This window comes from Cellulomonas sp. 73-92 (assembly GCF_001898175.1).
Classification (GTDB): Bacteria; Actinomycetota; Actinomycetes; order Actinomycetales; family Cellulomonadaceae; genus Cellulomonas.
The window spans coordinates 183,453-240,012 of the sequence record NZ_MKTH01000018.1; the positions used below are offsets into that span (position 1 = coordinate 183,453).

Below are 56,560 nucleotides of genomic sequence, written 5' to 3' on the forward strand. Positions count from 1 at the left end.
GGGTTCACCGGTCGCGCCGCTCGCGGATCGCGCGCTGCGTCTCGAGCGTGTCCTGCCGCTCGCGCAGCGTCTGCCGCTTGTCCCACTCCTTCTTGCCGCGCGCCAGCGCGATCTCCACCTTCGCCCGCCCGTCGAGGAAGTACAGCGCCAGCGGCACGATCGTCTGACCCTTGTCGTGGCTGCGCTGCTCGAGGCGTGCGATCTCGTCGCGGTGCAGCAGCAGCTTGCGCTTGCGCCGCGGCGTGTGGTTGGTCCACGTGCCCATCGCGTAGACCGGGATCTGCATGCCGTGCAGCCACGCCTCGCCCCCCTCGATCTCGCACCACGAGTCGGTGAGGTTGGCATGCCCGTCGCGGAGCGCCTTCACCTCGGTCCCCATGAGCACCAGGCCGGCCTCGAACACGTCCTCGATGAGGTAGTCGTGCCGTGCCTTGCGGTTCTGGGCGACGAGACGCCGCCCGGTCTGCTTGGCCATCTCGCCTCCTTGCCGCGTGCCGATGGGTGGCCACCACGTGGCCGACGAGCGAGCCTATACGCCGCGACGGCCAAGGTCAGCGGGATAGTCCGTGCTCAGATCGCGGCGATCGACCCCGGCGCACGCTCCGCACGGGCGAGCGTGCGCAGCACCGCCGCCACGCCGTGCTTGCGCACCGCGAGCGTGGTGAGCAGGCCGAGCACCGGCGCGACCACCTCCTCCGGCCACTCCGGGGGTTCGAGGGCGACGCTCACCGCGAGGTCGTCGCTGTGCACGACGATCTCGAGCATCCGGCTGCGCAGGTAGTCCTCGAGCGAGAGGTTCCACGTGAGCCACGGCGGCCGGACGCGGCGGTCGACCGGCTCCGCCGGCAGCTCCGCGCGGGCGGTCCCCAGCGCCTCGAGGGCCCGGGCGAGGACGTCCTTGGGGCCCTCCACCGCCTCCGTGGCCGCCCGCACGCGGATGCTCGCGTTGGCGGCCTCGTCGCCGTTCGCCCACGCGGAGCGCAGGTAGTGCTCGACGAGGGTCACCGGTCGCTCGTCGGGCACCGGGAAGGACAGCACCTCGGGCACCCGGGTCACCTGGCGCGCCAGGTGCGCGGCCAGGGCGCCGACGGTCATGTCCTCCAGGGCACTCGGGTCGCCCCAGCGCTGGGCCACCTCGGGCCGCCCGACGAGCTCGAGCCCGATCGTCGCCGCCTCGACGAACACCGCGCGCACCGGCGTCATGGCCTGCCCCCTCGTCCCCGTCGTCCCCGTAGCCCTCGTCGTCCCCGGAGGATTCTGCCGCTCCCCTAGATGCCGAGGTAGGGCCGCGGGTTGACCGGCGAGCCGTTGATGTGGACCTCGAAGTGCAGGTGGCAGCCGGTGGAGTCGCCGCCCGTCATGCCGGCGTACCCGATCACCTGGCCGGCCGAGACGCGCTGCCCGGCGGACACGACGTACCGCGTCATGTGGCTGTAGCTCGACATGAGCGAGGTGCCGTTGACCCAGCCGTGGTCGAGCATCACCTGGTTGCCGTAGCCGTAGAGGTACTTCGCCCAGACGACCGTGCCGTCCCGGCCTGCGTACACCGCCTGGCCGCAGTGGTCCATGAGGTCGATGCCGGCGTGCAGCCGGTAGATGCCGAGCACGGGTTGGAGCCGCCAGCCGAACTCGCTGGTGACGTAGATCGGGGTGTTCGCCGTCGGGTTGGCGAACCACGCCCCCGGCAGCGCCTGGCCCGGCCGGGCCGACGACTTCTGCAGCGCGGCCTGCCGCGCCTGCTCGGCGATGACCGCCTTGAGGTCCGTCTCGATCTGCGCCGTGGAGGCCTGCAGCGCGGCGTCCTGCTGCTGGGCCACGGTGATCTGGCTCTGCAGCGAGGCCTGCTTGGCCTGCGCCTGCTGCTGGAGGCTCTGCACCTGGGCCTTGGCGTCGGCCGCGTCCTTCGTCGCCTGGTTCGCGTCGGCGACCTTCTGGTCGGCGGCCAGCTTCAGCTCGTCGATCTTCTGCTTCACCGACTCCATGCGGGCGGCCTGGTTGCGCGCCTCCGCCTGCAGCTCCGTGATGCGGCTGAAGACGCCGGCCTGGGCCCGCTGGGCGGCCGCGAGCATCGTGTACGTGTTGACGAAGTCGTCCGTGCTCTGCGCCGCCAGCACCGTGGAGATGCCGGAGACGTCGCCGCCGGCGCGGTAGGCCTCGCGCGCCATCGCGCCGATCGCGTCGCGCAGCTGCGCCTGCTGGGCCTGGCCGTCGGTGATCTGCTGGGCGATCTGGGTCTGCTGGTTCTGCGCGTCGGTCAGCTGGTCGGCGATCTGCTGCTGCTCGCGCTGCGCCGTGGCGAGCGCGGCGGTCGCGTCGTCGAGCTTCTGCTGCGCCACCTGGATCTGGCCCTGGATCGCCACCAGGTCCGACTGGGTCTGGGCGAGCTGGCCCGACATGTCCTCGATCGAGGCCTGCAGCGCCTGCTGCTGCTGCTTGTTCGCGGCGGCCTGCGACTCCAGCTGCGAGCGCTTGTGGGACAGGTCGTCCGCCGCGGCGGGCGCCGTCAGGCCGCCCACGGCGAGGGCGGTGGCCGCCGCGACGGCCGCGGCGAGGCGGGAGGCACGTCTCATGTCACACCCTCGTGTACCGGTTGAGGGTCACCACCGACGAGATCGCCGCCAGCAGGATGCCGATGACGACGAGCAGCGGCGCGAGCCGCGTGAGGTCCGCGGTGGTGACGTACGGGATCCACTGCACCGACGAGCCGAGCCAGTCGACGACGAGGTACTTCACGCCCGCCCACAGCGCGCCGACCGCCAGCGCGGCGCCGATCGTCGCCGCGATCGCGCCCTCGAGCATGAACGGCAGCTCGATGAACAGGTTCGATGCGCCGACGAGCCGCATGATGCCGGTCTCGCGCCGGCGGGACAACGCGGAGAGCCGGATGGTCGTCGTGATGAGCAGGATCGCCGCGAGCAGCATCACGGCCGCCAGCCCGCCGGACAGCAGCGTGGCGCGGTCCATGATGAGGAACATCCGGTCGAACAGCTGGCGCTGGTCCTGCACCTGCTCCACGCCCTGCACGCCGGACAGCACGTCGGCGACCACCTGGTACTTCGTCGGGTCGGCGAGCTTGATCCGGAACGAGGCCTGCATGTCGTCGACGGTCGCCAGGCTGGCCATGAAGTCGCCGGCGAACCGCTTCTCGAACGAGGCGTACGCGTCCTGCTTCGACTCGAAGTAGATGGGCTGCTGGATGTAGGGGGCGACCTCGGGCTGCTCGAGCGCGGCCTTGATCTTCGTCATCTGGTCGGGCGTGACCTCGCCGGCGGCGCACGTGGGCGCCGTGGAGTGCGACGGGCACAGGTAGGCCGCGACCTCGACCTTGCCGTACCAGTCGTCCTTCATCTTCCCGATCTGCGTCTGCAGCAGGGAGGCGACGCCGACGAAGGTCAGCGAGACGAAGGTGACGAGGATGACCGAGATCGTCATCGACAGGTTGCGGCGCAGGCCGATGCCGATCTCGCTGAAGATGAACCGGAGCCTCATCGCGTCACCGGTCCGATCCGTAGACGCCGCGCGACTGGTCGCGCACCAGCGAGCCGGTGTCGAGCTCGACCACCCGCTTGCGCATCTGGTCGACGATCTCGTCGTCGTGCGTGGCCATCACCACGGTGGTGCCGGTGCGGTTGATGCGGTCGAGCAGCCGCATGATGCCCAGGCTCGTCGTCGGGTCGAGGTTCCCGGTGGGCTCGTCGGCCAGGAGGATGTCGGGGCGGTTGACGAAGGCGCGCGCGATCGCGACGCGCTGCTGCTCACCGCCCGAGAGCTCGTGCGGGCGCCGCTTCTCCTTGCCCGCCAGGCCGACCATCTCCAGCACGTCCGGCACGGTGGTGAGGATGTGGTGCCGCGGCTTGCCGATCACCTGCAGCGCGAAGGCGACGTTCTCGAACACGGTCTTGGTGGGCAGCAGGCGGAAGTCCTGGAACACCGCGCCGATCCGGCGTCGCATGTGCGGCACCTTCCAGCTCGACAGCGTGCCGAGCTCCTTGCCGGCCACCCACACCCGCCCGGCGCTGGCGCGCTCCTCGCGCAGCACGAGCCGCAAGAAGGTGGACTTGCCGGAGCCGGACGCACCGACGAGGAACACGAACTCGCCGCGCTCGACGTCCAGGCTCACCCGGTCGAGCGCGGGGCGGGCGCCCCGCGCGTAGACCTTGGTGACGTTCTCGAACCGGATCACGTGACCTCGTCGGACCTCGTCGGCCCGCTCTGGGACCTGCCGCGACCCGGGGTCGCCGGGCCGGCCCACGCATCGCGGGCCGGTTCGAGGCTACGAACGGGTCTCCGCGAGCCCGGGGAGGACACGCCGCACGGCACGCCTGTGAATCGCGGCCGAGGTGGACGGGTGTCCGAGTCGCCCGAAATGCCCGGTCAGGGTCAGCTGTGGGCGGCCGCGGAGCGGCGCCAGCGGATGCCGGCCTCGAGGAAGCCGTCGATGTCGCCGTCGAACACGGCGGCCGGGTTGCCGACCTCGTGCTCGGTCCGCAGGTCCTTGACCATCTGGTACGGGTGCAGCACGTAGGAGCGCATCTGGTCGCCCCAGCTGGCCTTGATGTCGCCGGCCAGCTCCTTCTTCGTCGCGTTCTCCTGCTGCTGGCGCAGCACCAGGAGGCGGGACTGGAGCACGCGCATCGCGGCGGCGCGGTTCTGGATCTGGCTCTTCTCGTCCTGCATCGACACGACGAGCCCGGTCGGCAGGTGCGTGATCCGGACGGCGGAGTCGGTCGTGTTGACGGACTGTCCGCCGGGCCCCGACGAGCGGAACACGTCGATGCGGATGTCCGTCTCGGGGACGTCGATGTGGTCGGTCTGCTCGATGAGCGGGATCACCTCGACGGCCGCGAAGCTCGTCTGGCGGCGACCCTGGTTGTCGAAGGGCGAGATCCGGACGAGCCGGTGCGTGCCCGCCTCCACCGAGAGGTTCCCGTAGGCGTACGGGACCTTGACCTCGAAGGTCGCCGACTTGATGCCGGCCTCCTCGGCGTAGGAGGTGTCGAGCACCTTCGTCGGGTAGCCGTGGCGCTCGGCCCAGCGCAGGTACATCCGCAGCAGCATCTCGGCGAAGTCCGCCGCGTCGACGCCGCCCGCGCCGGACCGGATCGTGACGACGGCCTCGCGCTGGTCGTACTCGCCGTTGAGCAGCGTCCGGACCTCGAGCTCGCCCAGGTCCTTCCTGATCGCGACCAGCTCGGCCTCGGCCTCGGCGAGCGTGTCGGCGTCGTCCTCCTCGGACGCCAGCTCCACGAGCGCCCCGAGGTCGTCGATCCGGGCCCCGAGCTTGTCGACGCGGTCCAGCTCGGCCTGCGTCACGGACAGCGCGCTCGTCACCTGCTGCGCGTGCTCGGGGTCGTCCCACAGGTCCGGGACGGAGGCCTGCTCCGAGAGGTCGGCGATCTTGGCCTTGAGCACCGTGGGGTCGCTCACCGCGCGGATGGACTCCAGCGTGCTGCGCAGATCGCGGATCTCGGCGGGGAAGTCGGTGGTGGCCACGACCGTCCAGGGTACCGGGCGACGTCCGGCCGAGCCGCCGTGCGGCCAGGTCGGGGCGGAAGTGTGAGACCCTAAGGCCTTGAGGGCGTCGCTGTGCGCGCCCCGCGTCGTGGAGAACTCCCCGAGCCCCTTCCGTCGTCCTGGTACGGCCGCATCCCGCGGCCGCCGACGACACCGGCCCGGTCGCTCGCGCGGCGGACCCACGACCCCCGCAGCCGCGACCCGCGGCACCCGACCTGCCGCGGCCCCCGGCGCGCGGCGCCCGAAAGGCTTCCCATGACCACCTTCGCCGATCTCGGCGTGCCCAGCTCTCTTGCCGCGTGCCTCGCGGAGCAGGGCATCTCCTCCCCCTTCCCGATCCAGACCGCCACGCTGCCCGACTCGCTAGCCGGCCGCGACGTGCTCGGCCGCGGCCGCACCGGCTCCGGCAAGACGCTCGCGTTCGCCCTGCCGCTCGTCGTGCGGCTCGCCGGCTCGTCGTCAGGCCGTGCCCGGTCGCGCCGGCCGCGCGGGCTCGTGCTGTGCCCGACGCGCGAGCTCGCCAACCAGATCGACGCGACGCTCGCCCCGCTCGCGGCCGCCGCGGGGCTGCGGACGACGACGATCTTCGGCGGCGTCTCGCAGTCGCGGCAGGTGACCGCCCTCGACGCGGGCGTCGACATCGTCGTGGCGTGCCCCGGCCGGCTCGAGGACCTTCTCAACCAGAAGGTGCTCACGCTCGACCAGGTCGCCGTCACCGTGCTCGACGAGGCCGACCACATGGCCGACCTCGGGTTCCTCCCGGGGGTGCGCCGGATCCTCGACCGCACCCCGGCCGGCGGCCAGCGGATGCTGTTCTCGGCCACGCTCGACAACGGGGTGGACGTCCTGGTCCGCCGCTACCTGAGCAACCCGGTGCACCACTCGGTCGACTCCGCGGAGTCGCCCGTGGCGCAGATGACGCACCACGTGCTCGAGGTCGCCAACCTGGCCGCGAAGCAGGACGTGGTGCGTCAGCTGGCCGGGGGCACCGGCCGGCGCATGCTCTTCCTCCGCACGAAGCACCAGGCGAAGAAGCTCACCAAGCAGCTCGTCTCCGAGGGCATCGCCGCGGTCGAGCTGCACGGCAACCTCGGCCAGTCGGCCCGCGAGCGCAACCTCGCGGCCTTCGGCTCGGGCGACGCCACCGTGCTCGTCGCGACCGACATCGCCGCGCGCGGCATCCACGTCGACGACGTCGAGCTCGTCGTGCACGTCGACCCGCCCACCGAGCACAAGGCGTACCTGCACCGCTCCGGCCGCACCGCCCGCGCCGGCGCCGAGGGCGTCGTCGTCACCCTCGTGCTGCCCGAGCAGCGCGCCGACGTGCGGGCCATGACGCGCGCCGCGAAGATCGCCGTCCAGCCGCGGGCCGTCGTGCCCGGTGACGCCACGGTGGGCGCGCTCGCCGGCGCACCCGCCCCGCGGCGGGCCGTGCCGTTCGTGGCCGCGGTGGCGCCCGCAGCTGTCCGGGAGCCCGGCGCCGGCTCGCCTCGCCGTGGTGGCGGGCGTGGGGCCGCCTCGGCCGTCCGACCGGCGTCCGGTGCCCCGCGCGCCCAAGCCTCCGGCGCCCCGCGCTCGCAGGCGTCCGCCGCAGGGCGCGCCCAGGCGTCCGGCCGGCCCGCCGGCACCCGCTCTCCCGCTCGCGCGGCGGCGCCCGTGACCACCGGCCCCCGACGTCTGGCGGCGAGCGGTCAGACGGCCTCGTCGGCCCCCGGGCGCCCGGTGGCGGCGGCCGCCGGGCAGCCGTCGCCGCGCCGGCACCCGCGTCGTTCGTCGGCGCCGGCCGGGACGCCGGCCACGCTCACCGAGCGGTCGTGGCGGGCCTGACCGGGCAACCGGCCTACCCGCGCCGCACGAAGGCCGCGGCGAGCACCAGGTAGACCGCGGCGGTCCAGGTGTAGGCACGGTCGCGCAGGCCCTGCCCGGACACGGCGTCGAAGTTCTCGGCGAACCCGGAGCGCTCGCACAGCGCGCGGAACCGGTCGGAGACGAGGTCGGACAGCTCGTCGTGCCCGCTGCGCCGCAGCCCGTCGACGAGCAGGGCGGTCGAGGGCGCCCAGATGGGGCCGCGCCAGTAGCCGTCCGGCTCGTACGCCTGCGACGTCGGCGGCTCGGTGGCCAGGCCGTGCTCGGTCAGGTGCTCCGCCAGGCGCGCCACCATCGCGTCGCGCAGCTGCGGCGGCAGCCGGTCACCGAGCACCAGCGGCAGCAGGTTGAGCAGGCTGGTGGCGGTGCTGTCCCGCCGGGACAGGGCGCCCACGGCGACGAAACGGTCGTCCCGCCACAGCTCGTCGACGAGCGCCTGGAGCACGGCGTCGCGCTCGTTCTTCCAGCGGTCCGTCGGCCGGCCCAGCTCGCCCGCCAGGTCCGCCAGCGTCTCGAGCTGCAGCACGAGGAAGGCGGCCAGGTCGGGCGACTCGACCACACGGTCCAGGTCGAACGTCGTCGCGTTGTCCCAGCCGGAGTCGTTGCCGTGCTGGTAGTAGGGCAGCACGCGCCCGGGGCGGCGACGGCGCTCCAGCCAGTAGCCCGACCAGGCCGCGAGGCGGTCGTGGACCAGGGCCAGCTCCGACGGCGTCAGGGCGCGCCCGGCGGTGGCCCGCAGATGCTGCAGCGCCCAGCCGTGGATCGGCGGCTTGACGTAGTTGTAGAGCACCTCGGAGTGCGTCACGGAGTCGGGCAGGGCGCCCGTGGCGTCCTGGTGGTCGAACGGGGCGAGGAACTGGTCCAGCGCGGCGTCCGGCAGCCCGGGGGCCAGCGCGAGCGCGTTGAAGCAGTGGTCCCAGCTCCAGACCTTGTCCATCCAGTGCTTGGACATGAGCACGGACTCGCGCGTCAGGTACCCCTCGGGCGCCACGGTTGCCGACCACAGGACGTAGGCGGCGCGCGCGGCCGCCGGGGTGCGGGCGTCGCGCCACGGTGCCACCAGCTCGACGTACTCGGCGAACCGGGCACCCGCGGCGGCCACCACCTCCTCGAACCGGCCGCGGGGCATGAACGGCGCCGAGCCCGCGGTGGTCTCCTCCAGCGCGATCTCCCACTCGGTCCCCGAGGCGCCTGCGACGAGGTGGCGCTCCGCGGCTCCCAGCGCCTCGGCGCCGGCCACCTCGAGCGCCCCGGTGATCCTGGTGATCCGGTAGCGGCGGCCCGTCTCGTAGGAGGTGAAGACGATGGCCCCGTCGATGGGGTCGTCGAACAGGTAGGTGCCGGTGAACGGCGTCAGCCCCGCGGCGGCGTCCCGGATGCGCAGGCCCATGCCGCGGCCCCGCAGGCGCAGCACGTTCGGCCCGTCGAACGCCGCCGAGACGGAGGCCCCGTCCGGCGTGGACCACCGGAACACGGCGGGCTGCGCGTCCCAGGCGCACGCCACGACCGAGCCCTGGGCCACCGGTTCCAGGGCGAGCACGGCGTGCATGCCGTTGCGGTGCGAGACGAGGTGCACGGCCTCCGAGCGCGTGTGGAGGGCCGTGACCGGGGAGAGGTTGAACCATGCGCCGCGGTAGGAGAACGGGATCTCGCGGATGTCGAAGCTGGTGGTGGCCGGTGCTGGCGTCATGGCGTGCGCGTGTCCTTCACGGTTGGGGTGCCGTCGCGGGGTGCTCCCGCGCTAGTCCTTGATCGCGCCCGCGGTCACGCCGGCCGCGACGTACCGCTGGGCGACGATGAGCAGGATCGCGGTGGGGACGGAGGCGAGGACGGCCGTCGCCATCAGGGGCCCCCACTCCTGGTTCTGGGAGCCGATGTAGTCGTACAGGCCCATGGTGATCGGGCGGAGCTTGCCCCCGCCGCGGTTGAGGCTGGAGGCGAAGAGGAAGTCCGACCATGCCCAGAGGAAGGCGAACAGCCCCACCGTCACGGCGGAGTTACGGGCTATCGGCATGACGACGGAGCGGAAGGTGCGCCACGTCGAGGCGCCGTCGATCTCGGCGGCCTGCAGCAGCTCGCGCGGGATGCCGCTCATGAAGGCGACGAAGAGCATGACGCCGAACGGCACCGCGATCGTCGAGTCGGCGAGGATCAGGCCCGGCAGGGTGTCGAGGATCCCGAGCCGCGTGTAGATCGTGTAGAAGCCCAGCGCCATGACGACCGCCGGGATCATCTGGGCGACCAGCAGCACGAAGCTGAGCGCGCGCCGCCCCGGCACGAGGAGCTTGGACAGGGCGTACCCGGCGGGCGCGGAGATGACCAGGGTCAGCGCCACGGTGCCGAGGCCCACGACCAGGCTCGTGCCGAGGAACGGCAGCTGCTGGTGCAGCACCACCTGGTAGTGGTCGAGCGTGAAGTGGCGTGGGAACAGGTCCGCGTTCCGGATGGCGCTGCGCTGGGTGAAGGAGACGTTGAGCATCCAGTAGAGCGGGAACAGCATCACCGCGGTGAACAGCAGCCCCAGGGCGGTCCTCCACCAGGTGCGTCGCACGGTGGCCATGTCAGTCCTCCTGCCGGCGCTGGACGACGAGGTAGACGAAGCCCATCACCAGGGCGATGAGCAGCAGGATCGTGCCGAGCACGGAAGCCTGCGAGTACCGGATGACCGACGAGGCGCCCTTGCCGAACGCCATCGCGTAGGCCCACGTCGCCAGCGTCTGGGACGACCCGGTGCCCAGGGTCATGATCCAGATGATGTCGACGACCTTGAGCGTGTAGACGAAGCCCAGCAGCAGCGTGATCGCCGTGACCGGACGCAGCAGCGGGAAGGTCACGTGCCAGAACTGCCGCCACGCCCCGGCCCCGTCGAGCGACGCCGCCTCGTAGAGGTCGGTGGGGATGTTCTGCAGCCCCGAGTACAGGATGACCAGGTTGAACGGGATGCCCAGCCAGATGTTGGCGATGGTCACCGACATCAGGGAGTGCTGGGCGTTGAGCCACCACACCGGGTCGGCGCCGAACAGGCCGAGGAAGCGGTTGATCACCCCTGAGTCGGCGTCCATCATCCACTGCCACGTGGTGGCCGAGACGATGATCGGCAGCAGCCACGGGACGAGGAACAGGCCGCGCAGCAGGCTCGACAGCGGGAAGCTGCGCCGGAAGAACACCGCCAGCCCCAGGCCGATCGCGTACTGGAACACCAGCGAGACGACGACGAAGACCGCGGTCTGACGCACGGTGGGCCAGAACTGCGGCGAACCGATCACCTCGCGGTACACGTCGAACCCGACGAAGGGCGCCTGCCCCGTGACGAAGGTGGCCCGCGTGAAGCGGTGCAGGCTCATCGACACGTTCTCGTAGAGCGGGTACGCGTACAGCACGACGAGGTACACGACGAGCGGGGCGACGAACCCGATCCCCGCCCACTGCGTCGGGCGCAGCCCGCGCCGCCGCCCTCGCTCGTGCTCCCCCGAGGGCGCCGACCGCCGCGCGGTCACCGTTGTCACGCCAGTGCTCACCTGATCCACCGTTCCTCGACGTGCGTGGGGTGCGGGCGCGGCGGCCGGTCCGGGCCGCCGCGCCCGCGTCCTCGCGTCAGCCCTTCGCCGCCTGGGCGAAGGCCGCCTTCACCGCGGTCGCGTCGCCGGCGGCGTTGAGCGCACCCTGCAGGGCGGTCGACAGCTGCGCCGAGGTCGCCGTGTAGTCCGGGCCGAGATCGGTGGTCCGGCCCTGGGCGCTCTCGATCGCGGCCGCCCACGGCGTCCAGATCGGGTCGGAAGCGATCTGCTTGGCCCGCTGGTCCTTGTTCGCCGCGAAGTAGCCGAGCTGGTCGTCGGTCTTGATCTGGTTGTCCGGGCCGACGAGGCACGCGATCACCTTGGTGGCCGCGGCGTAGTGCGCGGCCGAGTCGGCCTTGTGCACCGGCGCGAGCACGAACTCACCGCCGGTCGGCACGGGCGCCGCCCCGCCGTTCTGGCCGGGGATCGGCATCATGACGGCCTTGAACTTCTGCGTCGACGCGGCCTTGGCGAACCACGAGCCGTTCTCCGCGAAGGCGTACTGGCCGGTCAGGAACAGGTCCCAGGACGCCGACTGGTTGTCGGTGATGGCCGACTTGGGCGCGTAGCCCTTGCCGATCCAGTCGGAGAGCAGCTGCCCGGCGGCCACGGCGGCGTCCGACGTGGGCTGCTTGAGGCTCGCCCCGGAGCCCCAGAACCAGGGCAGGAACTGGAACACGCCCTCCTCGCCGGAGATGCCTGCGAAGGTGATGCCCTTCGAGCCCGCCTTGGTCACCTTGTCCAGCGCGGCCGTCAGCGAGGCCCAGTCCTTGATGCTCGCGGGGTCGACGCCGGCCTTGTCGAGGATGTCCTTGTTGTAGTACAGGCCGAGCGTGTTGGCCCCGATCGGGACGCCGTACGTCACGCCGGCCACGGTGCCCGGGCCCGCCAGGTTGGCGTCGAACCCACTGGTGTCGATGCCGACGTCCTTGGCCGGGGCGAGCAGACCGGCCGTCGCTGCGTCGGGCACGGCCGGGTTGTCCAGCATGATGACGTCGGGCGCGTTGTCCTCCTTCACGGCCGAGGTGAGGTTGTTGAGCAGGTCGCTCGTCGCGGCCGTGGTGCGGGTGATGGTGGCGCCGGCCGGGGCGCATGCCTTGACGTAGGACGCCCAGGCCGACGAGTCGTCGTACTGCGGGTACGGGTCCCAGACGTTGATCGACGTCAGAGCGGCGGCGCTCGTCGACCCGCCGGCCGCGGTGGTGGCGGTGCCCCCGCCGCCCCCGCTGCTGCAGGCGCCGAGCGCCAACGTCGCCAGCGCCGCCGTCCCGGCGAGGACTGCGGACTTCCTCACGTTCAACACGGTGGTTCCTCCTTGAATCCGGTGCTGTGGTGAACCGGTTCGATGACCGGATCTTGCCCTTGCTGCGCCTTGCTCTTTCTCATGAGTGCCCGCCGGTGCCGGCCGGCGGGCGGTGCGGACGACTAGCCCTGCAGGGTGCGGACGCTGCCGCGGTCCCGCAGCACTGGTTCCACGAACTGCACCGCGTGCGGCCCGGCCTTGGCCGGGTCGAGGATGCGGTGCACGAGGAGGTCGACCGCGCGGCGGCCGAGGGTGTCGGCGGCCGACTCGACCGCCGTGTAGGGCAGGGAGAACTCCTCGGCAAAGTCGCGCGAGTACAGGCTGACCACGCTGAGGTCGCGCGGGACCACGATGCCGCGGTCGCGCAGCACCGCCGGCAGCGCGGCGATCGTCGCGTCGTTGTGGACGACGAGCGCGGTCGCCGAGGGGTGCGCGTCGAGGATCCGGTGCACGGAGGTCTGCACGGCCGGGGGCCGCGACTCGCCGTAGTAGGCGTGCACGCGGATCCCCAGCTCGCGGCCCCGCTCCACCGCCGGGTCCCGGAACCGCCACACGTACGAGCCACCGCGCTCGACGACGTGGTGCGGCGGCGAGATGAGGACCACCTCGCGATGGCCGTTCGCCGCGAGGTGCTCGACGATCTGGCGGGCGGCCGCGCTGAAGTCCAGGTCGATCGCGTCGAGGTCGCGCGTGTCGCCCGGCAGCCCGATGAGCACGGCCGGCTGGCGCACGGACCGTAGCGAGTCGAGCCGCGGGTCGTCGTGCGTGACGTCCAGGAGCACGATCCCGTCGACCATCTCGGAGTCGCCGATGCGGCGGATCGCCCCGGCGCCGTTGGCGTCGGTCACCATGAGGATGTCGTAGCCCAGCCGCCGGGCCGCCTCGGAGACCGGCAGCACGTACTGCAGCATGGCGGGCGCGAACTCGTCGGCGTGGAACTGCAGCAGCAGGCCCAGCACCATCGTCTGCGACGTCGCCAGCGCCCGGGCGCCGGCGTTCGGCGTGAAGCCCAGCTCGGCGATCACCCGGTCGATCCGGTCCCGCGTCTCCCGCGAGATGGTGCGCTTGCCCGACAGGGCGTACGACACCGTGCTCCGGGACACCCCGGCGCGACGGGCCACGTCGCCGATCGTCGGCATCGCCACTCCCTCGGGGTTCGAACCGGTTCGACGAACAGATGTTAACGCTCACAGGTCGCGGGCTGTCAAGCCCCTCGCCGTGATGCCTGCGTGGCCGCCTGCGTCGCCGACGACGCCCCGATCGCGAGCCGGGCGGCACACGGCTCGGCGGACGGCTCGGCGAACGCCGACCTGATCGTCGTCCGCCCGCCATCCCCGGTCACGGTGGGTGGCGGACGGGCACGACCGGGCCCGGGAGCCTCACCACGCCCGGGCGGACGACGCGGCGCCGATGCCGACGCCGTCCGTGAACGGCGTCAGCACCCACGCGACCCACACCGGCCGGACGACCGCCGCCAGCGTCACGCGGACGGTCCGCCCGTCCGGGGAGCCGGCCTCGACCACGCGCAGGTCGGTCCACCGCGCCGCCACGTCGGGGTGCGCCGCGAGGTAGCCGTCGACCGTCGCCTCGACCTCCTCGTCCGCGGGCGCGATCGCGCTCGTGCCGGACGCGAAGTAGGCCTCGTCGGACACCTGCTCGGCGGCAGCGAGCGCCGCGAGGTCCGCGAGCGCGGCGAGCCGCGTCCGCTCGAGGTGCACCTGCGCCGCCGAGGCGACCACCGCGACGAGCGCGAGCGCGACGACGACGAACCCGATGAGCAGGATCGTCACCTGGCCCTCGTCACCCCCCGATCTCCACTTTCCTGAACCCGGCGTCGCGGATCGCGACCGGATCTTCAGGAAACTGAACCCGAGGGCGGTCACGGCGCCGCCCGGTACTCGTCGACCACGGCGGTGCGCTGCGCCGTCACGGGGATCGACAGCGGCACGGCCCTGCGCAGGAACGGCGGCACGAACGGCAGCGGCACCGACAGCCGCACGTCCACGGCCACCTCGCTGCCGGGCGTCAGGCACGCGGCGGAGCAGGCGATCGAGACGGCGTCTGCGGGGTCGTCGTGCAGCCCCTGGTCCGCGAGCGCGACCCCGGCCGCCACCAGCGCACGCGGCGCGGCGGACGCGGCCTCGTCGGACGCCACGAACACCCGGGCCGCCTCGCGCGCCGCGCCCTCCGCGGCGAAGGTCGCCGCCTCCAGCCGCCCGACGACGAGGACGAGGTACACCAGCGGCACGAGCAGCACGAACGTCAGGCCGACGAACTCCACGACGGCGCTGCCCTCGTCGCCGGCCCACGCGCCGCGACGGACGCGGGTCACTGCCCCTCCACCATGGCGTGGCCGCGGACCACGAGCGTCCCGCCCGGCCCGAGGAGGCCGACGACGGGCATCGGCGCGCGCACCGTCACCTCGACGACGTCGACGCCGCCGACGCGCGTCCGGGTGGCCGTGACGTCGCGCGCGTACGCGCCGGAGAGCTCGGCGGCCGCCAGCTCGGCGGTCCGCGCGACGCCGTCGGCCGGCTCCCGGCCCGCCGCGGCAGCGTAGCGAGCGCCCTGCGCGGCGCAGTCGACGAGCGTGTTCCGCACGTGGAGGACGAGCGTCAGCTGCACGACGGCGACGAACAGCACCGTGAGCAGCCCGCCGACCAGGACGAAGTCGACGACCGCCGCCCCGGCGTCTACGGCGCCGAGGGCGTCACCGAGGAGATGGCGTTCTGGAACACCTGGACGAGGGCGTCCCCCGCGACGAACCACAGCACGGACACCAGCCCCGCCGTCATCAGGGTGACGAGGACCCATCCCGGCACGTCGCCGCGGTCGTCCCGTGCCGCTACCCGCCCCCTCCGCGCCGCCGAGGCGACCATCCAGACACCCAACCGCATCATCGACTCCCCCTCTCCGCCGGCCGACGACCGGACCCCGGACCCTCACATCCCCACCCGCAGCACCACGAGCGAGGGGAACACCGCGAACAGCACCGTCACCGGGAGCACGAGGAAGACGACGGGCAGCATCTGGAGGATCTCCTTGCGCCCGCCGGCCTCCATGAGCGCCCGCCGCCCTTCGCTGCGCACGTCCTGCGCCTGCGCCCGCAGCACCTCGGCCAGCGGCGTGCCGCGTTCCAGCGCCACCGCCACGCCCTCGGCGAACCGCGCCAGCGCCGGCAGCCCCGTGCGCGCGGCCAGCCCGTCGAGCGCCTGCGTCAGCGGCAGGCCCGCCCGCGCGTCGGCGAGGGTGGCGCGCAGCTCACCGGCCAGCTCGCCGCCGCAGGTGCGCGCCACACGCTCGAGCGCCGCGGCCGCACCCTCGCCGGCACCGACGGCGAGGGCCAGCAGCTCGGCGACGGTGGGCAGCTCGCTCATGAGGCGGGCCTCCCGCACGCGCACCGCCCGTGCGAGCAGCCAGTCCCGGGCGAGGGCCGCCAGGAGCCCGACGACCGCGACGAGCACGGCCAGGGCGACGGGCGAGCCGCCCCTCGTCGTGCCCACGACGATCGCCGCACCGAGCCCGGCCGCGAGCCCGCAGGCTCCCCACACCACCTGCCCCACCCGGAACTGCTCGACGCTCTCCGTCCGGCCCGCCCGTGCGAGACGCCGGCGCAGCTCGGCCGTGGGCGACCCGAGGCGCGCGACGCGACGCGCGGCGTCCGCGAGGAACGGCGCAGCCAGGCGTCCCAGCCCCGCCAGCGGCGTCGCCGGTGCGTCGAGGAGCGCGGACTGCGTCCGCTGCGGCCGCAGGTACGGCGCCAGCCGCCGGTCGAGCGCGGGCCGCCGCGCGGCGCGGTGGGCCGCCAGCAGGAGGCACCCGGCGCCGAGCAGGAGCCCGACGAGGGCGCCGACGGCGCTCACCGCAGCACCCGCGGCTCGGCCGGCAGCGCGCCGATCCGCAGCATCAGCCGGTAGGCGAAAGCCGAGCAGCCCGCCCCGGCGACGAGCACGGCCGCACCGGTGGGCGTGTCGTAGGCGGCGGCCGCCTCCAGCCGCGAGCCCAGCATCGCCAGCACGGCCCAGGGTGCAGCGACCGCGAGCCGCGCGGCGTTCACCGTCCAGGACGCGCGGGCCTCCAGCTCGCCGCGGGTAGCCAGGTCCTCGCGGAGGAACGTCGACAGCGTCCGCAGCAGCCGGCCGAGGTCGGTGCCGCCGACGTCGCGGGTGAGCCGCAGGGCCTCGACGATGCGGTCGGCCACCGGGTCGGCCAGCCGCTCCTTGAGCGCGTCCAGGCTGTCGCCGAACCTGCCCGAGGCGCGGTGGTCGACGGCGAAGGCGGCGAACGCCGGGCGCAGCTCGACCGGCCCCCGCTCACCCAGCGCCGCCACGGCCTCCGGCAGCGCCATGCCCGCGCGCACCGCCGACGCCAGGTCGTCCACCACCTGGGGCCAGCACTGCCGCAGCCGCCTCGCGCGCCGCCGCGCGCGGCTGCGCAGGAGCACCCACGGCAGCGCCGCGCCGAAGGCGGCCGCGAGGGCGGCGACCGCCGGGACCGGGACGAGGAGCAGGGCGGCGCAGCCGACGACGAGCGCGCCGGCGAGCGCCGCCGGCACCAGCGCCGCCGACCCCACTCCCGTCACCCCGGCCTGCGCCAGGGTGTCGCGGACCCGGTCGGCGGCGGCGTTCGTCGTCCGCCGCGGTGCCACGGGCCAGCAGGACCACCACAGGCTCGCCAGGCCCGCCCCGAGCAGCAGCCCCACCACGACGCCCACGGCGGCCTCAGTCCCGGGCCCGCAGGAGCGCCGCCAGGTCCACGCCCGCGCGCGCGAACCGCTCCGGGTGCGGCGGGAATCCGTCGCCGCGCACCAGCCTCCCGCCGCGCTCGGCGAACACCTCGGCCGCCTCCACCACGCCCGCCTCGACGCGACCGGGCACCGCCACGACCTCGCGCACGGCCCGGCGGCCCGCGGCATCCAGCGCCAGGTGCACGACGAGGTCCACGGCACCGGCCACGGTGGGCACCACGAACGCCGACGACACGTTCTCCCCCGCCAGCAGCGGCAGCGTGCAGAGCTTGACCAGCGCCTCGCGCGCCGAGTTCGCGTGCAGCGTGCACATCGCCGGGATGCCGGCGTTGAGCGCGAGCAGCAGGTCGAGCGCCTCGGCCTCGCGCACCTCACCCACCAGGAGCCGGCTCGGGCGCATCCGCAGCGCCTCCTTGACCAGCCGCCGCAGCGGGATCTCGCCGGTGCCCTCGAGGTTCGGCTGGCGGCACTGCATGGCCACCCAGTCCCGCGCGGCCAGCCGTAGCTCGAAGACCTCCTCGCAGCTGATCACCCGCTCGCGCGCCGGGATCGCGCCGGCGAGGGCGTTGAGCATCGTCGTCTTGCCCGCCTGGGTCGCCCCGGAGACCAGCACGTTGAGCCCGGCCCGGACCGCCGCGGCCAGGAACGCGGCCGCCTGCGGCGGCAGCGAGCCGAGCACGACGAGGTCGTCCAGCGTCGTCGCCCGGACCACGTGCTTGCGGATGTTGACCGCCCACCGCCGCGTGACGTCCGGGATGACGACGTGCAGCCGCTCGCCGCCGGGCAGCTGGGCGTCCACGAACGGCGAGGACATGTCCAGCCGGCGCCCGGACGCCTTGAGCATCTGCTCGACGAGGTCACGCACCTGCGCGTCGGTGAGGATCGTCGTGGTGAGCTCGGCCACGCCGCCCCGCGCCACGAACACCTGCGTCGGCGAGTTGATCCAGATCTCCTCGATCGCCTCGTCGTCGAGGTAGCGCTGCAGCGGCCCCAGCCCGGCGACCGCGTCGACGACGTGCCGGTGCACCGCGGCGGCGTCGTCGAGCGGCGGTACGGCGCCCAGCACCGACCGCTCGTCGTAGTCGGCGATCGCCGCCGACACCAGCGCACGCACCCCGTCGGGGTCGCGCACCGGATCCAGCCCCCGCCGGCGGATGAGCTCGCGCACCTCACGCTCGACGAGAACAGCCCCGTCCCCGGACATGACAACAACTCCTCGGTCTGTCGTCTGCCACCGCAGCCCGATGCGCCGGACCGTAGGGCATCGACGGTGCGCCCGGGGCCCGTCGTCCACCGGATTCACCCCGGCCGAGCGCGCCTCACCCGGCTGCCTCCACGATCGGGTGACCGGCGGGGGACCCTCGGCGTGCCGGGATGGTCACGCGTCCAGGTACGGTTTCGCCTTGTGACTTTTCCCAGTGGCGCTCAGTACGTCCTGCGATCCGGTGACCAGGAGGCGGTGATCACCGAGGTCGGGGCCTCCATGAGGGCCTACCGCGTCGGTGGCGTCGACGTCGTCCAGCCGTACGACGAGGCCGAGATCGCCCCCGCGTTCTCCGGCATGGTGCTCGCGCCCTGGCCGAACCGGCTGGCCAACGGCATGTACGAGTACGGCGGCACCGTGCACCAGGTGCCGGTGAGCGAGCCGTCGCGGATGACCGCGCTGCACGGTCTCGTCACCCACGTGCGGTGGGCCACCGCCGGGGTGTCCGACGACGGCTCGTCGATCGAGCTCAGCCACACGATCGTCCCGACCAGCGGCTACCCGTGGCCGCTGCGGCTCATCGCGAGCTTCGCCCTCGGCGAGGGCGGCCTGCGGGCGACGATCACCGCGACGAACGGCGGGGACTCCACGGCGCCCTACGGCGCCGGCGTCCACCCGTGGCTGTCCACCGCCGGCGCCGCTCTCGACGACTGCACGCTGCGCGTCGACGCCAACCGCCACGTGACGGTCGACAACCGCCTGCTGCCGACCGGCACCGAGCCCGTCGTCAACGGGTTCGACCTGCGGGCCGCCAAGCAGCTCGCGGGCCGGGCGTACGACGACGCGTGGACCGACCTGGTGCGCGACGGCGACGGGCTCTCGTGGCTGCTGCTCGGCCGGCCGGACGGGACCACCGTGGCGATGTGGGCCGACGAGGCCGCCCGCGCCTGGCAGGTGTGCACGGGCGACGACGTCGACGCCATCAAGCGAACTGCGGTGGCCGCCGAGCCGATGACGTGCGTCGCGGACGCGTTCCGGACCGGCGACGACCTGGTGCGGCTGGCGCCCGGCGCGTCGCACACGCTGACCTGGGGCCTGCAGCTGCGCTGAGGACGACGAACGGCCGGGACCCGAGGGTCCCGGCCGTTCGTGAACCTGCGGCGGGCGGTCAGCCGAACCAGGTGCCGGCTGCCTCGACGCCCTTGACGAACTCCCAGTGCCAGGGCTCGTGCGGGCCGCCGCCGCCGTACTGCGCCCAGGACGGGTTCTGGAAGCCGTACAGCGGGCCGTTCTCCTTGAGCCAGGCCCAGCGTGCTCCGGACGTCTCGCGCGAGCAGAAGTCGACCGCCAGGCCCAGGCCGTGGTTGCTGGTGCCCGGGGTGGCGGCGAGGCCGCCGCGCTCCGCCTTCACGGCGTACTGCTGGGCGAGCGTGCGGTAGCCCGACTCCAGGCACATGTCCGAGCCGAACTTGGCGACGTACGCCTCGTCGAGCGTGGCCAGCGCCACCGCGGCGTCCGCGCGCAGCTGCGTGTGCCCGTCGAAGAGGGTGCACAGGCTGCTCGCCGGCAGCAGCCCGTTCTTCGCGCCCGCCCGTCCGATGCCGTCGCAGCCGGGCAGCGGGCTGCGCTCGACGGAGCGGGAGACCCTCTCGACGGCCGAGGCGTCGAAGGCCGTCGTGGCACCGGAGGCCGAGAGCAGCGAGGACGGGGCCTGCTCCGAGGGCGGCACCGCGGTGAGGGCCTCGACCGTGGATGGCAGGGCGACGTGGGTCGCGAAGGCCAGCGGCACGCCGGCGGCGGCCAGCGCTGACTGCGACACCGGCAGCACCACGGTGATGCCCGTCAGGGCCGCGAGCACTCCCGCGCGCCCGACGAATCGCGTGGCGCTGCGGCGGCGGGGGACGGCGTGCGCCTCCGGCACACGCGCGCGACCACGAGGCGAGGCGGGCTTGTCGCGATGCGACCCCACGGCACCTCCGATTCGTGCGTGCCGTCGGTCACGGCGTCGGAAAACGATCGCTACCTGCCCCTGGTCACGGAACCATAACGGCCCGACCCACGGTTGACCAACCCCCTGTTGGACGCTCGTCCGGGGTCTTCCCCCTGCTGAGCGTCGACACGCCGGGGCGACACGCCGACGAGTGGGACGAAGGTCACATTCGGCGGGTCACCCACGCGGACGGCCGGGCGGGCCCGGCGACGCACCGGCAGGGCTCACCGGCCGTCCGGCAGCTGCCCGCGCTGCATCGCGTCGCGCACCTCGCCGACGAGCTCCTCAAGGATGTCCTCCAGGAACACGACGCCGACGGCGGTGCCGCCCTCGTCGACCCGTGCGAGGTGCGCCCCGGAGCGCTGCATCGCCGCGAGCGCGTCCTCGATCTCGTCGTCCGGCGCGACGACGGCCAGCCGCCGGACGCGCCAGTCCGGCACCGGCTGGAGCCGGGTTGCGGCGTCGGCGTAGAGCACGTCCTTGACGTGCAGGTACCCGACGAGCTCGCCCTGGTCCCGCACCGGCAGCCGGCTGAAGCCGGTGCGGCCGACGAGGTGCTCGATCTCGTCGGGCGTCGCGCCCTCGTCGATCCCGACGAGCCGGGCCGCGGGCACCATGACGTCCCTCGCGGTGAGGTCGGAGAACTCGAGCGCGCCCGACAGCAGGCCCTGCTCGTCGCTGATGAGCCCCTCGGCGGCGGAGCGCTCGACGATCGACTGCACCTCCTCGGCCGTGAACGACGACGCCACCTCGTCGCGCGGCTCGAACCCGACCAGGCGCACGGCGTGGTTGGCGATCCAGTTGAGCGCCGTGATCACCGGCCGGACCACGCGGCCGAGCCAGACGAGCGGCGGGCCGAACAGCAGCACCGCACGGTCGGGCCCCGCGACGGCGAGGTTCTTCGGCACCATCTCGCCGAGCACCACGTGCAGGTACACGACGATGAGCAGCGCGAGCACGAAGGCGACCGGGTGGACCCAGGTGTCGCTCGCGCCGAGCGCGTGCAGCGGGTGGGCGACGAGCTCGGCGAGCGCCGGCTCGGCGACGAGGCCCAGGCTCGTCGAGCAGACCGTGATGCCCAGCTGAGCGCACGCGAGCATGAGCGACACGTGCTCCATCGCCCACAGCACCGTGCGCGCCCGCCGGTCGCCGGCGGCGGCGAGGGGCTCGATCGAGCTGCGGCGGGACGAGATGATCGCGAACTCCGCCCCGACGAAGAAGGCGTTCCCCGCGAGGAACACCACCACGAGGACCGCGGCCAGCGCGGGGCTCATCGCCGCTCCCCCGCCCGCCGGACGCCGATGCGCTCCACCCGACGCCCGTCCATCCGCTCGACCTGCAGGCGCACGCCGTCGACCTCGACCACGTCCCCCTCGACGGGGATGCGGCCGAGCCGGGCCATGACGAGGCCCCCGAGCGTCTCGTAGGGCCCCTCCTCGGGCACCCGCAGGCCGGTGATCTCGGCGAGCTCGTCGGGCCGCAGCACCCCGGGGAAGCCCCACGAGCCGTCGGCACGACGGGCGGCGGAGCCACGGGCGCGGTCGTGCTCGTCGGCCACCTCGCCCACCAGCTCCTCGACGACGTCCTCGAGCGTGACGACGCCGGACGTGCCGCCGTACTCGTCGACCACCACAGCCATCTGCGGGCCACGGCCGCGCAGCTCGACGAGCAGCGGACCGAGGTGGACCGTCTCCGGGACGCGCGGCACGTCGACCATGAGCGCGGCCGCCGGGACCTCGTCGCGCCGCTCGTAGGGCACGGCGACGGCGCGGCGCAGCGGCACGACACCGACGATGTCGTCGGCGGACTCCCCGATGACGGGGAAGCGGGAGTGGCCGGTGGCGCGCGCGGCCCGCAGCACGTCGGCCGCGGTCTCGTCGCGCCGGACCGTCACCAGCCGCAGGCGGTCGGTCATCACGTCGACCGCGGTGAGGTCGCCGAAGTCCAGCGAGTTCGTCAGGAGCGTCGCGGTGGACCGGTCCAGCGTGCCCTGCTCCGCGGAGCGCCGGACGAGCGCGGCGAGCTCGCTTGCCGAGCGCGAGCCCGACAGCTCCTCGCGCGGCTCGACGCCGACGCGGCGCAGCAGCCAGTTGGCGCTGCCGTTGAACACGGCGATGAGCGGCCGGAACAGGGTGGTGAACACGAGCTGGAACGGCGCGATGGCGCGGGCCGTCGGCAAGGGCGCCGCGAGCGCGAAGTTCTTGGGGACGAGCTCGCCGACGACCATCGAGAAGCCGTTGACCAGCACGAGCGCGATCGCCACGGACAGCCCGGTCGCCAGGCTCGCCGGGACGGGGTGGCGCAGCGCGTCCGCGAGCAGGCGGCCGACGGCCGGCTGCGTCGTGTAGCCGAGCAGGATCGTCGTCGCCGTGATGCCGACCTGCGCGCCCGACAGCTGGATCGACAGGGTGTGCAGCGCGTGCCGGACGCGGTGGTCGGCGCGGTCGTCGGTCGCCCGCGCCTCGACCGCACCCGGGTCGAGCGTGACCAGGGAGAACTCGCCGGCGACGAAGACGGCCGTGCCGGCGGTGAGCAGCACGCCGAGCGCGACGAGGAGCCAGTCGCTCAGCACGGCTCACCCGTGCGGGCGGGCGCATAACGGTGGACTGAGTGTCTGCCGGCACCGGGCGTGCCACCGAAGGGCCGGTGCCGGCGGCTGGAGGCGCCGCTCATGGTGCCGCCATCATACGAACGCGCGGCGGGCGCGGCCGGGCGGCCCCGCCGGTTGGCCCCGACTGTGCCACGCTGACGCCATGGCGAACACGCACCAGGCGCCAGGCGTGCCGACGACCTCGGTCCTCGTCGTCGAGGACGAGCCGGCCATCGCCCAGGCGATCGTCCACCGGTTGTCCGCGGAGGGCTGGTCCGTGCGGGCGGTCGGCGACGGGCTCGCGGGGGTCGAGGCGGCGAACACCCTCCAGCCGGACGCCGTCATCCTCGACGTCATGCTGCCGGGCATCGACGGGCTCGAGGTGTGCCGGCGGATCCAGGCCGAGCGGCCCGTGCCGGTGCTCATGCTCACCGCCCGGGACGACGAGACCGACATGCTCGTCGGCCTCGGCGTCGGGGCCGACGACTACATGACCAAGCCCTTCTCGATGCGCGAGCTCGTGGCGCGGACGAAGGCGCTGCTGCGCCGCCAGGAGCGCGCCGCCGCGGCGGTGCACTCGGCCGGGATCCACGATCCGGAGCCACCGCTCGTCGTCGGCGACGTCTCGATCGACCGTGCGCAGCGGCGGGTGCTGCGCGGGCACGACGAGGTGCACCTCACCCCCACCGAGTTCGACCTGCTGGTGGCGCTCGCCACCAACGCCCGCACCGTGCTCACGCGCGAGAAGCTGCTCGCGGACGTGTGGGACTGGGTGGACGCCAGCGGCACCCGTACGGTCGACTCGCACGTCAAGGCGTTGCGGCGCAAGCTCGGCTCCGACCTCATCCGCACCGTGCACGGCGTCGGGTACGCGTTCGAGCCGGCCGACGACGGGGTCGACGCGTCGCACGCCGCCGCGGAGCAGTGACCGCGCCGGCCACGGGCTCGACGCCGGCCGCCGCCGTCCCGCGGCACCGACGCCCGATGGCGGACCGGCTGCCGGACATCCGCCCGCTGGACCGCGTGCGGTCCATCAAGGTCAAGCTCGGCCTGCTGGTCGCCGCCACCGTGACGCTGGCGGCGTTCGTCACCTGGTGGGGCCTGACCCGGCTCCACCTCGGCCCCACGCGCACCCTGCCGCTGGCGATCGTCATCTCGCTGATCCTCACGCAGGTGCTCGCCCGCGGGATGACGTCGCCGCTCCGGGAGATGACCGACGCGGCGCGCTCGATGGCCGGCGGTGACTACACCCGGCGGGTCCGCGCGACGAGCCGCGACGAGGTGGGCCAGCTCGCCGCCTCGTTCAACACGATGGCCGACGACCTGCAGCAGTCGGACCGGTTCCGCCGGGAGCTCGTCGCGAACGTCTCGCACGAGCTGCGGACGCCGGTGGCGGCGCTGCAGGCGCAGCTGGAGAACGTCGTCGACGGCGTCGTCGAGCCCGACCCGCCGCTCATGCAGGCGGCCCTGGCCCAGACCGAGCGGCTCGGCCGGCTCGTGACCTACCTGCTCGACCTGTCCCGCCTCGAGGCCGGCGACGTGCCGCTGGACCTCGAGGACCTCGCGCTCAAGGGCTTCCTGCAGGAGGCGGCGGACGAGGCCGCCCTCGTCGGAAGCACCCGCCGGGTGCGGTTCGAGGTCGTCGTCGAGCCACCGGACCTCACCGTGCCCGCCGACCCCGAGCGACTCCACCAGGTGGTGGCCAACCTGCTGCACAACGCGGTGCGCCACTCGCCGCCCGACGACGTGGTGCGGCTCGTCGCGCAGCCGTCCGGGCGGTCGGTGCGCATCGACGTCGTCGACAACGGGCCGGGGATCGCGGCCGCGGACCGGCTGCACGTGTTCGAGCGGTTCGTCCGGGGCAACTCGCCCGCGCTCACGGGACAGATCTCCACGGGCGGCACCGGGCTGGGCCTGGCCATCGTCCGATGGGCGGTCGAGCTGCACGGCGGCCGGATCGAGGTGGCCGACACGACCTCGGGCTGCACGATGCGCGTCACACTGCCTCGAGAACGCTCGACGACCGTCCCGGAAATGTGATATCACTTCGATATCCCGTCCGAAGGAGCCTGCCGTGCCCGACGCCCTCGCCGTCGAGGTCTCCCACCTCTCCAAGCAGTTCGGCCCCGTGCTCGCCGTCGACGACCTCAGCTTCACGGTGCGCCCCGGGCGCGTCACCGGCTTCCTCGGGCCCAACGGCGCCGGCAAGACGACGACGCTGCGCTGCCTGCTCGGCCTTGTGCGGCCCACCGCGGGCACCGCGACCATCGGGGGCCAGCCGTACCACGCGCTGTCCCGCCCGGGCCGCGTGGTGGGCGCCGCGCTCGAGGCGGCGAGCTTCCACCCGGGACGCACCGCCCTCGACCACCTGCGCGTCTACGCGCCCCAGATCGGCGTGCCGGACTCCCGGGCACGTGAGGTGCTCCACCTCGTCGGGCTCGACGAGGCGGCCAAGCGCCGGGTCGGCGGCTTCTCGCTGGGCATGCGCCAACGGCTCGCCCTGGCCACCACCCTCCTCGGTGACCCGCCGGTCCTCCTGCTCGACGAGCCCGCCAACGGCCTCGACCCCGAGGGCATCTCGTGGCTGCGCGGGTTCCTGCGCGCGCTCGCCGCGGAGGGCCGCACCGTCCTCGTCTCCAGCCACATGCTGTCGGAGGTCCAGCAGACCGTCGACGAGGTCGTGATCATCCACCACGGGCGGCTCGTGCGTGAGGCGCCGCTCGCCCAGCTCGCCGCCGAGTCGCAGCCGCGGGTGAGGGTGACCTCCCCCGACGCCGCCGGCCTGCGAGCGCTCGTCGAGACCCGTCGCTGGCAGGTCGCCGACCCCGCGACCCCGTCCATGGTGGATGGCCACACGGTCGAGGTGAGCGACGTCGATCCCGCCGTCGTCGGCGCCGCGGCCTTCGCCGCGGGGCTCGAGCTCCACGAGCTCACCCGCATCGACGCCGGCCTCGAGGCCCTCTTCTTCCAGCTTGTCGCCGACGCGGAGCCCACCCCGGCCCTGCCGCACGTCTACTCCGGCCCCGCGGCGCCGGCTCCCACGGTTCTCCCCGGCGACGGGCTCGGCGCGCCCGCCGCCCCACCCGGTTCCGCCACGCCGCCCGGACCGGCGGGCTCCGCCGTCCCGACGTCCCAGGGAGGGGTGAACTGATGCGCGCGGCCCTCGTCGCCGAGTACCGCAAGGTCGTCACCACGCGCATGTGGTGGTTGCTGCTGCTCGTCATGGTCGCCTACATGGCCTTCCTCGCCGGCGTGCTCGGCTGGGCCCTCTCGCAGGGCCAGGCCACCACGGGGACGTCGAACCAACCGGTGGTCATCACCGCCGACCAGGTCGTCCGCGCCGTCTACACGGTGAGCGTCTCCCTCGGCTACGTGTTCCCGGTGATCGTCGGCGCCCTCCTCGTCACCACGGAGTACCGGCACAAGACCCTCACACCGACCCTGCTGGCCGACCCGAGCCGCGACCGGCTCGTGGCCGCCAAGCTCACGGTCGGCGCGGGCGTCGGGCTGCTGTTCGGGCTGCTCGGCACGATCGCCTCGACGGGCGTCGGTGCCACCGTGCTCGCGCTGCTGCACAAGCCCACCGGCCTGGACGCCGCCTCCACGTGGCGCACGCTCGGGCTGTCGGTCGTGGCCCTCGGGGTATGGGCGCTCATCGGCGTGGCGGTCGGCACCGTCATCACCAACCAGGTCGCCGCGATCATCGTGCTCATCGCCTTCACGCAGTTCGTCGAGCCGATCCTCCGCACCGTCTTCGCGCTGACGTCCTGGGGCAAGGGCATCGGCCAGTACCTGCCGGGGGCCGCGGGAGAGGCGATCACCGGCGGGAGCTTCTACTCCGCGACGGGCATGACCCAGCTGCTGAGCCACTGGTGGGCCGGCTTCCTCGTGCTGCTCGCGTACGGAGTCGTTCTCGTTGCGGTCGGTCGCGTGACGACCCTCCGCCGCGACGTCGCCTGACCGCTCGCCAGGGGCCTCCACCACGGAGAGCCCCTGGCGGGCAGGTCGCTCGCAGCAATCCGGCGAAGGCCGCCACCTCGGGCCCACCCGCGTCCCGTGCGCTGGCCGCGCGCGAGTGTCGCACCCCGCCGTCCGACGAAGGTCGCTAGCCCGTCAGCAGGGCGAGCAGGTCGAGGGGTGGTTCGCCTTCAGGCGGACTTCCCCGTCTCGGGCGTCCCGTCGCAACCCCGTCGGCGGTCGGCGCCGATCCGACGTCGCCTCCGATCGAGCTGGACCGTGACGGCGCGCGCGGGACCTGCTGATCCCTCCCGAACCGGGTGGGCGCATGGTCGTCATCGGAGACTCGACCGTCGGCATCTCGTGCGAGGCAGGCGGCCGTGCTTGCTGGGGGCGGCTCGTGGAGCGGTCCGGCGTGGTCATCGTCGTCCGGTGCTCGCCCGGTGGCGCCGCCGTAGACGCGGCCGTCGGGGTGGTGGTGCTGCAGGGTGCCGTCGGCGTGTCGGGTGATCTGGATGCCGAGGCGGTGGATCTCGTGGTGGTGGAAGGAGCAGTAGGCGGCGCAGTTGGTCTGGTTGGTCAGACCGCCGTCGCGTTGCCACCAGGTGATGTGGTGCAGCTGGCAGTAGGCCAGGGGCATGCCGCAGCCGGGGATCTGGCAGCCGGTGATGCCGGCGGCGTACAGCGCCAGCCAGTGCTGCCGCTTGAACGCCCGCGACTCCCGCCCCAGGTTCAGCTCGGCATCGCGTTTGCCGAGGACGGCACGGGTCAGCGCGCAGTCGCACAAGGCGCGGGCGACCTCGGAGGCGGGCCAGGACTGCCCGGTCTCGTCGGTCACCGCCGGCACCCCCCGCAGCCGACCGATCACATCCACCGCCGAACCGAGCATCGACACCGCGCCGGACCGTTCGGCTGTCGAGGTCGACGTCCCCGTGCCGGGCGCTGAACGCTCAGCCCGCTGGTCGTGGCTGGCGCGTAGGGCGGTCCAGGTGTCCTGGGTGAGGGTGAGGATCGCTTGCACGGGGGCCAGGGCCCCGGGGGTGGTGGTCTTGTCGGCGGCGGCCCGTTCGACCAGGGCCAGCAGGGCGTCGGCCTGCCGCATCTCCCGCGACCGGTCATCATCCAGGGTCGGGCGGGGACACAAGGCGTCGATCGCCTTAGCCAGCCGATGGCCCGCCACCGAATCCAGCCGACCCTTGACCAGCGTCCCGGAAGGGGTGTGGGTCCAGGCGAACGACCGGTTCGCACGCTGCTCGTCGTGCACCCGTTGCCGACCGGCCGGATCCAACGACGCGGACAGCTGCGCCAACGCCTTGCCGAACTCCCCGCCGTCGAGACGAGCGGCCAGCTGCACCAGTTGCGCCTGCCCCTCAGGGGACACCAGCTCGGCGGCCAGCAGCGGTGAGGCGGCGGTGGCGCGGGTGATCTGCGCCACGTGCGTGACCGTCACCGGACCCTCCACCAACGCCTCGGCCACCACCGGCATCGCCGCCAGCGTCCCGGCCTGCCCGACCGCCGCCACCCCGGCACCACGACCCGCGCGCGAGGTGCGGCCGACGAACCCGGCCAGATCCCGATCCCCCCGCAACCCCCACGTCCCAGCGTTGCGCTCAGCGGTCAGCACCTTGGCCTCCACCGCCGCCAGCACGTCACGCTGGCGACCCACCCACGCCAGCACGTCCGCCCGCACCGCCGCCCGCCACTCATCCGCCCGCCCGGCCACCTGCAGCGCAGCCCGCAACGCCTCATCCACCGCGACCAGCTCCGACGGCAGACCGGTGGCCTCGGCCGGCGCGGCGGGCGCCGACGCCAGGGCCGCAACCCGGTCCAGCGACGCGCCGGTGGCGGACACGGCCCGGTGCGCTGGCGCCGTATCGGTGGCCGGGGCGCGCGGCACCTGCGTCGTCATCGTCGCACACCCCCCACCTCGTCCGAACGTGTGTTCGAAGCCTACCGAACCTGATGCCGCGCCGCAACCCCGAAACGGCACCTGATCAGCGCAAACGCCTGTGGACTAAACCCCGCCACCACCGGGCTGTGGACGGCTCACCACCGGCACGGAGTCCGCCGCGACCCGGGCTCGATCAGTGGTGCACCCGGGATGTCAGCGGCCACCCCCGTCGTATGAGCTCTCGTCCGCCGGGCCAGGCGTGGGGCCACATCGCAGGCCACGACGCGGACCACGCCGCCGGCCGGCAGCGACAGCTCGACGGGCCGCCCGCCGCCCCCGAGAACCACCAGGAGACCGCTCCTCGCGCCCGGAACCGATACACGCGCGCCGGGCCGGTTCGACGCTCCGGCGACCCGGACGGTGGAGCCCGCGCCGACGACCCCACAACGACCCACCCACGTCGCCGCACGTCGCGCGCGCGATGGTCGGGACCAAAGGCCTGAAGGTCGTAATCTTGTCATCAAGAGATCCGACGATGGCGCGGTCGACTGCCGTGCTGGAAGCAGGCGAACGACCCGTGGCGCAGAAGGCCGATCCCGCCTCGCTGCGCGCCGAGTTCGGCGCGAACGAGTGGCTCGTGGACGAGCTGTACGAGCAGTACCAGCAGGACCCGTCGAGCGTCGACCCAGCGTGGTGGGAGTTCTTCGAGGGCTACCGCCCGCTCGGTCCGCAGGGTCAGGCGTCCGAGGCCCGCAAGGTCGCGGCCACCCAGGCGCCCCCGGCCCCGGGCACGACGACGAGCGGCGTGAACGGCGCGGCGACGACGACGAGCCCGACCGTCCCCGCCACAGGCAACGGCCACGCCGCCCCGGCGGCGACTCCGGCCCCGGCCGCCCCCGTCACCGAGCCCCCGACCACCACCTCCCCGATCGCCGAGGCCCAGCCCCCGACCGCCGCGTACGCGCAGCCGGTCATCACCAAGCTGCCCGGCCACGAGGGCACGGCGGAGGCCGCCGACGAGGTGCAGCGCCTGCGCGGCCCCGCGGCGCGCCTCATCACCAACATGGAGGCCTCGCTCGAGATCCCCACGGCGACGTCCGTGCGCACGGTCCCGGCGAAGCTCATGGTCGACAACCGGATCGTCGTCAACAACCAGCTGACGCGCCGGCGCAGCGGCAAGGTCAGCTTCACGCACCTCATCGGCTTCGCGGTGGTCGAGGCCGTCGCCGACATGCCGGTGATGAACTCGTCGTACACCCTGCAGGACGGCAAGCCGGCGGTGCTGACGCCCGCGCACGTCAACCTGGGCATCGCGATCGACCTGGAGAAGCCGGACGGCAGCCGCCAGCTCCTGGTCCCCAGCATCAAGAAGGCGGAGACCCTCGACTTCCTCGGCTTCTGGAACGCCTACGAGGACGTGGTGCGCCGCGCCCGGGCCGGCAAGCTCACCGTCGAGGACTTCCAGGGCACGACGATCTCGCTGACCAACCCCGGCACGCTCGGCACCGTGCACTCGGTGCCCCGCCTCATGACCGGCCAGGGCACGATCGTCGGCGTCGGCGCGATGGACTACCCGGCCGAGTTCGCCGGCACGTCCGAGGACCGCCTCAACGCCATGGGCGTCTCCAAGGTGCTCACCCTGACCAGCACGTACGACCACCGCATCATCCAGGGCGCGCAGTCGGGTGACTTCCTGCGGATCGTCGCGAACAAGCTGATCTCCCCGGACTTCTGGGATCGCGTGTTCGCCTCGCTCAAGGTGCCGTACGAGCCCGTCCGCTGGGTCCGGGACGCCACGAGCGACCCCGACTCCGAGGCGATCAAGCCGGCCCGGATCTTCGAGCTGATCCACGCCTACCGCAGCCGCGGCCACCTCATGGCCGACACCGACCCGCTCGCCTACCGCCAGCGCAAGCACCCCGACCTCGACGTGCAGAACCACGGCCTGACGCTCTGGGACCTCGACCGGTCGTTCCCGACCGGCGGGTTCACGGGCAAGCCCCGCGCCACGCTGCGCGACATCCTCGGCCTGCTGCGCGACTCCTACTGCCGCACGGTCGGCGTCGAGTACATGCACCTGCAGGACCCGCGGCAGCGCCGCTGGCTGCAGGAGCGGCTCGAGGCCGGGCACGCGCGCACCGCGCGCGAGGACCAGCTGCGGATCCTTCGTCGGCTCAACGCCGCCGAGGCGTTCGAGACCTTCCTGCAGACGAAGTACGTGGGCCAGAAGCGGTTCTCGCTCGAGGGCGGCGAGTCGCTCATCCCGCTGCTCGACGCGATCCTGTCCCGCGCCGCGAACGCCGGGCTCGACGAGGTCGGCATCGGCATGGCCCACCGCGGGCGGCTCAACGTGCTGGCCAACATCGCCGGCAAGAGCTACGCGCAGATCTTCGGCGAGTTCGAGGGCAACCTCGACCCCGGCACGGTCCAGGGCTCGGGCGACGTGAAGTACCACCTGGGCACCGAGGGCGTCTTCACCGCCGAGTCCGGGCGCACGACGAAGGTCCACCTGGCGGCCAACCCCTCGCACCTGGAGGCGGTCGACCCGGTGCTCGAGGGCGTCGTGCGCGCCAAGCAGGACCGGATCGACCTCGGCACCGACGGCTTCTCCGTGCTGCCGATCCTCATCCACGGCGACGCCGCGTTCGCCGGCCAGGGCGTCGTCTACGAGACCCTCAACCTCGCGCAGCTGCGCGGGTACCGCACCGGCGGCACCGTCCACGTCATCGTCAACAACCAGGTGGGCTTCACCACCGGCGTCGCGTCGTCGCGCTCCTCCCAGTATGCGACCGACGTGGTCAAGGGCCTGCAGGTGCCGATCTTCCACGTCAACGGCGACGACCCGGAGGCCGTCGTGCGCGTCGCGGAGCTGGCGTTCGAGTACCGCGAGCAGTTCGACCGCGACGTCGTGGTCGACATGGTCTGCTACCGCCGGCGGGGCCACAACGAGGGCGACGACCCGTCGATGACGCAGCCGCTCATGTACAACCTCATCGAGGCGAAGCGCTCGGTCCGCAAGATCTACACCGAGGACCTCGTCGCCCGCGGCGACATCACCCTCGACGAGGCCGAGGGCGCCCTGCGCGACTACCAGGCCCAGCTCGAGCGCGTCTTCGAGGAGACCCGCGACCTGCACAAGCAGGCGCCGACGACCGACGACACCGTCCTCGGCCTGGAGCAGCCGGAGTCCCAGCACGAGGACGCCGGCGTCATGGTCGGCTGGCAGACGGCCGTGCCGGCCGACGTGCTGGCCAAGATCGGCGCCGCCCACACCCGGCCGCCGGCCGGCTTCACGGTCCACCCCAAGCTGGCGAGCCTGCTCACCAAGCGCGAGCAGATGAGCCGCGACGGCGGCATCGACTGGGGCTTCGGGGAGATCCTCGCGTTCGGCTCGCTGCTGCTGGAGGGCACGCCCGTGCGCCTCACCGGGCAGGACTCGCGGCGCGGCACGTTCGCCTCGCGCCACGCGGTGCTCCACGACCGGGAGACGGGCGCCGAGTGGACGCCGCTGGCGTTCCTCTCCCGCGAGCAGGCGAAGTTCTGGGTCTACGACTCGGCCCTCACCGAGTACGCCGGGCTCGGCTTCGAGTACGGGTACTCGATCGAGCGCCCGGACGCCCTGGTGCTGTGGGAGGCGCAGTTCGGCGACTTCGCCAACGGCGCGCAGACGATCTTCGACCTGTTCATCTCGTCCGCCGAGCAGCGGTGGAACCAGCGCTCGTCGGTCGTCGTGCTGCTGCCGCACGGCTACGAGGGGCAGGGGCCGGACCACTCGTCGGCCCGCATCGAGCGGTTCCTCCAGCTGGCGGCCGAGGACAACATGACGATCGCCGAGCCCAGCACGCCGGCGAGCTACTTCCACCTGCTGCGCCGGCAGGCCTACGCCCGGCCCCGCCGGCCGCTCGTCGTCTTCACGCCGAAGCAGATGCTGCGCATGAAGCCCGCGACGTCCGACGTCGCCGACTTCACGAGCGGCACGTTCCGGCCCGTGATCGGCGACCCTCTCGCCGAGGCCGAGGCCGGCTCGGTGACGCGGGTGCTGCTGTGCGCCGGGCGGATCTACTGGGACCTGCTGGCCCACCGCGTGACGACCGGCGACCGGCACACGGCGATCGTCCGGCTCGAGCAGCTGTACCCGTTCGACGCCGACGCGGCCCGCGCCGCGCTCGCGCCCTACCCGGACGCCGAGCTGGTGTGGGTGCAGGACGAGCCGGAGAACCAGGGTGCCTGGTCGTACCTGTCGCTGCACGCCCCGCGGCGCCTCGGCCGTCCGCTGACGGTGGTGTCACGCCCCGAGTCGGCCGCCACGGCGACCGGCTCGCACAGCCTGCACGCCGCCCAGCAGGCCGAGCTGCTCGACGCCGCGTTCCGTCGCTGACCCGCCACGCGGGCGTGCCGTGCCCTGAGGGTGGCGGCCGCCTGGGAGGATGGCCCCCGGTGACGGACGACGAGGGCACGGGGCGGTGATGGGCGTGGCGGACAGGCCGCTGCGGATCGTGGTGATCGGCGACGAGCTGGCGGCCGGCGCGGGGGACCCCAAGGGCCTCGGCTGGGTCGGCCGGGTCGCCGCGCGCACGGTCCCCCCGGTGGCGCCGACGTTCCTCACGCTGGCCGTCCCGGGCGAGCCCACGGCGGGCCTCGGCGCGCGCTGGGAGGCCGAGGCGGCGCGCCGCTGGGCGTCGGACACGGACAACCGGCTCGTCGTCGGCCTGGGCCGGGCCGACGTGGCCGCCGGCCTGTCGCCCGCGCGCAGCCGGCTGAACCTCGCGAACATCCTCGACATCGCCGAGCACCACCGGGTGCCGGCCTTCGTCGTCGGCCCGCCCCCCGGGCAGGACGCCGACCGGGACCGCCTCGCCGAGCTCTCCGCCGCGTTCGGCGACGTCGCGAGCCGCCGGCGCGTGCCGTACGTCGACTGCTTCACCCCGCTCGTCGCGCACGAGCAGTGGCTCGCCGACCTGGCGGCCGGCGACGGCCACCTGCCCGGTCAGGCGGGCTACGGCCTCATGGCGTGGCTGGTGCTGCACACCGGCTGGCACCTGTGGCTCGGCCTGCCCGAGGACCTCTAGCCGTCACGCCCGCAGCGTGCCGCGCACGGCGGCCAGCGCGGACGCCAGCACCGTGCGCACGGTGGTGACCGTCAGCTCGGTCACCTCGCCGACGGCGTCGGCCCGCCGCAGGTCGGCGCGCAGCTCGTCGGAGAACCGCCGGACGGCTGCGTCGGCGTCCATCCGGCGCGTGTGCGAGGCGGCCCGCGCGTCCCGGTGGGGCGCCGCCTCGACGTGCGTGGCGGAGGCTCGGGCCCGTTCGGCGGCCCCCGCCAGCTCGTCGCGCAGCCGTGACATCGCCTCCCGGACGTCGTCGCGCACCGCCCCGGCCCGCTCCCGGACGGTCGCGGCGATGTCCGCCTCGACCGCCGCGAGGTCCGCGCGCCGGGAGTCGAGCTCGCGGCGGCCCGCCTCCGTCAGCCGGTAGGTCGTCTTGCGGCCGTCCTCGGAGTCGGCGCTCACCACGAGCCCCTCCTCCTCCAGGCGCGCCAGCCGCGGGTAGACCGTGCCGGCGCTGGGCCGGTATGTGCCGCCGAAGCGGTCGGAGAGCGCGGTGATGAGCTCGTACCCGTGGCGTGGCCCGGCCTCGAGCAGCGCGAGCAGGTAGAGCCGCAGCTGGCCGTGCGCGAAGACCGAGGGCATCACGCCCCCTGGCGGAGCACGGTGAGGTTGCCCGAGACCGTCGACACCTGAACGTGGCACGTGCCGTCGCCGCTGGCGATGTCCACGTTGCGCGTCCCCGGCCGGCCGCCGTACTCCTGGTCGTCGACCACGACGCGGCCCGACACCGACTGGCCCGTCACGCGCACGCCTTTGCCGACAGGCAGCCGCAGCGTGACGTCGCCGGAGACGGACGTCGCGGTGACCGACGAGGTGCCCGACGACACGTCGAGCGTCACGCGCCCCGACACGGACTTGGCGGACACGACCGTCAGCTCGCCGGACGCCGCGAGCTCGCCGGACACCGAGTTGAGGCCGAGCGGCCCGCTGTGGCCGCGCACGGCGACGTCACCGGAGACCGTCTTGGCGCTCAGGCTGCCGCGGGTGCCGTCGACGACGACCGACCCGGACACCGTCGAGACGGACGAGTCCTCCTGGACGCCGGCCAGCAGGCCCTCGCCGCTGACGGTGCCCAGGCGGACCGCGGTGTGCGCCGGCACGGCGATGGTGACGTCGACCTTGTCGTTGCCGCGGAAGTGCGTGAGGTTGTCGAGGAACTGGTCCCAGCCGCCGAGCGTGAACTGGTAGCCCAGGCGCAGCTCGCCCTCGTGGTACGCCACCTCCAGCGGGCGGCCGCGCACCGAGTGCACCTCGACGCGCACCACCGGCTCGTCGTGCACGACGACGTCCGCGCGCCCCCCGACCAGGCCGACGCGCAGGCGCGCGACGTCGTCGACCTCGATGACCTGCGGGCCGTCGACGACCCAGGAGTCCGTAGCCATGATGCTCTCCGATTCGCGATATGTCTCGTGTGTGAACACGCTATATCGCGTCCTGCGGCCACGCAACCCACTTTCCTGAGCTTCCTGTCGTGATTCGCGACCGGAAGCTCAGGAAAGTGAAGGAGCGGGGGGAAGGCGGGGGTCAGACGATGATGCCGGCGGCCTTGAGCTCCACCGTGAGGTCGTGCGGGTTGGACGAGGCCGACATCGCCTCGTCGTACGTCACGACGTCGTCGCGGACCAGCCGGAACAGGTGCTGGTCGAACGTCTGCATCTTGTAGAAGTCGCCCTCGCGGATGAGGTCGGCGATCGGCGGGTTCTCCAGGGGCTCCACGATCGCCTCGGCGATGCGGCCCGTGTTGACCATGACCTCGACGGCGGGCACGCGGCCCGTGCCGTCCGCCTTGCGCACCAGGCGCTGCGAGACGACACCACGCAGCGCCTGCGACAGCGCGATGCGGATCTGCTTCTGCTCGTGCGGCGGGAAGAAGTCGATGATGCGGTTGATGGTCTCCGCGGAGTCGATCGTGTGCAGCGTCGAGAAGACGAGGTGACCGGTCTCGGCGGCGGACAGCGCGGCGCGCACCGTCTCGGTGTCGCGCATCTCGCCGACGAGGATGACGTCGGGGTCCTGGCGCATCGCGGCACGCAGCGCGACGGCGAAGTCGGCGGTGTCCTGGCGCACCTCGCGCTGGGACACGATCGCCTTCTTGTCCGAGTGCAGGATCTCGATCGGGTCCTCGATGGTGACGATGTTCACCTCGCGGTACGAGTTGACGAGGTCGACCATCGACGCGAGCGTCGTCGTCTTGCCGGAGCCCGTCGGCCCCGTGACCAGCACCAGGCCGCGCGGCTCGAGCGCCAGCTCGCCGACGACCTCGGGCAGCCCCAGCTCGCCGAGCGACTGCGCGCCGACCGACACCCGCCGGAAGACGAGGCCGAACGTGCCGCGGGCCTGGTAGGCGTTGACACGGAACCGGCCGACACCGGCCAGCGAGTAGGCGAAGTCGGCCTCGTGCGTGGTGCGGAAGATCTCGACGAGCTCGTTGGGGATGACCTCCTCGAGCATGCGCTCGGTGTCCACCGGACGCAGGTCCGGTGCCTGGAGCTTCCGCAGCCGCCCGTCAACGCGCACGCGCGGCGGTGACCCGACCTTGATGTGCAGGTCGGAGCCCCCGGTGCTGGCCAGGGCATGGAGGAAGGGGATGATCGAGACCTGCTGGCCCGCCGCCGCATTCACCACTGGAGTATCGGGCGGCGTCCTGCCGGACTTGAACCCCGATTCCGGACGAACCGGTCCGGTTCGGCGCATCGATGCACGTGTGGGACCATGGACGCCGACGTCGCGCCCCGCGGGAGCGCGCACCAGCATCCGAGGAGACGACCGATGAGCAAGCGTGGCCGCAAGCGCAAGGGCCGTGCGGGGAGCGCCGCCAACCACGGCAAGCGCCCCAACGCCTGAGCGCTGACACACGAGAGGCCCCGACCGATGGTCGGGGCCTTCGTCGTTCCCGGGTCGGCGTCGGCTACTGGTCGGCGACGCGGACCTGCAGCAGCGTCTGCTGGATGCGCACCCGCAGGCCCGCCGGCGCCTCCTCCTGGCAGGAGCGACGCACGATGCTCTTGAGCACCACGTCGATGCTGTACTCCGCCAGGCACGGCGGGCAGCCCGCGAGGTGGTCGCGCAGGTCGTCCTCGTCGGCGGGGGTCAGCTCCTTGTCGAGGTAGCTCCACAGCCTCTGGAGCGCGGCCGAGCAGGGGTCCTCGTCGATCGTCAGCGGCGCGTGGGCCTCGTCGTCCACCGCGCGGTCGTCGTCGGTCATGGCCTTCCCTCCGGATCGCCCGGGCCGGCCGCGACGAGGCCGCGCTCCTGGGCGTAGTCGTGCAACAGCTCGCGGAGCTGGGCGCGGCCCCGGTGCAGGCGGGACATCACCGTCCCGATCGGGGTGCCCATGATCTCCGCGATCTCCTTGTAGGCGAAGCCCTCGACGTCGGCCAGGTAGACGGCCATCCGGAAGTCGTCGGGGATGCGCTGGAGCGCGGCCTTGACGTCGGAGTCCGGCAGGTGGTCGAGGGCCTCGGCCTCGGCCGAGCGCAGCCCGGTCGAGGAGTGCGACTCCGCCTTGGCCAGCTGCCAGTCCTCGACCTGGTCGGTGTGGGACTGGATGGGTTCGCGCTGCTTGCGGCGGTAGGAGTTGATGTACGTGTTGGTGAGGATCCGGTACAGCCACGCCTTGAGGTTGGTGCCCGGCCGGTACTGGTGGAAGGCGGCGAACGCCTTCGTGAAGGTCTCCTGCACCAGGTCCTCGGCGTCGGCGGCGTTGCGCGTCATGCGCAGGGCAGCCCCGTAGAGCTGGTCCAGGTAGACCAGTGCCTCCGCCTCGAACCGGCGCGTGCGAGCCGCCTCGTCCTCGTCGGCGGGCACCCGCGTCGTGTCCACGTCGTCCTCGCTCATCGCGCCCGAGCCTAGCCGCCAGGGCTGTGCGTCACCCGGGAGGGCCGGCGACGGCAGCACGAACGACGAACGCGCCGCGCTCGCCGACGCCGCCGGGCGCTCAGCGAGTGCACAGGACATACGGCGCACAACGCCTCGCGCGGCGGCGCCATTCCCCGCGGGCTAGCGTTGAGCAGGCTCCACCGTCCGACGAGGAGGGACACCGTGCTGCTGCGTCCGTTCGCCCGCCCGCTGTTCGCGTCGTGGTTCGTCGCGGAGGGGATCGACGCCCTCCGTCACCCGGCGGTGCACGCGACCGCCGGACGGGAGGGGCTGGCGGCGCTGCACGGGCACGTCGGCCGCCTCCCCGGGCTGAGCCAGTCGCTCGACCGCGCGCTGACGACGGTGACCGACACGCAGCTCGGGCTCGTCGTGCGCGCGCACGGTGCCGCGACGATCGTCGCCGCGGGTGCGCTGGCCACCGGCAAGGCGCCGCGGACCGCGGGCCTGGCGCTGGCCGTGCTGACGGTCCCGGTGGTCGTCGCCTCGCTGCCCGCCGGCCGCTCCGGTGGCGAGGCCGAGGCGCTGCGGCGGCGCCGGTTCTGGTCGTCCGTGAGCGCGCTCGGCGGCGCGCTGCTCGCCGCGGGCGACCTCGCGGGGCGCCCCGGCATGGCCTGACGCGTCCACGCTGCTCGCGAGGCGAGGGCGGCCGCGGCCGAGGACTGAAAGCGCCGTACCCTCAGCCCATGACCAGCACGTGGGCGGCACCGACAGCGTCCGGGCCGCTCGACGCCCTCGTCGAGGTCCCCGGGTCCAAGTCGCTGTCCAACCGCTACCTGGTGCTCGCGGCGCTCGCCGCCGGTCCGTCCCGCCTGCGGGGCGTCCTCGACTCCCGGGACACCCGCCTGATGGCCGGTGCGCTGCGCGCCCTGGGCACGTCCGTGACCGAGTCCGAGGCCGACTGGCTGGTCTCCCCCGGGCCGTTGACCGGCGGGGTGACGGTCGACTGCGGGCTGGCCGGCACCGTGATGCGGTTCCTGCCGCCCGTGGCGGCGCTCGCCGACGGCCTCGTGCGGTTCGACGGGGACGCGCAGGCCTACGCCCGCCCGATGGGTCCCGTGCTCGAGGCGTTGCGTGCCCTCGGCGTCCGCGTCGACGACCACGGCGAGGCCGGCCGGCTGCCGTTCACCGTGCACGGGCGCGGCGGGCTGACCGGCGGCTCCGTCGACGTCGACGCGTCCGGCTCCAGCCAGTTCGTCTCGGGCCTGCTGCTGGCGGCCGCGCGGTACGCGCAGGGCCTGACCGTGCGCCACATCGGCCCGACCCTGCCGTCGCTGCCGCACATCGAGATGACCGTCGCGGTGCTGCGGGCCGCCGGCGTGACCGTCGACGACTCGCGCCCCGGCATCTGGCGCGTCGCCCCCGGCGCCATCGCCGGCCGTGACGTGCGGGTCGAGCCGGACCTGTCCAACGCGGCGCCGTTCCTCGCGTCGGCGCTCGTGGCCGGCGGCACGGTGCGCGTGCCCGGCTGGCCGACGACGACGACGCAGCCCGGTGCGCTGCTGCCCGGGCTGCTGGAGCGCATGGGCGGGCGCTCCGCGCTGACCGACGGCGTGCTCGAAGTCACCGGGATCGGCGCCGTCCACGGCATCGACGTCGACCTGCGGGCCGCCTCCGAGCTCGCGCCGACGATCGCCGCCCTCGCGGTCCTGGCGGACTCCCCCACCCGGCTGCGCGGCATCGCGCACATGCGCGGCCACGAGACCGACCGGCTGGCGGCGCTCGCCACGGAGATCACCGCGCGCGGCGGCTGGGCCCAGCAGACGAGCGACGGGCTGGTCATCACGCCGCGGCCGCTGTCGCCCGGCCTGTGGCGGGCGTACGCCGACCACCGGATGGCCACCGCCGGCGCCCTCCTCGGGCTGGCCGTGGCGGGCATCGAGGTCGACGACGTCGACTCGACGGCCAAGACGCTGCCCGGCTTCGTCGGGATGTGGGCCGGGATGCTGGGGTCGCCCGCCTGATGGCGCAGCGACGGTACGACGAGTCCGACGTGCGGGTGCGCCCCGGGCGCGGCTCGCGGCCACGCACCAAGCAGCGTCCCGAGCACGCCGACGCCCGCACCGGGCTCGTCACCGGCGTCGACCGGGGCCGCTACGCCGTGCTCGTCGCGCCGTCCGACGACGAGCCGGAGCGCATGGTCGTCGCGATGAAGGCGCGCGAGCTCGGCCGCGAGCGCGTGGTGCCCGGCGACCGGGTCGACCTCGTCGGCGACGCGTCCGGCGAGCAGGGCACGCTGGCCCGCATCGTGCGGATCGGCGAGCGGCGCACCGTGCTGCGGCGCACGGCCGACGACACCGACCCCGTCGAGCGCGTCATCGTGGCGAACGCCGACCAGCTGGTGATCGTCACCGCGCTCGCCGAGCCGGAGCCGCGGCCGCGGATGATCGACCGCTGCGTCGTCGCCGCCTACGACGCGGGCATGTCGGCGCTGCTCGCCCTGACCAAGGCCGACCTCGAGGACCCCGCGCCGCTCACGCAGATGTACGAGCCCGTGGGCGTCTCCGTCGTCGTCACCCGCCGCGACGGTGACGCGATCGAGGGGCTCGACGACCTGCGCGCGGCCCTGGCCGGGAAGGTGTCGGTGCTCGTCGGGCACTCCGGCGTGGGCAAGTCCACCCTGGTCAACGCCCTCGTGCCGGACGCCGGCCGCGCGATCGGCGTCGTCAACGACGTCACGGGCCGCGGGCGGCACACCTCCACGTCGGCGGTCGCGCTGCGCGTGCCCGGGCCGGGGGCGGCGACCTGGGTGATCGACACCCCGGGCGTGCGCTCGTTCGGCCTCGCTCACGTCAAGGTGGAGCACCTGCTCGCCGCGTTCGCCGACCTCGCGGCCGTCGCGGACCGCTGCCCGCGCGGCTGCACGCACGCCGCCGACGCCCCGGACTGCGAGCTCGACGCCTGGGTGGCGGAGGCGCCCGACGAGCCGGCGAGCGCGGCACGGGCGGCACGGGTGGACTCGTTCCGCCGGCTGCTGGCGGCCCGCACCGGTGCGCCGGAGCCCGAGGAGCAGGCCGCCCGCTAGCGTGTCGCCCATGGCCCTGCGGTACGACGACGACCTGCGACTGGCTCACGTCATCGCCGACCAGGTCGACGCCCTCACCCTCGAGCGGTTCCACGCGCAGGACCTCCGGGTCGAGACGAAGCCGGACCTGACGCCGGTCACGGACGCCGACCGTGCCGCGGAGGAGATCGTCCGCTCCCAGCTGGGCCGCACCCGGCCGCGCGACGCGGTGCACGGCGAGGAGATGGCCGACACGGGCCACGGGCCACGCCGCTGGATCGTCGACCCGATCGACGGGACGAAGAACTTCGTGCGCGGCGTGCCCGTGTGGGCGACGCTGCTGGCGCTCATGGACGGCGACGAGGTGGTCGTCGGCGTCGTCTCGGCCCCGGCGCTGCACCGGCGGTGGTGGGCGGCCACCGGCTCCGGGGCGTGGACCGGGCGCGCGCTGTCGAGCGCGACGCCGATCCACGTGTCGGCCGTCGACCGGCTGGAGGACGCGTCGTTCTCCTACTCAGAGCTCGGCGAGTGGGAGCAGGCCGGGCGGCTGGGCGGCTTCCTCGACCTCACCAGCCGCGTGTGGCGCACCCGCGCCTACGGCGACTTCTGGTCGCACGTGCTCGTCGCCGAGGGCGCGGTCGACATCTCCGCCGAGCCCGAGCTCGCGCTGCACGACATGGCCGCCATCGTCCCGGTCGTCGTCGAGGCAGGTGGCCGCTTCACGTCGATCCGCGGCGTGCCCGGCCCGCTGGGCGGCTCGGCCCTCGTCACCAACGGCCTGCTGCACGACGAGGTGCTCGAGATCCTCGACCCGCTGCCGCGCTGAGCTATCGCGCGAGCTGGAGGCGGCGCCACGCCTCCACGGTGAGCGCCGCGCACGCCGCCCCGAAGGCCACGACGAGCGCGAGGGCCCCGGCGGGGACGCTGCCGGGGTGCATCGCCCACAGCGCCGGGCTGGCCAGAGGGAACCAGACCGAGCCGCCGACGAACACCCAGATCTGCGCGGTGACGATGGTCACGGCCGCGACGGCGACGCCCGCCAGGACGCTCCGTGCGAGCGTCGCCACGACGGCCGCCGCCAGCGAGATCAGCGCGGTGAGCAGGCCGAGGACGACGATCCGCGCGAGGCCCGCCGCCGTCGCGCCGGTGAGCGGGCCCAGGCCGAGCGCCAGCCCGGCGACGGCGAGGACGACGACGAGCGCGACGCAGACGAGCAGCGCCCAGCACAGGTGGACGACGAGCTTGGCGGTCGCGATCGCCCGGCGGCCCACCGGGAGCCCGAACAGCGCCGGCACCGTCCCGTCGGCGAACTCGCGGCCGACGAGCCACGACGCGCCCATCCCGAACGCGAACACGGACGCGGCGGCCGTGACCTGCGTCGACGCGAGGACGAGAGCGTGCCAGTCGGCTGCCACGACCTCGGGGCCGAGCTTCGCCAGGAGCTGCGCGCGCGCCTCGGGTGTCCCGCCGCCGCGCGCCGCGACGACGAGCGATGCGACGATCGCCGGGACTCCCAGGGCGAGCAGCAGACCGGTGACCCGCAGGGTCCACGACGCCCTCGCCTTGCGCGACTCGACCGCGAGCGCGGTGCCGAACCCCGTCATGCCGTCACCGCCTCGTGCACCTTGGCGAAGAAGGCCCGCTCGATGTCCACCCCGCCGGGATCGAGCTCGCCCACGAGGCGGCCCTCGGCGATGACGGAGATCCGGTCCGCGATGCGCGCCACCTCGTCCAGGTGATGGCTGGAGACGAGCGCGCCGGTGCCCGCCGCGGCGCGACGCAGGATCGCCTCGCGCAGCGTGATGATGCCTGCCGGGTCGAGGGCGGTCGTGGGCTCGTCGAGGACCAGCAGCCGCGGGCCGTGAGCCAGGACCGCGGCGAGGCCGAGGCGCTGCGCGTTGCCGGCGGACAGGCGGCGCACCTTCACGCGCGCGTACCTCGCCAGGTCGAGCTCGTCGAGCACGTCACCGACGGCGGCAGGAACGTCCCCGCGCGCGATGCCGTGCATGCGCGCCGCGAGCTCGAGGTTGGTCGTGCTGTCGAGCTCGCCGTAGGTCAGCGGGTGCTCGACGAACGCGCCGACCCCCGCCCACACCTCCGGGCCGGCGGCGCGGACCTCCGCACCCAGCACCTCGACGCTCCCCGCCTGCGGGCGCAGCATGCCGAGGACGAGCTTCATGAGCGTCGACTTGCCGGCGCCGTTGAGGCCGACCAGCGCGTGGACCTCGCCGGCGCGCACCGCGAGGTCGACGCCGCGGATGCCGGCGCCCCCGGGGTAGGTGTAGCCGACGCCGTCCAGCCGCAGCAGGGTCTCGGTCATGGCCGGTGCTCCAGGAGGTCGAGGGCGCGCAGGATCGTGGCGCCGAGGGTCGTGCCGGGGCGCGCCGGCCACCCGAGCAGCGCCGTGGTCAGGGCGCCCAGCAGGGCGGCGGCGCACACCGCCGCGTCGAGAGGGTCGGTGCCGCCGGCTGCCAGCGCCTCCGCGATCGCCGCCTCGGTCGCGGCCGTGCCCGCGCGGATGGCCGGCCGCAGGCTCGGCGTCGCCGCCCCCAGACTCACACGCGCGCGGAGCGCCTCGTCGTCGTCCAGCGGCTGGCCCTCCCACGCCGACCGCACGCCACGCGCGGCCCGGACCAGCGGCGGCAGGTCGGTCGGCTGCGCGGCGACGGCGGCGGCGATGAGCGGGTCGTACGGGTCGCCGACGACGACCGCGTCCTTGCTGCCGAAGTGCCGGTAGAAGGTCATCTCGGTGACGCCGACGCGCTCCGCGATCTGCGCCACGGTCGTCGCGTCGTAACCCTGCTCCGCGAACAGCTCGAACGCCGCGTCCGTCAGACGGGCGCGCGTCCGGGCGGCCTTCCCACCGGTCGTCGTCACCTAGAAAATGTGACTCACTAACATTCCGGCGTCAAGCCGGGCGCCGCGGCGAGCGCGCGGTCAGCCGAGGCCCAGCAGCGCCGGGAGCTCGGCGAGCGTGGTGATCACCGGGACGCCGGCGGCGGCGACCTCGCGGTCGTGGACGTGCACGCGCCGACCGCCCGGGCGGTCCAGCCAGATCCCGACGAGCCCGGCGGCGGCCGCCGCGGCGGCGTCGATGTCCAGCTCGTCGCCCACGTAGACCGTGCGCGCGGGGTCGGTGCCGAGGCGTCGGGCGGCCTCGAGGAACACCGCCGGGTCGGGCTTGCCGACGCCGAGGGTGTCGACGCCGACCAGCATCGGCACCCGGCCCCCGAAGCCGGTGCGGGCGAGCTTGTTCTCCTGGTAGGCGACGCCCGCGTTCGACAGCGCGCCGACCGGCAGCCCGGCCGCCAGCAGCCGGTCGACGAGCACGCTCGCGTCCTCGTGCGCCCGCCAGCCGGCGACGAACCCGGCGTCGAACACCTCGTCCCACGCGGCGAAGTCGGCCTCGCTCAGCGCCGGACCGCCGAACAGCTCGTGCAGCTGGTTCGCGCGCAGCAGCCGCTGCTCGACGAAGCCCAGCTCCCCGCGCGTGTACGCGCGGTAGTGGCCGCCGGTGTCGGCGCGCCAGGCAGCGAGCATCTCGTCGACGCGGTCCGCGGCGCCCGCCGGCAGGTAGGCGCCGGCGACCGCGGCCAGCGCGTGGACGAAGGCCCCGCGGGTGTCGACGAGCGTGTCATCGACGTCGAACAGCACGCCGTCGACCGGGCCGATCGACGTCGGGGCCACGCCGAGCGCCGTCACAGGGTGGCGCGCAGCCGCGCGATGCGGGCGAGCGTCGCCTCGCGGCCGAGGATCTCCATCGACTCGAACAGCGGCGGCGACACCCGCCGGCCCGTGACGGCCACCCGCAGCGGCGTGTAGGCGAACCGCGGCTTGACGCCGAGGCCGTCGACGAGCGCGGCGGCCAGCGCCTCCTGCGCGGCGGCGGCCGTGAACGACGGCAGGTCGGTCAGGGCCTTGGTGGCCGCGTCGAGGATCGTCGCGGCGTCCTCGCGCAGCCCGGCGCGGGCGTCGTCCTCGACCACCAGGTCGTCGTCGCCGACGAAGAGGAAGCCGAGCATGCCGACGGCCTCGCCGAGCAGCGTCATCCGCTCCTGGACCAGCGGGGCCGCGGCGGCCAGCCGCCGGCGCTCGTCGTCGGTCAGCTCGTCGTACGACGAGGCCGAGAGCAGGCCGGCCGGGGCCAGGTACGGCACCAGGCGGTCGCGGAAGTCGTCTGGCGCGAGCATTCGCACGTGCGCGGCGTTGATCGCCTCGGCCTTCTTCAGGTCGAAGCGCGCCGGGTTGGGGTTGACGTCCGCGATGTCGAACGCGGCGACCATCTCGGCCAGCGTGAACACGTCGTGGTCGGGCGCGATGCCCCAGCCGAGCAGCGCGAGGTAGTTGAGCAGGCCCTCGGGGGTGAACCCGCGCTCGCGGTGGAGGAAGAGGTTGGACTCCGGGTCGCGCTTGGACAGCTTCCGGTTGCCCTCGCCCATGACGTACGGCATGTGGCCGAACAGCGGCATCACCGACGCGATGCCCAGCTCGAGCAGCGCCCGGTACAGCACCACCTGGCGGGGCGTCGAGCTGAGCAGGTCCTCGCCGCGCAGCACGTGGGTGATGTCCATCAGCGCGTCGTCCACCGGGTTGACCAGCGTGTACAGCGGGTGGCCGGTCGAGCGGACGATGACGTAGTCCGGGACCGAGCCGGCCTTGAACGTCACCTCGCCGCGGATGAGGTCGGTGAACGTCACGTCCTCGTCGGGCATCCGCACGCGGATCACCGGCTCGCGCCCCTCCGCGCGGTACGCGGCCTTCTGCTCGGCGGTCAGGTCACGGTCGAAGCCGTCGTAGCCCAGCTTCGGGTCCCGGCCGGCGGCGACGTGCCGCGCCTCGATCTCCTCGGGCGTCGAGAACGACTCGTACGCGTACCCGCCCTCGACCAGCCGCCGGGCGACGTCCCGGTAGATCGCCATCCGCTCGCTCTGCCGGTACGGCGCGTAGGGACCGCCGACCTCGACACCCTCGTCCCAGTCCAGGCCCAGCCAGTGCAGCGCGTCGAGCAGCTGCTGGTAGCTCTCCTCGGAGTCACGCGCGGGGTCGGTGTCCTCGATGCGGAAGACGAACGTCCCGCCGACGTGCCGGGCGTAGGCCCAGTTGAAGAGCGCGGTGCGGATGAGGCCCACGTGCGGCGTCCCGGTCGGGGACGGGCAGAAGCGGACCCGGATCGGGGAGGTGTGGGTCACGGGGGTACAGCCTAGTTGCGAGCCCCGAGGCCCCCCGCCCTCCCGAGGTCGACGCGCGACCAGCCCGGCCTGCACCGAGGTCGATAGCTTCCGGCGACGTCGACAGACGCCACCGTCGCCGCCGAGCGGGACTATCGACCTCGGCGGCGGGTCAGCGCGGGACGCCGCGGTTGGCGAGCTCGTCGGCCTTCTCGTTGCCGGGGTCGCCGGCATGGCCCTTGACCCACACCCAGCGCACCTGGTGCCGGGCGAGCTCGGTGTCGAGCGCCTGCCACAGCTCCTGGTTCTTCACGGGCTTCTTGTCACGCGTCAGCCAGCCGTTGCGCTTCCAACCAGCCATCCAGGACGTCACGCCCTGCATGACGTACTGCGAGTCGACGTGCAGCGTCACCGGCACCGGGCGCGTCAGCGCCCGCAGCCCCTCGATGACCGCGGTGAGCTCCATCCGGTTGTTCGTCGTGACCTTCTCGCCGCCGAACAGCTCGCGCTCGTGGTCGCCCCAGCGCAGCCAGGCACCCCAGCCGCCCGGGCCGGGGTTGCCCTTGCAGGCCCCGTCAGTCCAGATGTCCACGCCCGCCTCGTCGGGAGCGGTCACCGCCGGATCACCGGGTTGCGCAGCACGCCGATGTCCTCGACCTCGACCTCGACGACGTCCCGCTCCACGAGCGGCCCGACGCCGGCGGGCGTGCCCGTGAGGATGACGTCGCCGGGCAGCAGCGTGAACACCTCGGAGACGTAGGAGACGAGGTAGGCGACGTCGAACACCATCTGCGACGTGCGGCCGTCCTGCCGGGTGGTGCCGTTGACGCGCGCGCGCACGAACAGGTCGTCGACGTCGAGGCCCGGCACGATCCACGGCCCGAGCGGGCACGCCGAGTCGAAGCCCTTGGCCCGCGTCCACTGCGCGTCGGTGCGCTGGATGTCGCGCGCGGTGACGTCGTTGGCCACCGTGTACCCGAACACCTTGCTCAGCGCGTCCTCCGCCGCGACGTTGCGGGTGACCTTCCCGATGACGACGGCCAGCTCTGCCTCGTGCTCCACCTGCTCGGACCAGTCCGGCAGGACGATCGGGTCGTCCGGCCCGATCACGGAGGTGTTCGGCTTGAGGAAGAGCAGCGGCGCCGCCGGCACGGCGTTGCCCAGCTCGGCGGCGTGCTCGGCGTAGTTGCGGCCGACGCCGACGACCTTGCTCCGCGGGATCACCGGCGCGAGCAGCCGCACGCCCTCCTCGGCGAGCCTGACGCGCTCACCGGTCGGCTGCGTGGCCTGGTACAGCGGGTCGCCGCTGACGACGATGAGCTCCTCGTCCCCGGGGTCGCCCTCGACGAGGGCGAACCGGGGGTCTCCTCCGGTGGTGAACCTGGCGATGCGCACGTCGCCACCCTAGGGCCAGCGGCCCGCTGCTAGGCCCGGGCGAGGACCTCGCCGTGGAGCACGACGAACCAGCCGTCCTGCTCCTCGCCCCACGCGCGCCAGGCCTCGGCGAGCTGCTCGAGCGCCACCTCGTCGGCCAGCCCGTGCGCGAGCGCGGCGCTCGCGAACCCGGACGCGACGCACCGGTCCGCCCACAACCGCGACCACCAGGCGCGCTCCACGGCGGTGGCGTAGCACCACGTGCCGGCGCCGACCTCGACGCCGTCCGGGTCGAACCCGGCCTCGCGGACCCACGACGACAGCCGCCGGCCCGCGTCGGCCTGCGCGCCGAGGGCGGCCGCGACCTCGCGGTACAGCTGGCGCCACTCCTCCAGCCCGTCGCTCTCCGGGAACCACGCGAACCCGCCGTAGTCGGAGTCGCGCACGGCGACGAGCCCGCCCGGCCGGGCGACGCGTCGCATCTCGCGCAGCGCGGCGACCGGGTCGGTGAGGTGCTGGAGCAGCTGGTGGGCGTGCACCACGTCGAACGACGCGTCGTCGAACGGCAGGCGGTACGCGTCCCCGACCTCGAACCGGACCGTGCCGACGCCCGCGTCCGCGGCGTGCGCCCGCGCCTCCTCGAGCACCTCCGGCGCCGAGTCCAGCCCGACGACCTCGCCGGGGGCCACGCTCCGCGCCAGGTCGACCGTCACGGTCCCCGGACCGCAGCCGACGTCGAGCAGGCTCATCCCCTCGCGCAGGTGCGGCAGCAGGTGGGTGGCGGAGTTCGCCGCGGTGCGCCAGCGGTGCGACCGCAGCACGGAGTCGTGGTGGCCGTGGAGGTACACGTCGGCGGGTCCGGTGCTCACGCTTTCATGCTAGGCACCCGGCTCACATGCCGGTACGCCCCCTCTCGCATGGCGAGATGCCCACGGATCCCTCGGCCACTTCGGTGCTTGCGCGCCGATTCGGTGCATCGATCCACCGATCCGGCGCGAAACCACCGATGCGGCGCCAAGCAGGGCGGCCCCACCGCCTGGCTCGTCGGCAGCCACCGTCCGCCGGGTGGCAGGATCGCGGGCGTGCCCACCGCCCTGCTCGCCGACCGCGTCCCGGCGGACCCCACCGACCCGGACGCCCTCTACGCCGCGTTCACCGGCTGGGCGGCCGACCGCGGGCTGCGGCTCTACCCGCACCAGGAGGAGGCGCTTCTCGCCCTGGTGACGGGCGAGCACGTCATCATCACGACCCCCACCGGCAGCGGCAAGTCGCTCGTCGCCGAGGCCGCGCACTTCGTCGCCTTCGCCCAGGGGCGCCGCACGGTCTACACCGCGCCGCTCAAGGCCCTGGTCAGCGAGAAGTTCTTCGCCCTGGTCCACGCGTTCGGATCGGCCAACGTGGGCATGATGACCGGGGACTCGTCGGTCAACCCCGACGCCCCGATCCTCTGCTGCACGGCCGAGATCCTCGCCAACCTCGCGCTCCGCGACGGCGAGGAGGCCGACGCCGCACAGGTGGTGATGGACGAGTTCCACTTCTACGCCGACCCGCAGCGCGGCTGGGCGTGGCAGGTCCCCCTGCTCGAGCTGCCGCGCACCCAGTTCGTCCTCATGTCCGCGACCCTGGGCGACGTCACGTTCTTCGCCGACGACCTGCAGCGGCGCACGGGCGTCGACGTCGCGACGATCACCGGCACGGAGCGGCCCGTGCCCCTGGAGTACGCGTACAGCGTCGAGCCCCTCCACGAGCTGCTCGAGGAGCTGGTGCAGACCCACCGCGCGCCGGTCTACGTGGTCCACTTCACGCAGCGCGAGGCCGTGGAGCGGGCGCAGGCGCTGGCGAGCACCACCGTCGCGACGCGGGCCCAGCGCGATGCGATCGCCGACGAGCTGGGCGCCTTCCGGTTCGGCCCCGGCTTCGGCCGCACCCTCAGCAGGCTGCTGCGCCTGGGCGTCGGCGTCCACCATGCCGGGATGCTCCCCCGCTACCGCCGCGTCGTGGAACGCCTCACCCAGCGGGGCCTGCTGCCGGTGGTGTGCGGCACCGACACGCTCGGCGTCGGCATCAACGTGCCCATCCGCACCGTGGTGCTGACGTCCCTCGTCAAGTACGACGGCGAGCGCATGCGCCACCTGACGGCCCGCGAGTTCCACCAGATCTCCGGCCGCGCCGGCCGGGCGGGCTTCGACACCCTCGGCGAGGTCGTCGTCATGGCCCCCGAGCACGTCATCGAGAACCGGCGGGCCCTGCTCAAGGCGGGCGACGACCCGAAGAAGGTCCGCAAGATCGTCCGCAAGCAGGCGCCACCGGGCCACGTCAACTGGACCGACAAGACCTTCGAGCGCCTGCGTGACGCGCCGCCCGAGCCGCTGACCTCCAGCTTCGCCGTGACGCACGCCATGGTGCTCAACGTGCTGGAGCGCCAGGCGCTGCATGGCGCCGACCCCGTCGCCGTCATGACGCACCTGCTGACCGCCAACCACGAGCCCGAGGCCAACCGCCGCCGCCACGTCCGCCGGGCGATCGAGGTCTACCGCTCGCTGCGGGCGTCGGGCGTCGTCGTGCGCGACGGCCACACCGTCCGGCTGGCGCACGAGATCCCGGCGACCTTCGCGCTCAACCAGGCGCTGTCGCCGTTCGCCTACGCGGCGCTCGACCTGTTCGACCCCACCGACCCCGGCTACGCCCACGACGTCGTCTCCGTCGTCGAGGCCACGCTCGACGACCCCCGCCAGGTGCTGGCAGCCCAGGAGAACCGCGCCCGGGGCGAGGCCGTCGCCGCGATGAAGGCCGAGGGCTACGAGTACGAGGAGCGCATGGCGCTGCTCCAGGACGTCAGCTATCCCAAACCGCTGGCGGAGCCCCTGGCCGTGGCGTTCGCCGCGTACCGCACGGGCAACCCCTGGGTGGCGGACCTCGAGCTCTCGCCCAAGTCCGTGGTCCGCGAGATGCACGAGCGCGCCATGACGTTCCCGGAGTACGTCAGCGAGTACGGGCTGGACCGCACCGAGGGCGTGCTGCTGCGCTACCTCGCCGACGCCTACCGCGCGCTGCGCCAGACGATCCCGCCGGAGCGCGCCACGGAGGACCTCGACGAGATCACCGACTGGCTCGGCGACCTTGTCCGGCGCACCGACTCCTCCCTCCTCGACGAGTGGGAGAGACTCGCCCACCCCGACGAGGAGGGCCCGCGGCCCGCCGAGGGCGAAGCCCCGCCGCCCCCGCTGTCGGGCACGCCGCGCGTGCTGCGCGCCCTGGTGCGCGGCGCGATGTTCCGCCGGGTCGAGCTCGTGGCGCGCGAGGACTGGGCCGCCCTGGAGCGGCTCGGGGACGCGGACGAGGAGGGCGTGCCGTGGACCGCCGCGCGCTGGGAGGCGGCGATGGCGCCGTACTGGGACGAGCACGACGAGGTCGGCATCGCCGCCCCCGCGCGCGGCCCGGCCCTGTTCCAGGTGGCCGAGCACCCGACGACCTGGCGCGTCGACCAGGTGCTCGACGACCCGGCGGGCGACCACGACTGGCGCATCGCGGCCGTCGTCGACCTGCCGGCGTCCGACGAGAACGGCGAGGTCAGGCTGCGGATCGCCGCCGTCGCACCCTTCTGAGCCCCGGGACCAAAGTCCCATGGTTAGGAGAGGCTAGCCTACGTTTGCGCAGGTCAGGGCAGGTTTCCCTCGCGTGACAAGCGGCGAGACGCCACGTACTCTCGCCCGGTGACCAGCCTCCCCGAGACCGCCACGGCCGACCCCTCGACCCCCGCCGTCACCGGCGTGGCACCGCCGGCGCGCGACGACGACGCGCTCCGCGTGGTGTCGGCCAGCGGGCTCAACTGGCTGCGCGCCGGCGTCCTGGGCGCGAACGACGGCATCGTCTCGGTCGCCGCGACCGTGCTCGGCGTGGCGGGCGCCACCTCGGAGGTCAAGGCGATCTTCATCGCCGGCATCGCCGCCCTCGTCGCCGGCGCCCTGTCGATGGCCGTCGGCGAGTACGTCTCGGTCTCGAGCCAGCGCGACGCGGAGCTGGTCGCCGCCCGGATGCGCGGCTTCGAGAGCCACGAGGTCGAGCTGACCAACCCCTGGCACGCCGGCATCGCGTCGCTGTCGGCGTTCGGCGTCGGTGCTCTCATCCCCCTGCTCGTCGTGCTCGCGCCCTGGGGCGAGGCGCGCAGCCTCGCGACGTTCGTCGCCGTCCTGGGCGCCCTCGTCATCACCGGCTGGGTCAGCGCCCGGGTCTCGGGCGCCGGTATCGGTCGCTCGGTGACGCGCAACGTCGTCGGCGGCAGCCTGGCCATGGCGCTGACCTACGGCGTCGGTTCGCTCGTCGGGCTCGCGGTCTGACACCCGGGTGCCACGCAAGGAGCAGGCAGGGACCCCCGCCCTCGTCGCCCTCGCCGCGGCCGGCGTGCCGCACACGGTGCACGCCTACGAGCACGACCCGCGCACGCCCGCCGGGTACGGGCTGGAGGCCGCGACGGTGCTCGGCCTCGACCCGGCCCAGGTGTACAAGACGCTGGTCGCGGAGGTGGACGGGCGCCTGACGGTCGCGGTGGTGCCGGTCACCGGGCACCTCGACCTCAAGGCCCTGGCGGCGGCGGTCGGCGGCAAGCGAGCCGTGATGGCGGAACGGCCCGACGCGGAGCGCGCCACCGGCTACGTCGCGGGCGGCATCTCCCCGCTGGGCCAGCGGTCCGCGCTGCCCACGGTCGTCGACGAGACGATCTACCTGCACGACGAGGTCTACGTCTCCGGCGGCCGCCGCGGGCTGGACGTCTGCCTCGCGCCCGACGACCTCGTGCGGCTGACCGACGCCGTCGTCGCGGACCTCGCCCGCGCCTGAGGCGTCACCGCCAGGGGCGGGCGGACCGCTCCGCCCAGTACCGCTCGGGCGGCTCGGCCAGCGCCGCGACGTCCTCGGCGCCGGCCGCCGGCACGCGCGCCGCCAGGTTGGAGGCGAGCTGCCCGGGCGTCACCGCGCCGGACAGCACCACGTCGGCGAAGGGCCGGCCCAGCGCGCAGCCGATCGCGAACGCGTCGGCCGTCTGCTCGTCGTGCGCCGCCGCCCGCGCCCGTGCCGCGGCGTCGCCGTCCGGTCCGAGCCGGCCGTTGGCCAGCGCCTCCTTGATGACGACGAACCAACCGGCGTCGTGGGCGCGGGTCAGCGCCGGGCCGGCCGACGGCTCGAGGAGGTTCCACGTGGCCTGGACCACCGTGAACGGGCCGGCCGCCAGCGCGGCGTCGACGGCGTCGCCCTGGCGCGGGCCGCTGGTGGACAGGCCCACGCGCACGCCCGTGGCGGCCAGCGCCGCCAGCCGCGCCAGGATCGCCGGGTCGCGGAGGGCCGGGCTGTCCACCGTCGCGGAGTGCACCAGGTACACGTCCGGCGGGCCGCCGAGGGCCTCGAGCGTCTGGGGCCACTGCTCGTCCAGCATCGCGACGGAGTGCTCCTTGACCTCGTGCACCGCCGCGTCCATCCGGAACTCGCCGACGTACCGGTACCCCCACTTGCTGCCGACGACGAGCCGCTGGCGCCGGCCCGGGTGGGACGCCAGCCACGAGCCGAGGAACTGCTCGGCCAGGCCGTAGGAGCGGGCGCAGTCGACGTACCGCACGCCCGCGTCCCACGCCGCGTCCAGCACCTCGTGCGTCCGGGCCTCCATCGCGTCCACGGAACGCAGGGACGGCAGGTCTCCCGCGCGACCGGCGGTGATGTACGCGGGCCGCCCCAGCGCCGCCAGGCCGAGGCCGACGCGCGGTACGCCGGCACCCGTCAGCGGTCCGTCCGGCAGCGCCATGCCCACTCCCTCCACCGGCCCCGTGGCGAGCCTAGCCACCGGTATCTGGGCCTGCGGCCCTGCCTCCTTGTCACCAGCGGGACGCGACCCGCGTCCCGTCGGCACGCCGAGCAGGGAGGTTTGACCATGTGGCGCACATCAGCGGTGGTGGTCGCGGCGGTGCTGGCGCTGGCCGCGTGCTCCTCGTCGGGCGGCGGCGGGCCGACGACCCCGCCCGCGGCGCCCGCGACCCAGACCACGGCCCCGCCCACGACGACGCCGGCCCCCACGACGCCCGCCGCGACCCCGGAGGCGACGGCGCAGGGCGTGGCCCTCACCCTCGACCCCTGCGCTGTGTTCCCGCAGGCCGAGGCGAGCACCCTGCTCGGCACCACGGCCCCGGCCGGGCAGCCGCAGACCCTCGACGGCGGCGGGAAGATGTGCGTCTACGCCGCCGGGGCCGAGGGTGTCGCCCAGATCGTCGTCGCGCAGGCGACGAGCGCCGCCGACGCCGGCGCCGTGTGGGACCAGGAGCGTGCCCGGGCCAACCAGGCGCTGCAGCAGGCGCTCCAGTCGCAGGCACAGCTGACCCCCACGCTGGCCGACCTGCCCGGCCTCGGCGACAAGGCGTCCACGGCCTCGTACGCGGCGACGATCGGTCCGGTGACGCTCGCCGGCAGCGCGATCTACGTGCTCAAGGGCGCGACGTTCTTCGGGGTCAGCGTGCTGCGGCTGAACGGCGCCGCCCCCACCGTCGACGCGCTGAAGGCCGAGGCGCAGACGATCCTCGGCCGGATCTAGCGGGACGCGCCACGGTCCGGCCGGCGAGGGGCGCGGCCGGGCCGTGACGCTAGCGTTGCCGTTCGTGGACGACGACCTGCGCACCCGGCTGGCCGCCGTCCACGCCCGGATCGACCGCGCCACGGCGGATGCCGGCCGCTCCCAGGGCGACGTCACGCTGCTCCTGGCGACCAAGACGCAGGACGCCGGCACTATCCGCGCGGCCGTGCAGGCCCACCGCGCGCTGGCGGTCGAGCGGCGCCTGCTCCTCGGCGAGAACCGCGTCCAGGAGCTCGTCGCCAAGGGCCCTGCCCTGGCCGACCTGGGGCTGCCCTACCACCTCATCGGCCCGCTGCAGTCGAACAAGATCAACGCGGCGCTGCGGTGGGCGGACGCGGTCGACGCGGTCGAGTCGCTGGACCTCGCGCGCCGGCTGGCCGAGCGGCGATCGGGCCGCTACGCCGACCTCGACGTGATGGTGCAGGTCAACGTCTCGGGCGAGGCGACCAAGCACGGCGTCGCGCCCGACGAGGCCGCCGGGCTCGCCACGGCGGTGGCCGCCCTCGACGGGCTCCGGCTCGTCGGCTTCCAGACGATCGGAGCGATGAGCGACGACCCGCTCGTCGTGCGCGCGGGGTTCGCCGCGCTGCGCGCGGTGCGCGACGAGGTCGTCGCCTCCGGGTCCCCGGGCACGGCCGGCGCCGTCGAGCTGTCGATGGGCATGACCGGCGACCTGGAGCTCGCGATCGCCGAGGGCGCGACGGTCGTGCGGGTCGGCACCGCGGTCTTCGGCTCGCGGACGTGATCAGGGCAGGCGAGCGGTCCACCCCGGGCTCTCGAACTTCTCCACCCGCAGCCGGTCGGCACGCGCCAGCTCGTCGGCCGTCAGCTCGCCGTCGACCGTGCGGTACCGCCCGCGGAAGTGGGCCTCGAACGCCGTGATGACGTCCTCGCGCGGCAGCCGGGTCTGCGAGCGCACCGGGTCGACGCGCTTGCCCGAGCTGGCGGTGCCCTTGTCGGAGAGCTTCTCGCGGCCGATGCGCAGCACCTGGTTCATCTTGTCGGCGTCGATGTCGTAGGCCATCGTCACGTGGTGGAGCACCGCGCCGCCCACCAGCCGCTTCTGCGCGGAGCCGGCGATCTTGCCGGCCGGCGACGCGATGTCGTTGAGCCCCGTCAGGCTCGCCTGCACCTCGACGTCGGCGAGCGCGCCGAGCACCCACTGGTTGAGGAAGGCGTAGGACTCCTCGTAGCTCAGCCCGTCGACCAGGGACTCGGGCACGACGAGCGAGAACGTGATGCAGTTGCCGGCCTCCATGAACATGGCGCCGCCGCCGGAGATCCGCCGCACCACGCGCACGCCGTAGCGCTCGGCCGCCTCGAGGTCGACCTCGTTGGACAGCGACTGGAACGAGCCGATGACCACGGCCGGGGTGTCCCACTCCCAGAACCGGAAGGTGGGCCCGCGCCGTCCGGCGGCGAGCTCCTCGGTGAGCACCTGGTCGAGCGCGGTGTGCATCGCGGGCGGCAGCACGCCGGGGTCGAGGAACGTGAACTCGTGGTCCGCCCACGACGTCGACCGGCCGAGCGCGCGCCGCACCGCGATCGCGACGTCGCGCGTCGTCGCGCCGATCAGCTGGGCGCCGGGCAGCTCGGCGGCGACCCGCTCGTCGAGCGCGGTCGTCAGCTGGGCCACCGTGCTCGTCTCGGGCAGGCCGTCGAGCGCCCGGACGAACACGTCGAGCAGCTCGTCGGGCTCGGCGAAGAAGTCCCCGGAGACGACGACGCCGGCGAGGCGTCCGCCGCTCACCTCCAGGTCGACGACGACGAGCTTTCCCCCGGGGACCTTGTACGCACCGTGCACGCCGCCACTCTAGGCACGCCGGCGCGATCGCTAGCGCGCGGCCTGCACGGCGGCGAGCGCGCGCGCCTGGACGATCGCCGAGATGCCGTCCGGCGGCCCGAGGCTGCTGACGTTGTCGGTCGTCGTCGCGGTCCACGTGACGATGGCGTTGCCGACGAGCAGGTGCCCGCGGTAGCCGTTCGTCGTGGCCGTCTGCTGCTGGACCGTCACCTGCTGGACGACCGAGGGGTACAGCCCCACACCCTCGATGGCCGGCTGGGTCACCCACCGTCCGCCGGTGTCGCCCGTCGGGTCGACGACGGTGTAGGAGGCGCAGGCGTCGACGGTGCCGACGAGCGTGGCGAACGCCCGTTGCGCGTCGGTGGGCGTGGCGAGGAGGGTCACCTCCTGGCGGAACGTGAACGCCGTGCCGCCCATCCAGTCCCGCACCGCGTAGGCCTGCGGCGGCTGCGCGACGACGGTGCGGGCGACCAGGCACGACGACGGGATGATCACGCCGTTCGCCGGCAGGCCCCAGCCGGGGGCGGGAGCCGTCGAGGGAACGATCGGGCCCACGGCGGACGGAACGGCGCCGCCGATCTGGTCGGCCGTGACGAACAGCGCCTGCGAGCTGACGGCGTCGAACACCATGTCCCGGCCGGGCGGTGTCGGGCCCGGCTCGACGTTCGAGGTCGACGAGAGGGACGGGCTCGGGCCGAACGACGGCGCCGGCGGCAGGAGGCTGGGCTCGATGGTCGGCTCGGTCGGCGTCGGGGTGGGCGAGTCGGTCGGAGACGCGACCGACTCGGCCCCGTCCCACGGTTGCCACACCAGGAGGCCGACCACGAGCAGCACGACCCCGGCGAGCGCCCACCACCACGGCGCACGAGGCCGCGAGGGCGTCTCGTCGGCCCGTGGAGGCGTCGTGCTCCAACCGCCGGACAACCGCGCGCTCCCTTCTCGTGCCACTCGCAAGGCTATGCGTGCACGGCCGGTGACGCGAAGCCGCACGCCGCGA

55 protein-coding genes are annotated in these 56,560 nt (G+C 73.9%); 17 read left to right on the top strand and 38 right to left on the bottom strand.

Going from position 1 to position 56,560, the window contains the following annotated elements:
* Positions 1–4: 4 nt before the first annotated feature.
* From smpB to prfB, 6 genes are all read right to left on the bottom strand, one after another.
* On the bottom strand, positions 5–475 hold the full coding sequence (gene smpB, locus BGO37_RS13620; protein WP_291755679.1) for an SsrA-binding protein SmpB: 471 nt from the start codon (positions 473–475) through the stop codon (positions 5–7).
* 95 nt (positions 476–570) lie between these two features.
* Entirely contained in the window at positions 571–1,203 is a 633-nt protein-coding gene (locus BGO37_RS13625) for a maleylpyruvate isomerase N-terminal domain-containing protein (RefSeq protein WP_291755680.1), read from the bottom strand.
* Positions 1,204–1,268: 65 nt separating this feature from the next.
* Positions 1,269–2,570, bottom strand: a complete 1,302-nt coding sequence (locus BGO37_RS13630) for a M23 family metallopeptidase (RefSeq protein ID WP_291755682.1) — start codon at positions 2,568–2,570, stop codon at positions 1,269–1,271.
* 1 nt (position 2,571) lies between these two features.
* A complete protein-coding gene (ftsX, locus tag BGO37_RS13635; RefSeq protein WP_291755684.1) occupies positions 2,572–3,489 on the bottom strand; it encodes a permease-like cell division protein FtsX in 918 nt (305 codons plus the stop codon).
* 4 nt (positions 3,490–3,493) lie between these two features.
* Positions 3,494–4,183, bottom strand: coding sequence for a cell division ATP-binding protein FtsE (gene ftsE, locus BGO37_RS13640; RefSeq protein ID WP_291755685.1), 690 nt, complete (start codon positions 4,181–4,183; stop codon positions 3,494–3,496).
* A gap of 197 nt (positions 4,184–4,380) precedes the next feature.
* Positions 4,381–5,493 carry a peptide chain release factor 2 gene (gene prfB, locus BGO37_RS13645; protein ID WP_291755687.1) on the bottom strand — a complete coding sequence of 371 codons (1,113 nt, stop codon included), beginning with the start codon at positions 5,491–5,493 and terminating at the stop codon, positions 4,381–4,383.
* Between the two features lie 276 nt (positions 5,494–5,769).
* Between prfB and BGO37_RS13650 the strand changes: the two genes are divergently transcribed.
* Entirely contained in the window at positions 5,770–7,341 is a 1,572-nt protein-coding gene (locus tag BGO37_RS13650; protein WP_291755688.1) for a DEAD/DEAH box helicase, read from the top strand.
* 13 nt (positions 7,342–7,354) lie between these two features.
* On the opposite strand, the gene BGO37_RS13655 is transcribed toward BGO37_RS13650, so the two are convergent.
* The 12 genes from BGO37_RS13655 to BGO37_RS13710 form a co-directional block, all read right to left on the bottom strand.
* On the bottom strand, positions 7,355–9,070 hold the full coding sequence (locus BGO37_RS13655; RefSeq protein ID WP_291755689.1) for a trehalase family glycosidase: 1,716 nt from the start codon (positions 9,068–9,070) through the stop codon (positions 7,355–7,357).
* A 51-nt stretch (positions 9,071–9,121) separates the two neighbouring features.
* Positions 9,122–9,940, bottom strand: coding sequence for a carbohydrate ABC transporter permease (locus BGO37_RS13660; RefSeq protein ID WP_291755690.1), 819 nt, complete (start codon positions 9,938–9,940; stop codon positions 9,122–9,124).
* Position 9,941: 1 nt separating this feature from the next.
* Positions 9,942–10,886 carry a carbohydrate ABC transporter permease gene (locus BGO37_RS13665; RefSeq protein WP_291755691.1) on the bottom strand — a complete coding sequence of 315 codons (945 nt, stop codon included), beginning with the start codon at positions 10,884–10,886 and terminating at the stop codon, positions 9,942–9,944.
* An 88-nt stretch (positions 10,887–10,974) separates the two neighbouring features.
* Positions 10,975–12,231 carry an extracellular solute-binding protein gene (locus BGO37_RS13670; protein ID WP_291755692.1) on the bottom strand — a complete coding sequence of 419 codons (1,257 nt, stop codon included), beginning with the start codon at positions 12,229–12,231 and terminating at the stop codon, positions 10,975–10,977.
* A 131-nt stretch (positions 12,232–12,362) separates the two neighbouring features.
* Positions 12,363–13,379: a LacI family DNA-binding transcriptional regulator gene (locus tag BGO37_RS13675; RefSeq protein ID WP_291755693.1), complete on the bottom strand. Its 1,017-nt coding sequence runs from the start codon at positions 13,377–13,379 to the stop codon at positions 12,363–12,365.
* Positions 13,380–13,619: 240 nt separating this feature from the next.
* A complete protein-coding gene (locus tag BGO37_RS13680; protein WP_291755695.1) occupies positions 13,620–14,030 on the bottom strand; it encodes a pilus assembly protein TadG-related protein in 411 nt (136 codons plus the stop codon).
* 89 nt (positions 14,031–14,119) lie between these two features.
* On the bottom strand, positions 14,120–14,572 hold the full coding sequence (locus BGO37_RS13685) for a pilus assembly protein (protein WP_291755696.1): 453 nt from the start codon (positions 14,570–14,572) through the stop codon (positions 14,120–14,122).
* Positions 14,569–15,009 (bottom strand): TadE/TadG family type IV pilus assembly protein, encoded by a 441-nt coding sequence (locus BGO37_RS13690; RefSeq protein WP_291755697.1) that lies wholly within the window; start codon positions 15,007–15,009, stop codon positions 14,569–14,571. The genes BGO37_RS13685 and BGO37_RS13690 overlap by 4 nt, the downstream gene beginning before the upstream one ends.
* Complete coding sequence (locus tag BGO37_RS13695) at positions 14,934–15,119, bottom strand: hypothetical protein (RefSeq protein ID WP_291755841.1); 186 nt, start codon at positions 15,117–15,119, stop codon at positions 14,934–14,936. The genes BGO37_RS13690 and BGO37_RS13695 overlap by 76 nt, the downstream gene beginning before the upstream one ends.
* Positions 15,120–15,182: 63 nt before the next feature.
* Positions 15,183–16,103: a type II secretion system F family protein gene (locus BGO37_RS13700; RefSeq protein ID WP_291755698.1), complete on the bottom strand. Its 921-nt coding sequence runs from the start codon at positions 16,101–16,103 to the stop codon at positions 15,183–15,185.
* Positions 16,100–16,954, bottom strand: coding sequence for a type II secretion system F family protein (locus BGO37_RS13705; RefSeq protein ID WP_291755699.1), 855 nt, complete (start codon positions 16,952–16,954; stop codon positions 16,100–16,102). The genes BGO37_RS13700 and BGO37_RS13705 overlap by 4 nt, the downstream gene beginning before the upstream one ends.
* Before the next feature lie 7 nt (positions 16,955–16,961).
* The gene (locus BGO37_RS13710; RefSeq protein WP_291755701.1) at positions 16,962–18,191 is read right to left on the bottom strand and encodes a CpaF family protein; all 1,230 of its coding nucleotides are present in this window, start codon (positions 18,189–18,191) and stop codon (positions 16,962–16,964) included.
* A 201-nt stretch (positions 18,192–18,392) separates the two neighbouring features.
* Here BGO37_RS13710 and BGO37_RS13715 point away from each other — a divergent pair, with 201 nt between their 5' ends.
* On the top strand, positions 18,393–19,301 hold the full coding sequence (locus BGO37_RS13715; RefSeq protein WP_291755703.1) for an aldose 1-epimerase family protein: 909 nt from the start codon (positions 18,393–18,395) through the stop codon (positions 19,299–19,301).
* A 58-nt stretch (positions 19,302–19,359) separates the two neighbouring features.
* On the opposite strand, the gene BGO37_RS13720 is transcribed toward BGO37_RS13715, so the two are convergent.
* From BGO37_RS13720 to BGO37_RS13730, 3 genes are all read right to left on the bottom strand, one after another.
* Entirely contained in the window at positions 19,360–20,112 is a 753-nt protein-coding gene (locus BGO37_RS13720) for a M15 family metallopeptidase (protein WP_291755704.1), read from the bottom strand.
* Between the two features lie 293 nt (positions 20,113–20,405).
* A complete protein-coding gene (locus BGO37_RS13725) occupies positions 20,406–21,455 on the bottom strand; it encodes a hemolysin family protein (RefSeq protein WP_291755705.1) in 1,050 nt (349 codons plus the stop codon).
* Positions 21,452–22,753, bottom strand: coding sequence for a hemolysin family protein (locus BGO37_RS13730; RefSeq protein ID WP_291755706.1), 1,302 nt, complete (start codon positions 22,751–22,753; stop codon positions 21,452–21,454). The genes BGO37_RS13725 and BGO37_RS13730 overlap by 4 nt, the downstream gene beginning before the upstream one ends.
* Before the next feature lie 181 nt (positions 22,754–22,934).
* On the opposite strand from BGO37_RS13730, the gene BGO37_RS13735 reads away from it, so the two are divergent.
* Genes BGO37_RS13735 through BGO37_RS13750 form a run of 4 tightly spaced genes read left to right on the top strand, consistent with a single transcriptional unit; the run spans position 22,935 to position 26,731 of the window.
* A complete protein-coding gene (locus tag BGO37_RS13735) occupies positions 22,935–23,699 on the top strand; it encodes a response regulator transcription factor (RefSeq protein WP_291755707.1) in 765 nt (254 codons plus the stop codon).
* 56 nt (positions 23,700–23,755) lie between these two features.
* A complete protein-coding gene (locus tag BGO37_RS13740) occupies positions 23,756–24,811 on the top strand; it encodes a cell wall metabolism sensor histidine kinase WalK (RefSeq protein WP_291755709.1) in 1,056 nt (351 codons plus the stop codon).
* Positions 24,812–24,845: 34 nt separating this feature from the next.
* Positions 24,846–25,922, top strand: a complete 1,077-nt coding sequence (locus tag BGO37_RS13745; RefSeq protein ID WP_291755710.1) for an ABC transporter ATP-binding protein — start codon at positions 24,846–24,848, stop codon at positions 25,920–25,922.
* Positions 25,922–26,731 (top strand): ABC transporter permease, encoded by an 810-nt coding sequence (locus BGO37_RS13750; protein ID WP_291755711.1) that lies wholly within the window; start codon positions 25,922–25,924, stop codon positions 26,729–26,731. The genes BGO37_RS13745 and BGO37_RS13750 overlap by 1 nt, the downstream gene beginning before the upstream one ends.
* A 145-nt stretch (positions 26,732–26,876) precedes the next feature.
* Here BGO37_RS13750 and BGO37_RS13755 read toward each other — a convergent pair whose 3' ends face one another.
* On the bottom strand, positions 26,877–28,637 hold the full coding sequence (locus BGO37_RS13755) for an HNH endonuclease signature motif containing protein (RefSeq protein ID WP_291755713.1): 1,761 nt from the start codon (positions 28,635–28,637) through the stop codon (positions 26,877–26,879).
* Between the two features lie 517 nt (positions 28,638–29,154).
* Here BGO37_RS13755 and BGO37_RS13760 point away from each other — a divergent pair.
* Together BGO37_RS13760 and BGO37_RS13765 are read left to right on the top strand one after the other, a co-directional pair.
* The gene (locus BGO37_RS13760; protein WP_291755715.1) at positions 29,155–32,997 is read left to right on the top strand and encodes a multifunctional oxoglutarate decarboxylase/oxoglutarate dehydrogenase thiamine pyrophosphate-binding subunit/dihydrolipoyllysine-residue succinyltransferase subunit; all 3,843 of its coding nucleotides are present in this window, start codon (positions 29,155–29,157) and stop codon (positions 32,995–32,997) included.
* A 94-nt stretch (positions 32,998–33,091) separates the two neighbouring features.
* Positions 33,092–33,688, top strand: a complete 597-nt coding sequence (locus BGO37_RS13765) for a GDSL-type esterase/lipase family protein (RefSeq protein ID WP_291755716.1) — start codon at positions 33,092–33,094, stop codon at positions 33,686–33,688.
* Between the two features lie 3 nt (positions 33,689–33,691).
* Here BGO37_RS13765 and BGO37_RS13770 read toward each other — a convergent pair whose 3' ends face one another.
* From BGO37_RS13770 to BGO37_RS13790, 5 genes are all read right to left on the bottom strand, one after another.
* Positions 33,692–34,309: a PadR family transcriptional regulator gene (locus tag BGO37_RS13770; RefSeq protein WP_291755718.1), complete on the bottom strand. Its 618-nt coding sequence runs from the start codon at positions 34,307–34,309 to the stop codon at positions 33,692–33,694.
* A complete protein-coding gene (locus BGO37_RS13775; RefSeq protein WP_291755721.1) occupies positions 34,309–35,109 on the bottom strand; it encodes a DUF4097 family beta strand repeat-containing protein in 801 nt (266 codons plus the stop codon). Before BGO37_RS13775 ends, BGO37_RS13770 begins: the two co-directional genes overlap by 1 nt.
* Positions 35,110–35,251: 142 nt before the next feature.
* Positions 35,252–36,349 (bottom strand): type IV pilus twitching motility protein PilT, encoded by a 1,098-nt coding sequence (locus BGO37_RS13780; protein ID WP_291755723.1) that lies wholly within the window; start codon positions 36,347–36,349, stop codon positions 35,252–35,254.
* Between the two features lie 286 nt (positions 36,350–36,635).
* Complete coding sequence (gene rsrA, locus BGO37_RS13785) at positions 36,636–36,932, bottom strand: mycothiol system anti-sigma-R factor (RefSeq protein WP_291755726.1); 297 nt, start codon at positions 36,930–36,932, stop codon at positions 36,636–36,638.
* Entirely contained in the window at positions 36,929–37,684 is a 756-nt protein-coding gene (locus BGO37_RS13790) for a sigma-70 family RNA polymerase sigma factor (RefSeq protein WP_291755727.1), read from the bottom strand. The genes rsrA and BGO37_RS13790 overlap by 4 nt, the downstream gene beginning before the upstream one ends.
* A gap of 84 nt (positions 37,685–37,768) precedes the next feature.
* Here BGO37_RS13790 and BGO37_RS13795 point away from each other — a divergent pair, with 84 nt between their 5' ends.
* From BGO37_RS13795 to BGO37_RS13810, 4 genes are all read left to right on the top strand, one after another.
* Positions 37,769–38,221 carry a DoxX family membrane protein gene (locus tag BGO37_RS13795; protein ID WP_291755728.1) on the top strand — a complete coding sequence of 151 codons (453 nt, stop codon included), beginning with the start codon at positions 37,769–37,771 and terminating at the stop codon, positions 38,219–38,221.
* Between the two features lie 68 nt (positions 38,222–38,289).
* A complete protein-coding gene (aroA, locus tag BGO37_RS13800; RefSeq protein WP_291755730.1) occupies positions 38,290–39,567 on the top strand; it encodes a 3-phosphoshikimate 1-carboxyvinyltransferase in 1,278 nt (425 codons plus the stop codon).
* A complete protein-coding gene (gene rsgA / locus BGO37_RS13805) occupies positions 39,567–40,628 on the top strand; it encodes a ribosome small subunit-dependent GTPase A (protein ID WP_291755731.1) in 1,062 nt (353 codons plus the stop codon). The genes aroA and rsgA overlap by 1 nt, the downstream gene beginning before the upstream one ends.
* Positions 40,629–40,638: 10 nt before the next feature.
* Entirely contained in the window at positions 40,639–41,433 is a 795-nt protein-coding gene (locus BGO37_RS13810) for an inositol monophosphatase family protein (RefSeq protein ID WP_291755732.1), read from the top strand.
* Position 41,434: 1 nt separating this feature from the next.
* Here the strand turns inward: BGO37_RS13810 and BGO37_RS13815 are convergent, their stop codons facing one another.
* The 8 genes from BGO37_RS13815 to BGO37_RS13850 form a co-directional block, all read right to left on the bottom strand.
* Positions 41,435–42,211 (bottom strand): ABC transporter permease, encoded by a 777-nt coding sequence (locus BGO37_RS13815; RefSeq protein ID WP_291755733.1) that lies wholly within the window; start codon positions 42,209–42,211, stop codon positions 41,435–41,437.
* Positions 42,208–42,927, bottom strand: a complete 720-nt coding sequence (locus BGO37_RS13820) for an ABC transporter ATP-binding protein (protein ID WP_291755734.1) — start codon at positions 42,925–42,927, stop codon at positions 42,208–42,210. Before BGO37_RS13820 ends, BGO37_RS13815 begins: the two co-directional genes overlap by 4 nt.
* On the bottom strand, positions 42,924–43,484 hold the full coding sequence (locus tag BGO37_RS13825) for a TetR/AcrR family transcriptional regulator (protein ID WP_291755735.1): 561 nt from the start codon (positions 43,482–43,484) through the stop codon (positions 42,924–42,926). The genes BGO37_RS13820 and BGO37_RS13825 overlap by 4 nt, the downstream gene beginning before the upstream one ends.
* A gap of 60 nt (positions 43,485–43,544) precedes the next feature.
* Positions 43,545–44,294 (bottom strand): HAD family hydrolase, encoded by a 750-nt coding sequence (locus BGO37_RS13830; protein ID WP_291755736.1) that lies wholly within the window; start codon positions 44,292–44,294, stop codon positions 43,545–43,547.
* An 11-nt stretch (positions 44,295–44,305) separates the two neighbouring features.
* Positions 44,306–45,796 (bottom strand): glutamate--tRNA ligase, encoded by a 1,491-nt coding sequence (gene gltX / locus BGO37_RS13835; RefSeq protein ID WP_291755739.1) that lies wholly within the window; start codon positions 45,794–45,796, stop codon positions 44,306–44,308.
* Positions 45,797–45,947: 151 nt separating this feature from the next.
* Positions 45,948–46,367, bottom strand: a complete 420-nt coding sequence (rnhA, locus tag BGO37_RS13840) for a ribonuclease HI (protein WP_367188114.1) — start codon at positions 46,365–46,367, stop codon at positions 45,948–45,950.
* 20 nt (positions 46,368–46,387) lie between these two features.
* Complete coding sequence (locus BGO37_RS13845) at positions 46,388–47,170, bottom strand: fumarylacetoacetate hydrolase family protein (RefSeq protein WP_291755741.1); 783 nt, start codon at positions 47,168–47,170, stop codon at positions 46,388–46,390.
* Positions 47,171–47,199: 29 nt separating this feature from the next.
* Positions 47,200–48,018 (bottom strand): methyltransferase domain-containing protein, encoded by an 819-nt coding sequence (locus BGO37_RS13850; protein WP_291755744.1) that lies wholly within the window; start codon positions 48,016–48,018, stop codon positions 47,200–47,202.
* A gap of 213 nt (positions 48,019–48,231) precedes the next feature.
* Here BGO37_RS13850 and BGO37_RS13855 point away from each other — a divergent pair, with 213 nt between their 5' ends.
* The 3 genes from BGO37_RS13855 to ybaK all read left to right on the top strand — a co-directional run bounded on the left by BGO37_RS13855 (position 48,232) and on the right by ybaK (position 51,985).
* Positions 48,232–50,754 carry an RNA helicase gene (locus BGO37_RS13855; protein ID WP_291755746.1) on the top strand — a complete coding sequence of 841 codons (2,523 nt, stop codon included), beginning with the start codon at positions 48,232–48,234 and terminating at the stop codon, positions 50,752–50,754.
* A gap of 165 nt (positions 50,755–50,919) precedes the next feature.
* Positions 50,920–51,486: a VIT1/CCC1 transporter family protein gene (locus BGO37_RS13860; RefSeq protein ID WP_291755844.1), complete on the top strand. Its 567-nt coding sequence runs from the start codon at positions 50,920–50,922 to the stop codon at positions 51,484–51,486.
* A 7-nt stretch (positions 51,487–51,493) separates the two neighbouring features.
* Positions 51,494–51,985: a Cys-tRNA(Pro) deacylase gene (ybaK, locus tag BGO37_RS13865; RefSeq protein WP_291755748.1), complete on the top strand. Its 492-nt coding sequence runs from the start codon at positions 51,494–51,496 to the stop codon at positions 51,983–51,985.
* Positions 51,986–51,989: 4 nt separating this feature from the next.
* On the opposite strand, the gene BGO37_RS13870 is transcribed toward ybaK, so the two are convergent.
* The gene (locus BGO37_RS13870) at positions 51,990–52,940 is read right to left on the bottom strand and encodes an aldo/keto reductase (protein ID WP_291755750.1); all 951 of its coding nucleotides are present in this window, start codon (positions 52,938–52,940) and stop codon (positions 51,990–51,992) included.
* A gap of 126 nt (positions 52,941–53,066) precedes the next feature.
* Here BGO37_RS13870 and BGO37_RS13875 point away from each other — a divergent pair, with 126 nt between their 5' ends.
* Both BGO37_RS13875 and BGO37_RS13880 read left to right on the top strand, forming a co-directional pair.
* Positions 53,067–53,720 carry a DUF3558 family protein gene (locus BGO37_RS13875; protein ID WP_291755752.1) on the top strand — a complete coding sequence of 218 codons (654 nt, stop codon included), beginning with the start codon at positions 53,067–53,069 and terminating at the stop codon, positions 53,718–53,720.
* A gap of 64 nt (positions 53,721–53,784) precedes the next feature.
* Positions 53,785–54,504 (top strand): YggS family pyridoxal phosphate-dependent enzyme, encoded by a 720-nt coding sequence (locus tag BGO37_RS13880; RefSeq protein WP_291755753.1) that lies wholly within the window; start codon positions 53,785–53,787, stop codon positions 54,502–54,504.
* Here the strand turns inward: BGO37_RS13880 and BGO37_RS13885 are convergent, their stop codons facing one another.
* Together BGO37_RS13885 and BGO37_RS13890 are read right to left on the bottom strand one after the other, a co-directional pair.
* On the bottom strand, positions 54,505–55,563 hold the full coding sequence (locus BGO37_RS13885; protein ID WP_291755754.1) for a biotin/lipoate A/B protein ligase family protein: 1,059 nt from the start codon (positions 55,561–55,563) through the stop codon (positions 54,505–54,507).
* 30 nt (positions 55,564–55,593) lie between these two features.
* On the bottom strand, positions 55,594–56,487 hold the full coding sequence (locus BGO37_RS13890) for a sensor domain-containing protein (protein WP_291755756.1): 894 nt from the start codon (positions 56,485–56,487) through the stop codon (positions 55,594–55,596).
* Positions 56,488–56,560 lie beyond the last annotated feature (73 nt).

Excerpts from the sequence above, each read along its gene's own strand:
- BGO37_RS13770 (WP_291755718.1), bottom strand. The coding sequence starts at position 34,309 with ATGCCCTCGGTCTTCGCGCACGGCCAGCTGCGGCTCTACCTGCTCGCG.
- BGO37_RS13735 (WP_291755707.1), top strand. The coding sequence starts at position 22,935 with ATGGCGAACACGCACCAGGCGCCAGGCGTGCCGACGACCTCGGTCCTC.
- rsrA (WP_291755726.1), bottom strand. The coding sequence starts at position 36,932 with ATGACCGACGACGACCGCGCGGTGGACGACGAGGCCCACGCGCCGCTG.
- BGO37_RS13655 (WP_291755689.1), bottom strand. The coding sequence starts at position 9,070 with ATGACGCCAGCACCGGCCACCACCAGCTTCGACATCCGCGAGATCCCG.
- BGO37_RS13875 (WP_291755752.1), top strand. The coding sequence starts at position 53,067 with ATGTGGCGCACATCAGCGGTGGTGGTCGCGGCGGTGCTGGCGCTGGCC.
- ftsX (WP_291755684.1), bottom strand. The coding sequence starts at position 3,489 with ATGAGGCTCCGGTTCATCTTCAGCGAGATCGGCATCGGCCTGCGCCGC.
- BGO37_RS13750 (WP_291755711.1), top strand. The coding sequence starts at position 25,922 with ATGCGCGCGGCCCTCGTCGCCGAGTACCGCAAGGTCGTCACCACGCGC.
- BGO37_RS13725 (WP_291755705.1), bottom strand. The coding sequence starts at position 21,455 with ATGAGCCCCGCGCTGGCCGCGGTCCTCGTGGTGGTGTTCCTCGCGGGG.
- BGO37_RS13660 (WP_291755690.1), bottom strand. The coding sequence starts at position 9,940 with ATGGCCACCGTGCGACGCACCTGGTGGAGGACCGCCCTGGGGCTGCTG.
- BGO37_RS13630 (WP_291755682.1), bottom strand. The coding sequence starts at position 2,570 with ATGAGACGTGCCTCCCGCCTCGCCGCGGCCGTCGCGGCGGCCACCGCC.
- BGO37_RS13755 (WP_291755713.1), bottom strand. The coding sequence starts at position 28,637 with ATGACGACGCAGGTGCCGCGCGCCCCGGCCACCGATACGGCGCCAGCG.
- smpB (WP_291755679.1), bottom strand. The coding sequence starts at position 475 with ATGGCCAAGCAGACCGGGCGGCGTCTCGTCGCCCAGAACCGCAAGGCA.
- BGO37_RS13775 (WP_291755721.1), bottom strand. The coding sequence starts at position 35,109 with ATGGCTACGGACTCCTGGGTCGTCGACGGCCCGCAGGTCATCGAGGTC.
- BGO37_RS13790 (WP_291755727.1), bottom strand. The coding sequence starts at position 37,684 with ATGTCCTGTGCACTCGCTGAGCGCCCGGCGGCGTCGGCGAGCGCGGCG.
- aroA (WP_291755730.1), top strand. The coding sequence starts at position 38,290 with ATGACCAGCACGTGGGCGGCACCGACAGCGTCCGGGCCGCTCGACGCC.
- BGO37_RS13650 (WP_291755688.1), top strand. The coding sequence starts at position 5,770 with ATGACCACCTTCGCCGATCTCGGCGTGCCCAGCTCTCTTGCCGCGTGC.
- BGO37_RS13695 (WP_291755841.1), bottom strand. The coding sequence starts at position 15,119 with ATGGTCGCCTCGGCGGCGCGGAGGGGGCGGGTAGCGGCACGGGACGAC.
- BGO37_RS13625 (WP_291755680.1), bottom strand. The coding sequence starts at position 1,203 with ATGACGCCGGTGCGCGCGGTGTTCGTCGAGGCGGCGACGATCGGGCTC.
- rsgA (WP_291755731.1), top strand. The coding sequence starts at position 39,567 with ATGGCGCAGCGACGGTACGACGAGTCCGACGTGCGGGTGCGCCCCGGG.
- BGO37_RS13760 (WP_291755715.1), top strand. The coding sequence starts at position 29,155 with ATGGCGCGGTCGACTGCCGTGCTGGAAGCAGGCGAACGACCCGTGGCG.
- BGO37_RS13675 (WP_291755693.1), bottom strand. The coding sequence starts at position 13,379 with ATGCCGACGATCGGCGACGTGGCCCGTCGCGCCGGGGTGTCCCGGAGC.
- BGO37_RS13820 (WP_291755734.1), bottom strand. The coding sequence starts at position 42,927 with ATGACCGAGACCCTGCTGCGGCTGGACGGCGTCGGCTACACCTACCCC.
- BGO37_RS13815 (WP_291755733.1), bottom strand. The coding sequence starts at position 42,211 with ATGACGGGGTTCGGCACCGCGCTCGCGGTCGAGTCGCGCAAGGCGAGG.
- BGO37_RS13710 (WP_291755701.1), bottom strand. The coding sequence starts at position 18,191 with ATGTCCGGGGACGGGGCTGTTCTCGTCGAGCGTGAGGTGCGCGAGCTC.
- BGO37_RS13870 (WP_291755750.1), bottom strand. The coding sequence starts at position 52,940 with ATGGCGCTGCCGGACGGACCGCTGACGGGTGCCGGCGTACCGCGCGTC.
- BGO37_RS13810 (WP_291755732.1), top strand. The coding sequence starts at position 40,639 with ATGGCCCTGCGGTACGACGACGACCTGCGACTGGCTCACGTCATCGCC.
- BGO37_RS13740 (WP_291755709.1), top strand. The coding sequence starts at position 23,756 with ATGGCGGACCGGCTGCCGGACATCCGCCCGCTGGACCGCGTGCGGTCC.